The organism is Anaerofustis stercorihominis (assembly GCF_005844425.1).
In the GTDB taxonomy this organism is placed as follows: domain Bacteria; phylum Bacillota; class Clostridia; order Eubacteriales; family Anaerofustaceae; genus Anaerofustis; species Anaerofustis butyriciformans.
In genome coordinates this window covers 1-57,671 of record NZ_SPHL01000010.1, presented here as the reverse complement: position 1 = coordinate 57,671, position 57,671 = coordinate 1, and the positions used below count along the sequence as shown (strand labels likewise).

At 29.9% G+C, this 57,671-nt stretch carries 59 protein-coding genes, 6 tRNA genes, 2 pseudogenes and 1 riboswitch (1 of these 68 running past the window's edge); of the genes and pseudogenes, 27 read left to right on the top strand and 40 right to left on the bottom strand.

The window, feature by feature from the left end; all coding sequences use genetic code 11:
• The 5 genes and pseudogenes from FGQ49_RS04475 to FGQ49_RS04455 form a co-directional block, all read right to left on the bottom strand.
• Positions 1–31 (bottom strand): annotated as a pseudogene (locus tag FGQ49_RS04475) (hypothetical protein); its annotated part reaches 176 nt to the left of the window's first position; the annotation flags it as partial.
• Between the two features lie 85 nt (positions 32–116).
• On the bottom strand, positions 117–653 hold the full coding sequence (locus tag FGQ49_RS04470) for an NUDIX domain-containing protein (RefSeq protein WP_138268675.1): 537 nt from the start codon (positions 651–653) through the stop codon (positions 117–119).
• Complete coding sequence (gene nrdR / locus FGQ49_RS04465; RefSeq protein WP_138268674.1) at positions 653–1,126, bottom strand: transcriptional regulator NrdR; 474 nt, start codon at positions 1,124–1,126, stop codon at positions 653–655. Before nrdR ends, FGQ49_RS04470 begins: the two co-directional genes overlap by 1 nt.
• A gap of 127 nt (positions 1,127–1,253) precedes the next feature.
• The gene (putP, locus tag FGQ49_RS04460) at positions 1,254–2,789 is read right to left on the bottom strand and encodes a sodium/proline symporter PutP (RefSeq protein ID WP_138268673.1); all 1,536 of its coding nucleotides are present in this window, start codon (positions 2,787–2,789) and stop codon (positions 1,254–1,256) included.
• Positions 2,790–2,902: 113 nt separating this feature from the next.
• Positions 2,903–3,508, bottom strand: a complete 606-nt coding sequence (locus FGQ49_RS04455) for a DedA family protein (RefSeq protein WP_138268672.1) — start codon at positions 3,506–3,508, stop codon at positions 2,903–2,905.
• 118 nt (positions 3,509–3,626) lie between these two features.
• Here FGQ49_RS04455 and FGQ49_RS04450 point away from each other — a divergent pair, with 118 nt between their 5' ends.
• Together FGQ49_RS04450 and FGQ49_RS04445 are read left to right on the top strand one after the other, a co-directional pair.
• Complete coding sequence (locus FGQ49_RS04450; protein WP_138268671.1) at positions 3,627–4,538, top strand: LysR family transcriptional regulator; 912 nt, start codon at positions 3,627–3,629, stop codon at positions 4,536–4,538.
• Positions 4,539–4,634: 96 nt separating this feature from the next.
• Positions 4,635–5,759, top strand: coding sequence for a 5-methyltetrahydropteroyltriglutamate--homocysteine S-methyltransferase (locus tag FGQ49_RS04445; RefSeq protein ID WP_138268670.1), 1,125 nt, complete (start codon positions 4,635–4,637; stop codon positions 5,757–5,759).
• Between the two features lie 55 nt (positions 5,760–5,814).
• Here FGQ49_RS04445 and FGQ49_RS04440 read toward each other — a convergent pair whose 3' ends face one another.
• From FGQ49_RS04440 to FGQ49_RS04420, 5 genes are all read right to left on the bottom strand, one after another.
• Positions 5,815–6,078: an HPr family phosphocarrier protein gene (locus FGQ49_RS04440; RefSeq protein WP_138268669.1), complete on the bottom strand. Its 264-nt coding sequence runs from the start codon at positions 6,076–6,078 to the stop codon at positions 5,815–5,817.
• A 92-nt stretch (positions 6,079–6,170) separates the two neighbouring features.
• Entirely contained in the window at positions 6,171–6,812 is a 642-nt protein-coding gene (locus FGQ49_RS04435; protein WP_138268668.1) for an O-methyltransferase, read from the bottom strand.
• A gap of 3 nt (positions 6,813–6,815) precedes the next feature.
• Entirely contained in the window at positions 6,816–8,177 is a 1,362-nt protein-coding gene (gene mltG / locus FGQ49_RS04430) for an endolytic transglycosylase MltG (protein WP_138268667.1), read from the bottom strand.
• Positions 8,178–8,304: 127 nt separating this feature from the next.
• On the bottom strand, positions 8,305–9,249 hold the full coding sequence (locus FGQ49_RS04425) for a TIGR03943 family putative permease subunit (protein ID WP_138268666.1): 945 nt from the start codon (positions 9,247–9,249) through the stop codon (positions 8,305–8,307).
• Between the two features lie 13 nt (positions 9,250–9,262).
• Positions 9,263–10,465 (bottom strand): CobW family GTP-binding protein, encoded by a 1,203-nt coding sequence (locus tag FGQ49_RS04420; protein ID WP_138268665.1) that lies wholly within the window; start codon positions 10,463–10,465, stop codon positions 9,263–9,265.
• A 338-nt stretch (positions 10,466–10,803) separates the two neighbouring features.
• On the opposite strand from FGQ49_RS04420, the gene FGQ49_RS04415 reads away from it, so the two are divergent.
• The 6 genes from FGQ49_RS04415 to FGQ49_RS04390 all read left to right on the top strand — a co-directional run bounded on the left by FGQ49_RS04415 (position 10,804) and on the right by FGQ49_RS04390 (position 16,165).
• A complete protein-coding gene (locus FGQ49_RS04415) occupies positions 10,804–12,066 on the top strand; it encodes a pyridoxal phosphate-dependent aminotransferase (RefSeq protein ID WP_138268664.1) in 1,263 nt (420 codons plus the stop codon).
• Positions 12,067–12,175: 109 nt separating this feature from the next.
• Positions 12,176–12,439, top strand: coding sequence for a 30S ribosomal protein S20 (gene rpsT / locus FGQ49_RS04410; RefSeq protein WP_138268663.1), 264 nt, complete (start codon positions 12,176–12,178; stop codon positions 12,437–12,439).
• Positions 12,440–12,485: 46 nt separating this feature from the next.
• Positions 12,486–12,893, top strand: a complete 408-nt coding sequence (acpS, locus tag FGQ49_RS04405) for a holo-ACP synthase (protein ID WP_138268662.1) — start codon at positions 12,486–12,488, stop codon at positions 12,891–12,893.
• Between the two features lie 325 nt (positions 12,894–13,218).
• Positions 13,219–15,048, top strand: a complete 1,830-nt coding sequence (gene glmS / locus FGQ49_RS04400) for a glutamine--fructose-6-phosphate transaminase (isomerizing) (protein ID WP_138268661.1) — start codon at positions 13,219–13,221, stop codon at positions 15,046–15,048.
• A gap of 200 nt (positions 15,049–15,248) precedes the next feature.
• Positions 15,249–15,728: a QueT transporter family protein gene (locus tag FGQ49_RS04395; protein WP_138268660.1), complete on the top strand. Its 480-nt coding sequence runs from the start codon at positions 15,249–15,251 to the stop codon at positions 15,726–15,728.
• Positions 15,728–16,165 carry a nucleoside deaminase gene (locus FGQ49_RS04390; RefSeq protein ID WP_138268659.1) on the top strand — a complete coding sequence of 146 codons (438 nt, stop codon included), beginning with the start codon at positions 15,728–15,730 and terminating at the stop codon, positions 16,163–16,165. The genes FGQ49_RS04395 and FGQ49_RS04390 overlap by 1 nt, the downstream gene beginning before the upstream one ends.
• A 27-nt stretch (positions 16,166–16,192) precedes the next feature.
• On the opposite strand, the gene FGQ49_RS04385 is transcribed toward FGQ49_RS04390, so the two are convergent.
• From FGQ49_RS04385 to FGQ49_RS04365, 5 genes are all read right to left on the bottom strand, one after another.
• A complete protein-coding gene (locus tag FGQ49_RS04385; RefSeq protein WP_138268658.1) occupies positions 16,193–17,473 on the bottom strand; it encodes a hypothetical protein in 1,281 nt (426 codons plus the stop codon).
• 104 nt (positions 17,474–17,577) lie between these two features.
• Entirely contained in the window at positions 17,578–17,850 is a 273-nt protein-coding gene (locus FGQ49_RS04380; RefSeq protein ID WP_138268657.1) for an HU family DNA-binding protein, read from the bottom strand.
• A 78-nt stretch (positions 17,851–17,928) separates the two neighbouring features.
• Positions 17,929–19,272, bottom strand: a complete 1,344-nt coding sequence (mazG, locus tag FGQ49_RS04375; protein ID WP_138268656.1) for a nucleoside triphosphate pyrophosphohydrolase — start codon at positions 19,270–19,272, stop codon at positions 17,929–17,931.
• A gap of 17 nt (positions 19,273–19,289) precedes the next feature.
• Positions 19,290–20,072 carry a ZIP family metal transporter gene (locus FGQ49_RS04370; protein WP_207734410.1) on the bottom strand — a complete coding sequence of 261 codons (783 nt, stop codon included), beginning with the start codon at positions 20,070–20,072 and terminating at the stop codon, positions 19,290–19,292.
• Between the two features lie 165 nt (positions 20,073–20,237).
• Complete coding sequence (locus tag FGQ49_RS04365; protein ID WP_138268655.1) at positions 20,238–20,621, bottom strand: VOC family protein; 384 nt, start codon at positions 20,619–20,621, stop codon at positions 20,238–20,240.
• Between the two features lie 148 nt (positions 20,622–20,769).
• Here FGQ49_RS04365 and FGQ49_RS04360 point away from each other — a divergent pair, with 148 nt between their 5' ends.
• Complete coding sequence (locus FGQ49_RS04360; protein ID WP_138268654.1) at positions 20,770–21,144, top strand: DUF4186 domain-containing protein; 375 nt, start codon at positions 20,770–20,772, stop codon at positions 21,142–21,144.
• A gap of 18 nt (positions 21,145–21,162) precedes the next feature.
• On the opposite strand, the gene FGQ49_RS04355 is transcribed toward FGQ49_RS04360, so the two are convergent.
• From FGQ49_RS04355 to FGQ49_RS04335, 5 genes are all read right to left on the bottom strand, one after another.
• The gene (locus tag FGQ49_RS04355; protein WP_138268653.1) at positions 21,163–21,393 is read right to left on the bottom strand and encodes a KH domain-containing protein; all 231 of its coding nucleotides are present in this window, start codon (positions 21,391–21,393) and stop codon (positions 21,163–21,165) included.
• A 12-nt stretch (positions 21,394–21,405) separates the two neighbouring features.
• Positions 21,406–21,648 (bottom strand): 30S ribosomal protein S16, encoded by a 243-nt coding sequence (gene rpsP / locus FGQ49_RS04350; protein WP_138268652.1) that lies wholly within the window; start codon positions 21,646–21,648, stop codon positions 21,406–21,408.
• Positions 21,649–21,716: 68 nt separating this feature from the next.
• The gene (gene ffh / locus FGQ49_RS04345) at positions 21,717–23,039 is read right to left on the bottom strand and encodes a signal recognition particle protein (RefSeq protein WP_138268651.1); all 1,323 of its coding nucleotides are present in this window, start codon (positions 23,037–23,039) and stop codon (positions 21,717–21,719) included.
• A 10-nt stretch (positions 23,040–23,049) separates the two neighbouring features.
• A complete protein-coding gene (gene ylxM, locus FGQ49_RS04340; RefSeq protein ID WP_138268650.1) occupies positions 23,050–23,364 on the bottom strand; it encodes a YlxM family DNA-binding protein in 315 nt (104 codons plus the stop codon).
• Positions 23,365–23,545: 181 nt separating this feature from the next.
• Positions 23,546–24,874, bottom strand: a complete 1,329-nt coding sequence (locus tag FGQ49_RS04335; RefSeq protein ID WP_207669785.1) for a RuBisCO large subunit C-terminal-like domain-containing protein — start codon at positions 24,872–24,874, stop codon at positions 23,546–23,548.
• A gap of 344 nt (positions 24,875–25,218) precedes the next feature.
• Between FGQ49_RS04335 and FGQ49_RS04330 the strand changes: the two genes are divergently transcribed.
• From FGQ49_RS04330 to FGQ49_RS04295, 8 genes are all read left to right on the top strand, one after another.
• Positions 25,219–26,388 (top strand): polysaccharide deacetylase family protein, encoded by a 1,170-nt coding sequence (locus tag FGQ49_RS04330; protein WP_138268649.1) that lies wholly within the window; start codon positions 25,219–25,221, stop codon positions 26,386–26,388.
• Between the two features lie 81 nt (positions 26,389–26,469).
• Positions 26,470–26,545 (top strand) — tRNA-Val (locus FGQ49_RS04325).
• A gap of 24 nt (positions 26,546–26,569) precedes the next feature.
• Positions 26,570–26,646: transfer RNA gene (locus FGQ49_RS04320), tRNA-Asp, on the top strand.
• A gap of 6 nt (positions 26,647–26,652) precedes the next feature.
• A tRNA-Phe gene (locus FGQ49_RS04315) sits at positions 26,653–26,728 on the top strand.
• A gap of 6 nt (positions 26,729–26,734) precedes the next feature.
• Positions 26,735–26,809, top strand: a tRNA-Gly gene (locus tag FGQ49_RS04310).
• 9 nt (positions 26,810–26,818) lie between these two features.
• Positions 26,819–26,892, top strand: a tRNA-Cys gene (locus tag FGQ49_RS04305).
• Positions 26,893–26,902: 10 nt separating this feature from the next.
• Positions 26,903–26,991: transfer RNA gene (locus FGQ49_RS04300), tRNA-Leu, on the top strand.
• A 98-nt stretch (positions 26,992–27,089) separates the two neighbouring features.
• Positions 27,090–27,521, top strand: coding sequence for a hypothetical protein (locus FGQ49_RS04295; protein WP_138268648.1), 432 nt, complete (start codon positions 27,090–27,092; stop codon positions 27,519–27,521).
• 398 nt (positions 27,522–27,919) lie between these two features.
• Here FGQ49_RS04295 and FGQ49_RS04290 read toward each other — a convergent pair whose 3' ends face one another.
• The 12 genes from FGQ49_RS04290 to FGQ49_RS04235 all read right to left on the bottom strand — a co-directional run bounded on the left by FGQ49_RS04290 (position 27,920) and on the right by FGQ49_RS04235 (position 40,079).
• Positions 27,920–29,218, bottom strand: a complete 1,299-nt coding sequence (locus FGQ49_RS04290; RefSeq protein WP_138268647.1) for an NAD(P)H-dependent oxidoreductase — start codon at positions 29,216–29,218, stop codon at positions 27,920–27,922.
• Positions 29,218–29,589: a PTS glucitol/sorbitol transporter subunit IIA gene (locus tag FGQ49_RS04285; protein WP_138268646.1), complete on the bottom strand. Its 372-nt coding sequence runs from the start codon at positions 29,587–29,589 to the stop codon at positions 29,218–29,220. The genes FGQ49_RS04290 and FGQ49_RS04285 overlap by 1 nt, the downstream gene beginning before the upstream one ends.
• Before the next feature lie 38 nt (positions 29,590–29,627).
• Positions 29,628–30,614 carry a PTS glucitol/sorbitol transporter subunit IIB gene (gene srlE / locus FGQ49_RS04280; protein ID WP_138268645.1) on the bottom strand — a complete coding sequence of 329 codons (987 nt, stop codon included), beginning with the start codon at positions 30,612–30,614 and terminating at the stop codon, positions 29,628–29,630.
• Between the two features lie 14 nt (positions 30,615–30,628).
• Entirely contained in the window at positions 30,629–31,156 is a 528-nt protein-coding gene (srlA, locus tag FGQ49_RS04275) for a PTS glucitol/sorbitol transporter subunit IIC (protein WP_138268644.1), read from the bottom strand.
• 60 nt (positions 31,157–31,216) lie between these two features.
• A complete protein-coding gene (locus FGQ49_RS04270; RefSeq protein ID WP_138268643.1) occupies positions 31,217–31,663 on the bottom strand; it encodes a transcriptional regulator GutM in 447 nt (148 codons plus the stop codon).
• Positions 31,664–31,677: 14 nt separating this feature from the next.
• Positions 31,678–32,622, bottom strand: coding sequence for a sugar-binding transcriptional regulator (locus FGQ49_RS04265; protein ID WP_171020578.1), 945 nt, complete (start codon positions 32,620–32,622; stop codon positions 31,678–31,680).
• Between the two features lie 174 nt (positions 32,623–32,796).
• Positions 32,797–34,197: a polysaccharide deacetylase gene (locus tag FGQ49_RS04260; RefSeq protein WP_138268641.1), complete on the bottom strand. Its 1,401-nt coding sequence runs from the start codon at positions 34,195–34,197 to the stop codon at positions 32,797–32,799.
• Positions 34,198–34,319: 122 nt separating this feature from the next.
• Positions 34,320–35,099: a ParB/RepB/Spo0J family partition protein gene (locus FGQ49_RS04255; RefSeq protein WP_243112217.1), complete on the bottom strand. Its 780-nt coding sequence runs from the start codon at positions 35,097–35,099 to the stop codon at positions 34,320–34,322.
• A gap of 1 nt (position 35,100) precedes the next feature.
• Positions 35,101–36,987 carry a tRNA uridine-5-carboxymethylaminomethyl(34) synthesis enzyme MnmG gene (gene mnmG / locus FGQ49_RS04250; RefSeq protein WP_138268639.1) on the bottom strand — a complete coding sequence of 629 codons (1,887 nt, stop codon included), beginning with the start codon at positions 36,985–36,987 and terminating at the stop codon, positions 35,101–35,103.
• 8 nt (positions 36,988–36,995) lie between these two features.
• Positions 36,996–38,372 (bottom strand): tRNA uridine-5-carboxymethylaminomethyl(34) synthesis GTPase MnmE, encoded by a 1,377-nt coding sequence (mnmE, locus tag FGQ49_RS04245; protein ID WP_138268638.1) that lies wholly within the window; start codon positions 38,370–38,372, stop codon positions 36,996–36,998.
• A gap of 161 nt (positions 38,373–38,533) precedes the next feature.
• A complete protein-coding gene (locus tag FGQ49_RS04240; protein WP_138268637.1) occupies positions 38,534–39,124 on the bottom strand; it encodes a hypothetical protein in 591 nt (196 codons plus the stop codon).
• Between the two features lies 1 nt (position 39,125).
• Positions 39,126–40,079, bottom strand: a complete 954-nt coding sequence (locus FGQ49_RS04235; protein ID WP_138268636.1) for a 3'-5' exoribonuclease YhaM family protein — start codon at positions 40,077–40,079, stop codon at positions 39,126–39,128.
• Between the two features lie 94 nt (positions 40,080–40,173).
• Here FGQ49_RS04235 and FGQ49_RS04230 point away from each other — a divergent pair, with 94 nt between their 5' ends.
• The 4 genes from FGQ49_RS04230 (at position 40,174) to FGQ49_RS04215 (ending at position 43,737) form a co-directional block, all read left to right on the top strand.
• The gene (locus tag FGQ49_RS04230) at positions 40,174–41,175 is read left to right on the top strand and encodes a DnaD domain protein (protein WP_138268635.1); all 1,002 of its coding nucleotides are present in this window, start codon (positions 40,174–40,176) and stop codon (positions 41,173–41,175) included.
• Between the two features lie 2 nt (positions 41,176–41,177).
• Positions 41,178–42,119 (top strand): ATP-binding protein, encoded by a 942-nt coding sequence (locus FGQ49_RS04225; protein WP_138268634.1) that lies wholly within the window; start codon positions 41,178–41,180, stop codon positions 42,117–42,119.
• 95 nt (positions 42,120–42,214) lie between these two features.
• Positions 42,215–43,558, top strand: a complete 1,344-nt coding sequence (locus FGQ49_RS04220; protein WP_138268633.1) for a butyryl-CoA:acetate CoA-transferase — start codon at positions 42,215–42,217, stop codon at positions 43,556–43,558.
• Positions 43,559–43,560: 2 nt separating this feature from the next.
• Positions 43,561–43,737, top strand: a complete 177-nt coding sequence (locus FGQ49_RS04215) for a DUF6440 family protein (protein WP_138268632.1) — start codon at positions 43,561–43,563, stop codon at positions 43,735–43,737.
• 11 nt (positions 43,738–43,748) lie between these two features.
• Here FGQ49_RS04215 and FGQ49_RS04210 read toward each other — a convergent pair whose 3' ends face one another.
• The 5 genes and pseudogenes from FGQ49_RS04210 to FGQ49_RS04190 form a co-directional block, all read right to left on the bottom strand.
• Positions 43,749–44,192, bottom strand: coding sequence for a helix-turn-helix domain-containing protein (locus FGQ49_RS04210; protein WP_138268631.1), 444 nt, complete (start codon positions 44,190–44,192; stop codon positions 43,749–43,751).
• Positions 44,193–44,310: 118 nt separating this feature from the next.
• The gene (locus FGQ49_RS04205; protein WP_138268630.1) at positions 44,311–44,973 is read right to left on the bottom strand and encodes an energy-coupled thiamine transporter ThiT; all 663 of its coding nucleotides are present in this window, start codon (positions 44,971–44,973) and stop codon (positions 44,311–44,313) included.
• Between the two features lie 33 nt (positions 44,974–45,006).
• Positions 45,007–45,107, bottom strand: a riboswitch (TPP riboswitch).
• 58 nt (positions 45,108–45,165) lie between these two features.
• Positions 45,166–45,353, bottom strand: a pseudogene (locus FGQ49_RS04200) (helix-hairpin-helix domain-containing protein).
• Between the two features lie 59 nt (positions 45,354–45,412).
• A complete protein-coding gene (locus FGQ49_RS04195) occupies positions 45,413–45,679 on the bottom strand; it encodes a hypothetical protein (RefSeq protein ID WP_138268629.1) in 267 nt (88 codons plus the stop codon).
• Position 45,680: 1 nt separating this feature from the next.
• Positions 45,681–45,971 (bottom strand): NifU family protein, encoded by a 291-nt coding sequence (locus tag FGQ49_RS04190; RefSeq protein WP_138268628.1) that lies wholly within the window; start codon positions 45,969–45,971, stop codon positions 45,681–45,683.
• A 132-nt stretch (positions 45,972–46,103) separates the two neighbouring features.
• Between FGQ49_RS04190 and FGQ49_RS04185 the strand changes: the two genes are divergently transcribed.
• Complete coding sequence (locus tag FGQ49_RS04185; RefSeq protein ID WP_138268627.1) at positions 46,104–47,483, top strand: sigma-54 interaction domain-containing protein; 1,380 nt, start codon at positions 46,104–46,106, stop codon at positions 47,481–47,483.
• Between the two features lie 14 nt (positions 47,484–47,497).
• Here the strand turns inward: FGQ49_RS04185 and FGQ49_RS04180 are convergent, their stop codons facing one another.
• The 3 genes from FGQ49_RS04180 to metG are packed head-to-tail and all read right to left on the bottom strand — an operon-like array spanning position 47,498 to position 50,949.
• A complete protein-coding gene (locus tag FGQ49_RS04180; RefSeq protein ID WP_138268626.1) occupies positions 47,498–48,346 on the bottom strand; it encodes a bifunctional 5,10-methylenetetrahydrofolate dehydrogenase/5,10-methenyltetrahydrofolate cyclohydrolase in 849 nt (282 codons plus the stop codon).
• A gap of 3 nt (positions 48,347–48,349) precedes the next feature.
• Positions 48,350–48,988 carry a cyclodeaminase/cyclohydrolase family protein gene (locus tag FGQ49_RS04175; RefSeq protein WP_138268625.1) on the bottom strand — a complete coding sequence of 213 codons (639 nt, stop codon included), beginning with the start codon at positions 48,986–48,988 and terminating at the stop codon, positions 48,350–48,352.
• 5 nt (positions 48,989–48,993) lie between these two features.
• Positions 48,994–50,949 carry a methionine--tRNA ligase gene (gene metG / locus FGQ49_RS04170; RefSeq protein WP_138268624.1) on the bottom strand — a complete coding sequence of 652 codons (1,956 nt, stop codon included), beginning with the start codon at positions 50,947–50,949 and terminating at the stop codon, positions 48,994–48,996.
• Positions 50,950–51,153: 204 nt separating this feature from the next.
• Between metG and FGQ49_RS04165 the strand changes: the two genes are divergently transcribed.
• From FGQ49_RS04165 to FGQ49_RS04145, 5 genes are all read left to right on the top strand, one after another.
• A complete protein-coding gene (locus FGQ49_RS04165) occupies positions 51,154–53,313 on the top strand; it encodes a RelA/SpoT family protein (protein WP_138268623.1) in 2,160 nt (719 codons plus the stop codon).
• A gap of 12 nt (positions 53,314–53,325) precedes the next feature.
• A complete protein-coding gene (deoD, locus tag FGQ49_RS04160; RefSeq protein WP_138268622.1) occupies positions 53,326–54,036 on the top strand; it encodes a purine-nucleoside phosphorylase in 711 nt (236 codons plus the stop codon).
• 178 nt (positions 54,037–54,214) lie between these two features.
• The gene (locus FGQ49_RS04155; protein WP_138268621.1) at positions 54,215–55,033 is read left to right on the top strand and encodes a cell division protein FtsQ; all 819 of its coding nucleotides are present in this window, start codon (positions 54,215–54,217) and stop codon (positions 55,031–55,033) included.
• A 5-nt stretch (positions 55,034–55,038) separates the two neighbouring features.
• Positions 55,039–56,733 (top strand): ABC transporter ATP-binding protein, encoded by a 1,695-nt coding sequence (locus tag FGQ49_RS04150; protein ID WP_138268620.1) that lies wholly within the window; start codon positions 55,039–55,041, stop codon positions 56,731–56,733.
• A complete protein-coding gene (locus tag FGQ49_RS04145) occupies positions 56,734–57,567 on the top strand; it encodes an energy-coupling factor transporter transmembrane component T family protein (RefSeq protein ID WP_138268619.1) in 834 nt (277 codons plus the stop codon).
• Positions 57,568–57,671: the final 104 nt, after the last annotated feature.

Here is a 57,671-nt window from a genome sequence, read left to right as displayed (position 1 = left end):
TAAAATGATAATTTATAAATTCTCTAACCATAAAATATTATTCCTTATTTTTTGTGACATAAAAAAGACATGCCCTATTAATAAAGGGTATGTCCTTATTTATATTTTATGACTGTTTATATATTATTTTCAATACAATATTTTAAAACTGCACTAACAGTTTTAGAATCAATATTTTTATTATTTAATATATCTTCTTTAAACTCTTTTATATCAACTTCAAAAACATTTATAAATTCATCTTCATCTAATTTTTGTTTAGTTTTTTTTAGGCCTTTTGCTAAATATATATGTATAACTTCATTACAGTATCCCACAGCAGGCCAACTATTCATATAGAATTCAAGACTTTCTGCCTTATATCCTGTTTCCTCCTCAAGCTCTCTTATTGCACATTCCATAGGATCTTCACCTTTTTCTAATTTACCCGTTGGGAGTTCAACGGTAATACCATAAACAGAACATCTATACTGCTTAACAAGAACAACCTTATTGTCCTCTGTTATTGCTAAAACAGCAGAAGAGTCTGCATGGTTCAAATCATCCCTTGTTGCTTTTTCCCCATTTGGAAGAGTAACATAATCTCTCCTTACTTCAAAAATGTTTCCTTTAAAAAGAACTTCTGTTTTATCTATTTTTTCTGTAATATCCATTATTTGTTACCTCTACCATCTCTTTCATTTAACATACTTTTAAGTTCATCCATAAAGCTATTTACATCTTTAAACTGTCTATAAACAGAAGCAAATCTTACATAAGAAACTTCATCTAAATCTTTTAGGTACTTCATTATCTCTTCACCTATTAAATTTGATGGTATTTCTTTCTTTGCTATTTTTTGAATATTACTTTCTATTTCATTTACAACATGTTCTATCTGCTCAATAGAAACAGGTCTTTTTTCACATGATTTTATTATACCGTTCATAAGTTTATTTCTGTCAAAAGCTTCTCTAGTACCATTTTTCTTAACTACAATTAAAGGTATCGTTTCTATTTTTTCATAAGTTGTAAATCTTTTTGCACAAGATAAACACTCTCTTCTCCTTCTTATAGCCGTATTATCATCAGTAGGTCTTGAATCTATAACTTTACTTTCGCTAAAACCGCAATGTGGACATTTCATCTTTATCACCTTTCGTTCCTAAAATATATAAAAATTATATAATATATTTTTATTTAACTCAACCTTAAGAATATATAAATTATTTAAACAAAAATAAAAAAGCGGATAACTCCGCTTTTAAGAAAAATTATAATAAACTTTGTACTTTATCATATTCATCAGTTATTTCTTTTTCAGGTTCAGGAGTAAGAAGACTTACCACAACCATAAATATACAACCTGTTAAGAAAGCAGGTAATAATTCATAAATATCAAATAAACCACCTAAATTACTTATAACGTATTTCCATAAGAATACCATAACTCCACCGGAAATCATTGAAGCAATTGCACCGTATTTATTAGCTCTTCTCCAGAAAAGAGCAAATAATACAACTGGTCCAAATACAGCACCAAAACCTGCCCATGCAAATGATACAATAGAGAATACTGAGCTGTTTGGATCTTTTGCAAGGAAAATACCAAGAACAGCAATTGCAATAAGACATCCTCTTGCTACAACCATTCTCATTTTGCCGTCAAGGTTTTTACCAAAAACACCACCTATGATATTTTCAGATACACTTGAAGAAGCAGCAAGAAGCTGTGAATCCGCAGTTGACATTGTTGATGCAAGAATACCTGCAAGTATTACACCTGCAAAGCAAGCAAATATCCATCCGTGTGTACTTAATACATTTGCAATTTGAACTATTACTGTTTCAGAAGATGTTCCTTCAAGGAATGGAATAACAGATGCTTTTGTCATTCCATAACCAATTATACCTATCAAAATAGAAGCAAACATAGAAATTACAACCCATATAGAAGCAACTCTTCTTGAAATTTTAAGTTTGTCTTTATCTTCAATAGCCATAAAACGAAGTAATATATGAGGCATTCCAAAATAACCAAGCCCCCAAGCCATTTTTGAAACGATTGTTAAAAATCCGTAACTTTCAGCACTTCCCGTTGTCATATTATGAGTTGAAACCATACTCAAATATCCCGGAAGTTCTTTTGCATTACTTATTACCATATCCATACCGCCTGCAGCAGTTATTCCAAAAACAAGAATAATAACAAGAGCAACAGACATAATTATACTTTGAATAAAGTCTGTAGTGCTTGCAGCAAGGAAACCTCCCATTGCTGTATATAAAATAATAACCACTGCACTTACAACCATTGCGGTAAAATAATCAATACCAAATAAACTTGAGAATAATTTACCACAAGCAGCGAATCCTGAAGCAGTATAAGGAATAAAGAAAATAATTATAAATAATGAAGATATAAGCATTAAAATCTTCTTTTTATCTCTAAACCTATTTGAAAAGAAATCAGGAAGAGTAAAAGAGTTCTTTGAAACTTCCGTATATAATCTTATTCTTTTTGCTATAATAAGCCAGTTTACATATGTACCTATTGCAAGACCTAAAGCTGTCCATCCTGCATCGGCTATACCTGATAAATAAGCAACTCCAGGTAGTCCCATAAGTAACCAGCTACTCATATCAGAGGCCTCGGCACTCATAGCCGTTACAAAAGGACCAAGTTTTCTTCCTCCTAAATAAAAATCGTGAGCCGTCTCGTTTTGTTTTGATAAAAATGCTCCAATAACAACCATACCTATTAAATAAATAAATATGACCGCAAGCATTCCTATTTGGTTTGCCTCCATTACAATTTCTCCTATCTTTTTAATTATAAAAAAACAAAGGTCCTATGAAAATAGTACCTTTGTAATATTTTATATTAAGTTTATTTTTTTGTCAAGATTTGCCTATATATCGGCTATTTTTTACCTTTTTTGTATCTTAAAATATAAATAATAATGAAAGCAAAAATCAATATCCAAACTATGTTTGAATAGCTTTTAAAATAAGGAAGAAAACTTTCCCATGCATCTCCAAGAATAACACCAAGAAAAACAAGTAAAGTATTCCATATCAATGTACCAAGTGTACTTAATATAATAAAATAAGAAAATTCCATTCTGGAAAGTCCCGCAGGAATTGATATAAGACTCCTTGCTACAGGTATACATCTGCATATAAACACAGCCTTATTTTCAAATTTTAAAAACCAATTATAACTTAAATCAATATATTCAGGTTTTAAATGTAAAATTTTTCCTAATCTACTGGAAAACAAATCTCTAAGTTTTTCCCTTTTAAACATATACCCGAGTATATAAAGTATAACCGCACCAAGAATTGCACCTATCGTTGCAAAAATAATTACAACAATCGGGTTTAACCCTGCTGCAACTACCATATATCCCCCAAACAACAAAACAACCTCAGAAGGAATCGGTGGAAAAATATTTTCAACAAGTATTAAAATCATTATCCCAATATATCCGTAATCTCTAATAAAACTTAACAGTGTTTCTTGCATAAATCCCCTCTTTTACTTTCTAAAACAATTTATATGTATATTATATTTTTGTATGATATAATATATTGCATACTAATTAAAGAAAAATTAAAGGAATGTAAAATTTAGGTAAAACAAAATGACATTACAACAACTTAAATACATAATAGAAATAGTAAACTGTGGTTCTATAAACGAAGCTGCAAGCAGATTATTCATAACTCAACCAAGTCTTTCAAAATCCGTAAAAGAACTTGAAAACGAACTTGGCATTGAAATATTTGTCCGTTCAAACAGAGGTATATCTCTGTCCTCAGATGGTGCCGAATTTTTGGGATACGCAAGACAAGTTATAGAACAAGCAGAACTTTTGGAGCAAAGATATATGAATAAAACTCCATCAAAAAGAATATTCTCTGTTTCCACACAGCATTATGCTTTTTCCGTTCACGCCTTTGTAAACATGGTTAAAGAATTTGATAAAGACGAATATGAGTTTGCCATAAGAGAAAGCAAAACCCATGAAATAATAGAGGATGTAAAAAATCTTAGAAGCGAAATTGGAGTAATTTATTTAAACGATTTTAACGAAAAAGTAATAAATAAAATTTTAAAAGATAACGGCTTAGTTTTTACTCACCTTTTCGATGCAAGACCTCATATTTTTATAAGCATAGATAATCCCCTTGCAAAAAAAGAAAAACTTACTATAGAAGACCTTGATCCATATCCAAGAGTTTCCTTTGAACAAGGTACATATAATTCTTTTTATTTCTCGGAAGAAATTTTAAGTACACTTTCTCATAAGAAAAATCTTTTAGTAAGTGACAGAGCAACTCTTTCAAACCTTCTTATAGGTCTTCAGGGATATACCATAACAACGGGTATTTTAAGTGTTGAACTTAACGGAAGCAACCTTGTTTCAATTCCTCTTGAATCTGATGAAGTCATAAGACTTGGTTATATAAAACACAAAAATGCAAGCCTTAGCATACCGGCAAAGAAATACATTGAAAAATTAGAAGATTATATAAAGGAATATCAATATTGATATTCCTTTTTTCTATATCAAAATATAAAAAATGTATATTATCACATAATAAAAAAACATGATATACTAACAAAGCAACTTAAGGAGGAATTAATTATGACAAAAAGAACAAACGTACCATTTAGAAATGATATCGTAGGAAGTTTCCTACGTCCTTTAGAACTTAAAAATGCTAAGGAAGATTATATAAAAGGAAAAATTAATTTAGATGAATTAACTAAAATCCAAAACAAATGTATTGAAGAACTTGTAAAAAAAGAAAAAGAAGCTGGATTAAAATCAGTTACAGACGGAGAATTTACAAGAAGTTGGTGGCATTTGGATTTCATGTGGGGGCTTAAGGGAGTAAAAAAGAAAGAACTTGAAAAAGGATATCAATTTAAAGATGAAGAAACAAGAGCTGAAACAGTATCTTTAGAAGGCAAAGTAGAATATAATGAAAACCATCCTTTCTTTGAAGGTTATAAATTTTTACATAAAATAGCTTTAAATAACGATGTAATTCCAAGACAAACCATACCTGCTCCAGCACAGTTTTTCGCAGAATTACAAAGACCGGATAATGCATCAGAGGTAAAAAAATACTATAATGACACAAACAAATTAATTAAAGATATTGCAAGCGCTTATAATAAAACAATTTTGAAATTTTATGAACTTGGATGCAGAAATATTCAACTTGATGACTGTACATGGGGAATGCTTTGCGACAAAAAAGCTATAAAATTAATTGGACTAAGTGAAGAAGAAGTAAAACAAACTGCAAAATTATATGTAGAATTAAACAACAAAGCTATAGCAAATTTACCAAAAGATTTAATAGTTACTACTCATGTATGCAGAGGCAATTATCACTCAACATATGCAAGCGAAGGAGGCTATGAACCTATTGCAGAAATTCTATTTAAAGAAGAAAATGTAAAAGCATTTTATCTTGAATTTGATGATGAACGTTCAGGAGGATTTGAACCTTTAAGATTTGTACCAAAAGATAAGTTTGTTGTTCTTGGTCTTATAACATCAAAAAACGGAATTTTGGAAGATAAAGAAATAATAAAGAAAAGAATAAAAGAAGCAACAAAATATATAGATTTAGAAAATCTTTGCCTAAGTCCACAGTGCGGATTTGCTTCAACCGAAGAAGGAAATATCTTAACAGAAGAAAATCAATGGGAAAAATTAAAATTAATAAAAGAAATAGCTAAAGAAGTTTGGAAATAAAATTTAAAATAAAAAAGACATATCAAAAGATATGTCTTTTTTTTATATAAGTAAATTATTCACCAAAACCGTCTTCGATTAAAGCTGCTAATGTATCTACAGCTTCTTGTTCATCAGCACCGTTAGCTCTGATTTCTAATTCTGTACCTTGAGATAATCCACCAGCCATAACGCCCATGATAGATTTTGCATTGATTTCATTTCCATTCTTAACTAAAAGAATTTCTGATGAGAATTTAGCAGCTGTTTGTACAAATTGAGATGCTGGTCTAGCATGAAGACCTGTAGGATTTGTAATTGTTACATTTTTTGAATACATATATAATTCCTCCTAATTTTTTTTCTTTTATCGGTATTAATTAGATTATAACATAAATTTATCAAAATACTATTAAAATTTTAACAAATTCCTTATTTTTTTATACTTATACTTAAACCATCCCCTATAGGAAGAACAGAAGTAGTTAATTCACTATCTTCACTTATAGCATCTAAGAACTTTCTAAGCCTTTTTACAATGGTTATTTTTCTTCTAATTAGAGGCTTACTTTTATCAATCATTCCTCTAAATAAAACATTATCACATATTAAAAGCCCACCGGGTTTTAGTATTCTTTTGCAGTCTTCAAGCATATGGATATAATGACCTTTATTTCCGTCAAGGAAAACAACATCATATACCTTTTCTTCATTTTTTAATACTTCCCCTGCATCATCAAGACATAAATCAATATTATCTTCAAAACCGTATTTCTTTATATTATTTTTTGCTTCGATATATCTTATTTCATCTCTTTCTATAGTTTTTACATAACTATCTTTACCCATTGTATCTGCAAACACACAGGAAGAATAACCTACAGCGCTTCCTACTTCAAAAAGAGACTTTGAAGAACTTGACTTTAAAATAATTTTTACAAGCCTTTCAACATCTTCCGTAATAATAGGTATATTATTTCCTTTTGCTTCTTTTCTAAACTCTAAAAGAGCATCTTCTTCACTACTTAAGTGAAGAAGACCCTCTAAATATTCCTTTGTTATTTCATTTATCATTTTTTATTCCCAGTTCCCACTATATTTTTGTATATTGGCTTCATGCTCTTCATAAGTCTTAGCAAAAGCACTTGCTCCCGTACCGTCATTTTTTGTACAGAAATACAAATAATCGGTATCTTCAGGATAAAGTGCAGCTTTTAGAGAAGCTGCTCTAAAGTTTGATATAGGTCCTGCAGGAAGCCCTTCATATTTATATGTATTATATGGAGAATCAATATTCTTTTGTGATTCTGTAAAAGAGAATTGATAATCCTTATAAATATATTGTAGCGTTGCACAAGACTGAAGCATCATACCTTTTTCAAGTCTGTTATAAAATACCCCGGCAACAGTCGGAAGTTCAGAATCAAGTATTGTTTCTCTTTCAACAACCGATGCCATAGTTACAATTTCATCAATGGTTTTGCCCATTTCTTTTGTTCTTTTCTTATATTCGTCTGTATATTCTTGATCGAATCTATCAAGCATTTTTTCTATTAAATCTCTTGGTGTAGAATTTACATAAATATTATATGTATCCGCAAATAAGTATCCTTCCAAAATATATTCTCTATCCTTTGGAACACTTGATAAGAAATCATATTTTTCTCTGTAATAATCCGCATTATTTTTAATTTCACTTAAAAATTCTTCTTTTGTAAATATTCCTTGCTCTTCTAAAGTATCACCAATTCTGTTAAGGTCAAGACCTTCTTTTATTGTAACAGTTGCTGTATCGCTATTACTGCCTTCCATCATGATAGAAACAATATCTCCTGCTGATTGACTTTGAGAGAAAGAATAATATCCGGCCTTTAAATCATTTGATTTTCCTGTTAATTTAACATACACTTTAAATGCAAGTTCACTTCTTATTAAATCTTTATCTTTAAGTGTCTGAGAAATACCTGAAAGAGATGAACCTTCTTCTATTGTAACATCCATTTTATTTGTATTTGAAGAATCAACAGCGCCTAATAAAACGTTATAACTTACAATAATAGCTACAACACATATTAAAACAAATGCCCCTATTCCTCCAAGTATATATTTCTTCTTGCTTGCTTTTTTATTATTTTTCTTAGTTTTGCTATTTTTGTTATTTAAAACAACATCTTTTTTACTTTGTTTTACATCATCAAATTGATTTTCTTTTATATTAGAAAAATCCTCTGTTTTTACATCTACATCTTCAAAAAGCACATCATCTTTGATATCAATATTTTCTTTTGTTCCTTCATCAACTGAGATGTTAGAAAGTACTTTTTCATCTTCAAAAAGATTATTATCCATAAGATTTATATTATTATCTTTGTTTATTTTTTTTCTTTTAGGTCTTCTCATCGTTTTTTTTACTTTTACGACTCTTTTTCTTTTTTCCATACATCCTCTCCTTTTAGCATACTTAAATTATATATGTATTTGACAAATAACACAATATTTTTAACTTTTATTTAACAATTTTTAAGAAATAAAAAAGAAGATATATGAAAACATATATCTTCTAATACTACATAAAATATACAATCTCATCTTCAGGTTTAGCTGCTTTTTTTATACTTTCAAGATATAACACAGGAACATCTTCGCCGTATTCAACGTTAAATTCATACTCAACATGCACAAGTACCTCAACCCAGTCTCTATTTTTATAACTGAAGTTTTTCAAAAAATACTTACATTCATGTCCCAAAAATTGTATATCATCAGCGCAGCAAGTCATTGCAAATCTCCCAGGAACAAACGTATTTCTACCTAAACTCTTATCAGTATAAACCTGAGCTTTAAACCTTACCTTTTTGCCCATATAATGTCCCGGATTATCAAGTGTATCAATAAACCATACACCATAATCCACATCACTTACATCTATAATATCTGCATTTATATCAAAAGGCAAATCCTCTTCAGTTTCTTCAACAACGCTTCCGTCGCTTCTTTCAAATACAATTTGAACTGTTGGATTTAAAGCTTTAATATTTCTTCTAAGTTTAGCTCTGTCCATATCATCTTCATATCTGTTACATATTATTAGACTTGATAAATTAAGAGGCTCCATAAACATTGCTCTCATGTTAAGCATATATATTTCTGCTGTTTCACAGTTAACCAAAGAATATACGCTTGCAATCTGCCAATTTTCAGGAAAATCTGTTTTAAGAAGCGTATCCATACTCCATGTCCCATTGTATTCCATAACAACCTGATTTGGTCTATATAATGCTTCATAATTTTGAAGAAGTGTTGGAGTGAACTTCTCTATATCATCAATTGTTACCTTTGTTATTTGACATTCACTTAAAAAATCTCTTTCAAACTCTTCTTCCCCATCTTCACACATAATAAGAAGAGTAGGTCCGTTATTTCTAAAATCAGGACTTCTAAACATATTCTTTATTAAAGTTGTTTTACCGCTATCTAATAAACCTGATATAACAAAAACCGGTGTTACCATAATATCACCTCTGTTATTTAAATATTTTTTCTAATTTATCTTTAAGCAAGTTTGAACCAATTACACAAACTTTACCTATATAATCAGCATTTCTTTCTCTAATTTCGTATTCACCAGGAACTAAATCAAATTCATACCAGCTTTCATCTTCTCCGCTTACAACACCTTTAGCTCTTAAAATAACCCCATAACTACTTCCTTCTGCTAAGTCTTCCAAAATATCATTTAACTGATCTTTTGTAAACTTATGAATTGTTTCCATTCCAAAGCTTTCAAAAACTTCATCTGCATCATGTCCATGGTGATCATGTCCACATCCACAATGTTCATGATGATGGTGTTCATGGTCATGTCCGCATTCACAGTGTTCGTGGTGGTGATGATGTTCATGATCGTGTCCACATTCACAATGTTCATGGTGGTGATGGTGTTCATGGTCATGTCCACATTCACAGTGTTCGTGGTGGTGATGGTGTTCATGATCATGTCCGCATTCACAGTGTTCGTGGTGGTGATGGTGTTCATGATCATGTCCACATTCACAGTGTTCGTGGTGGTGATGGTGTTCATGACTTTCCATTTCTTCTCTTTTTAATTCTTCAAGCATTTTATTTTCTTTATCAAAATTTGTAAATGCATCAAGTATTACTCCTTTATTTAAATCATCCCAAGGAGTTGTAATAATATTTGCTTTATCATTATGTTTCTTTAATTCTTCAAAACATTCATTTATCTTTTCTTCTTTCATAAGTTGAGTTCTGCTTAAAACAATAACATTTGCATTTTCAACTTGATTATTAAAGAATTCTCCAAAATTCTTCATATAAATTTTTGCTTTCTTTCCGTCAACAACGGTTATTTTACTGTCTACAGAAAGATCAAGTTTATCTTTTACATCTATAATTGCCTTTTCAACATCTGAAAGTTTACCTACCCCTGAAGGTTCAATAATAATTCTGTCAGGAGAATATGTGTTTATTACTTCTTCAAGAGATTTACTAAAGTCTCCTACCAAAGAACAACAAATACATCCTGAATTCATTTCCTTTATTTCAATTCCGGCATCTTTTAAAAAGCCTGAATCAATTCCAATTTCTCCAAATTCATTTTCTATTAAAATTACTTTTTCATCCGTAAACACTTCACTTACCAATTTTTTTATAAATGTAGTTTTACCGGCTCCTAAAAATCCGGATATTATATTTACTTTTGTCATAAAAACCCTTCTTTCTATTATTAAATATATCTATTTTATACCAAAAATAAAAAAAATACAAACAAAATAATGTTAGTAACTGCTAACATTATATCATGAAATTATTTTATTTCAATAACTTATAAAAATAATTTTTTTTTGAGTAAATACTTAATTTTTTTAAGATAGAAAACATTTACAATAAATAATACATAATTTAATTAACCATTTTCCTGTTTTTACATATTATAATAATGTACAAATAAAAAAATACCTTACTTATAAAATTAATACTTGAAATATACTTTATTTTATGATAGTATATCTTATAGTAAGATAATAAAATAAAGGAGAAAGTTATGTTTTCAAATAAAGTTACATCAATAGGACAATCTCCAATAAGAGAATTTGCCCCAATACAAGAAAAAAGAACAAAAGAAGGAACTCATGTATATCAATTAAATATTGGGCAACCTGATATAGTTACACCAAAGGAATTTTTTAGCGCGGTAAGAAACTTTGATGAAAACATATTATCATATACAAACTCAAAAGGTATTCCTGAACTATTGGAAGCATTTGAAGAATATTACAAAGAAATTGGTTCAAATATGAAAAAAGAAGACATGATAGTTACAAACGGAGGAAGCGAAGCTATATTATTTTCTTTCCTAACTCTTTGTAATGAAGGAGATGAAATAATCGTTTTTGAACCTTATTATACAAACTACAATATTTTTGCTACTCAAGCTGGAATAAACATGGTTTCCATAACAACAAGACCTGAAGAAAACTTCAGACTTCCAAGCAAAAAAGAAATAAAATCAAAAATAACAGATAGAACAAGAGCATTTTGCATAACAAATCCTTCAAACCCAACAGGAAGAGTTTATACAAAAGAAGAAATAAAATTATTATGTGACATCGCAAAGGAAAATAATTTATTTATAATAGTTGATGAAGTTTACAGAGAATTTGTTTACGACGGTAAATTTATAAGTTTTTCATCTATAAAAGACGTTGAAGACAAAGTTGTAATAATAGACAGCATTTCAAAAAGATTTTCTGCATGCGGAGCAAGAATAGGTCTAATCGCTTCAAAAAATGAAGAATTTATGGCTCACGTTTTAAAACTTGCACAAGCAAGACTTTGTGCTCCTTATATCGACCAAGTCGGAGCTGCTGCTGTTTTAAAACATACAAGCAAAGAATACATAGAAAGTGTAATAAAAGAATATAAACATAGAAGAGATACAATATATCAAAGATTAAAGAAAATAAAAGGTATCCAAGTACAAAAACCTGCAGGCGCATTTTATTTAATAGCAAAACTTCCTGTTGAAAATGCTCATGAATTCTCAAAATGGTTACTTGAAAATTATGATTATAACAACGAAACAGTTATGCTTTGCCCTGCAAGCGAATTTTATTCAACAAAAGAACTTGGAGTAAATGAAGTAAGAATTGCGTATGTATTAAAAGAAGAAGACTTAATAAATGCAGTTAACATTTTAGATAAAGGTCTTATGGAATATCAAAAAGTATTTAATACAAATAAAGTAGTTGAAACAGGTAAGAAAAAAGGTAAAATTTTAATAGCAAAAGAACAACCTGCTATGTAAAATATAAACAATAAGAAAACATGAAAAGAAAGTAAAAAAATGCTTGCATTTGGTATATATAGGTGCTATAATATCATTCGCGAGACTATTTAAAGTGGAGGTGTAGCAAGTGGCAAACATTAAATCTGCAAAGAAAAGAGCAATTACAAACGAAAAAAGCAGACTTAGAAATAAAGCTATCAAAACTAACTTAAAAACAGTTGAAAAAGATTTTGAAAAAGCTATTTTATCTAATGATGTTGAAAAAGCTAATGAAGCATGCAAATTAGCAAGCAAAAAATTTGACATGGCTGCAAGCAAAGGTATTATTCATAAAAATGCTGCAAACAGAAAAAAAGCTCAATTAGCAAAAAAAGTCAATGCTTTAGGTTAGTATTATATATAGACTATTTAAGACCTTTCATCTTAGAGAGGTCTTTTTGCAGTTAAAGGAATTATGTATGATAGACAAAGAAATAATATCAAATGGTGTTGATATAGTAAAAGTTGATAGAATAAGAAAAATATTAAAAAGACCCTATAAAGACGCTTTTTTAAAGAAAATATTTAACACAGAAGAAATTGAATATTTTAAAAGCAATAAATATGATGCAAAAAGCATATCAGGATATTTTGCCGTAAAAGAAGCCATAATGAAAACATTAAAAAAAGGAATGGATAAAACAAGTTTTAAAGATATAACAATACTTAAAACAGAAGATAACTGTCCTTATATAAAATTAGAAGGTAATGCAAAAAAATATATGAAAGAAAATAACATAGAAGATTTTAAAATATCCATTTCTCACGAAAAAGAATATGCCATTGCGTTTGTAATCGCAGTATAAAAATGCTTTTTAAGCATTTTTTTATTTGCAAATTTTCTGAATATTAAAAAATAATTAATTTAGTTTTATATTTACTCCTCTTTTGATATAATGTACAAAGGAGGTTTATATATAGGAATTTTTAGTTAAAGCGCCCGAACCGAATTCCTAAATAAAATTTTAAGGTTGACGAGGTAAAGGGTTTATCGAAATTTCGGCGGATACCCTTTGGGATTTAAAAGTTATTCCTTAATGCTTAACAAAACTTAAAAGTAATTTTAAGGACAAATTTAAGCTAAAACTTAAAAATCACACAACAATTATTTTTAAGGAGATTATTTAAAATATGTGCGGAATAGTAGGTTATATAGGAAACAAAAAAGCCAGTGACATTCTTGTTGAAGGACTTGGAAAGCTTGAATACAGAGGTTATGATTCAGCAGGAATTGCTGTTTTTGAAGATGATAAAATTACAATAAGAAAACATAAAGGCAGACTTGATAATTTAAAAGAAAGCTTAGGAGAAAAAGATATTAACGGTCATGTAGGTATTGGTCACACAAGATGGGCTACTCATGGAGAGCCATCAGACATAAACTCTCACCCACATGCAAGTCATAACGGTAAATTTGTAATTGTACACAATGGTATTATAGAAAACTATATTGAATTAAAAGAAGATCTTGTAAAAAAAGGTTTTAGATTTATTTCAGATACAGATACAGAAGTTGTTGCTCATTTACTTGAAGATATGGATGATGGCGATTTACTTTCAACAGTAAAGAAAGTAGTAAAAAAACTTTCAGGTTCTTATGCTCTTGCAATAATGTGTAAAGATGATCCAGAAGAACTTATTGCAGTAAGAAAAGACAGCCCATTAATAATCGGTAAAGGTGAAGGAGAAAACTTTATAGCAAGTGATATACCTGCGGTTTTAAAATACACAAGAGATATATATTTGCTTGATGATGATGAAATTGCCGTAATAACAAAAGATGATATTACAATTTATGATAATGAAGGAAATAAAGTTGGAAAACAAATTCTAAAAGTTAACTGGGATGCTGCAGGTGCAGAAAAAGGCGGATATGAACATTTCATGTTAAAAGAAATCCACGAACAACCAAGAGCTATCAGAGATACATTAAGAGGAAGACTTGACGTTGAAAAACACGAAGTAAAACTTGATGATATTACAATAACAAAAGAAGATTTAGATAAAATCAACAAAATCTATATTGTAGCTTGCGGTACTGCTTACTATGCAGGAAACGTAGGTAAAAATGTAATAGAAAAATATGCAAGAATTCCAGTTGAAGTTGATATAGCAAGTGAATTTAGATATAGAAATCCAATTATAGATGAACACACACTTCTTATTTCAATTTCTCAATCAGGAGAAACAGCAGATACTCTTGCAGCAATGAGACTTGCAAAAGCTCAAGGAGCCAGAGTACTTGCAGTAACAAACGTAGTAGGAAGTACTGTTTCAAGAGAAGCAAGCGATGTATTATATACATGGGCTGGTCCTGAAATTGCCGTTGCTTCAACAAAAGCATACTCTACACAAGTTGTAAGTATGTACTTAATCGCTTTATTATTCGGTAAGCTAACAGGAAAATTAAGTGATGAAGATTTTGAAATAATCGCAAACGGCTTAATGACAATAGACAAAAACGTTGAAAATGTTCTAGCAAAAGAAGAAGAAATCAAAAAAATAGCTTATGAACATTTCAAAGTACACGATGTATTCTTCCTTGGTAGAGGTCTTGATTACTTCTTATCACTTGAAGGTTCTTTAAAAATGAAAGAAATTTCATACATTCATTCAGAAGCTTATCAAGCAGGAGAATTAAAACACGGACCTATCGCATTAGTTGAAGAAGGAACTCTTATTATAGCTCTTTGTACTCAAGATGCTTTATTTGAAAAAATGTTAAGCAACATTAAAGAAGTTGTTGCAAGAGGTGCTTATATCGTAGCTTTTGCAAAAGAACAAAACTCAAATGTTGAAAAAGAAGCAAATAAAGTAATGTATATAGATAATGTAATTGATGATTTAACTGTAATACCTACAGTTGTATATCTTCAAACTCTTGCATACTACCTTGCAGTTGCAAGAAACTGTGACGTTGATAAACCAAGAAACTTGGCTAAATCTGTTACAGTAGAATAATAAGGTTAATAACATTTAGTATAAGAGGCAAAAACAAGAGGGACTTCCCTCTTGTTTTTACTGGTATATGAAACGTCGTGGTTTCATGGTTTTTCATATACCCTTTAGGGGTACCTAAGGCTGTTATACTTGTTATTATATATAACAAATACCACGAACTCTTTTTATAAGAGCTTTTTTGTGGTGGATAGGAGCCAATTATGCAAAACAGTAAAATTCAATTTATCACAAAAGCTGCAATAATAGCAGCTATCTACACAGTATGCACAATGCTTATCTCTCCACTTGCTTTTGGAGAAAATCAAGTAAGAATATCTGAAGCTCTAAATGTATTGGTATACTTTACACCATCGGCTGTTCCGGGATTATTTGTAGGATGCATTTTATCAAACCTTGCAAGTCCTTTTGGAATAATCGATATCGCCTTCGGTTCTCTTGCTACTTTACTTGCGGGAATGGTTGCCAGTAAAATAAAAAACAAATACCTTGTAGGAATTCCAAGTATACTTTTTAACGGTATATTTGTTGGTTTTGTTTTATACAAAATGTCAGCAGTTCCATTCATTGCAGGATTTATAAGCGTATGCATTGGACAAGCTATAAGCCTATATGTTATAGGACTTCCTCTATTATTAATAATAGAAAAAAATGAAAAATTAAGGACACTTTTATCTCACTAATGAATGAATATATACTTCTAGCTTTAGAAGAAGCTAAAAAAAGCAATGATGACATTCCTGTGGGCGCAGTTATTGTAAAAAACAATAAAGTAATATCAAAAGCCCACAATGAAGTTATAAAGAGAAATGATTCAACGGCTCATGCAGAAATAATAGCAATTAAAGAGGCTTGCAAAGAACTTAATACATATAATTTAAGCGGTTGCACCATATATTCAACATTAGAGCCCTGTCCTATGTGCACAGGAGCTATAATAAACGCTAAAATAGATAAAGTAGTATATGGAGCAATGGATATAAACTACGGAGCGTGTGGAAGCAAATATAATCTCTTAAATGACAATAAAGCTAAGAAAATAGAAGTATATGCAGGAATAGAAGAAGATAAATGTAAAACATTAATAAAAGATTTTTTTAAAACAATAAGAAAAAAATAAAAGCAAGGGGTACCCACCTTGCTTTTTTTAATATAGTAAATATAATAATGTTACAATGCCAAGTCTCATTTTATCGTTTATTTTATTAAAAATATTAACATAAAGTCTTTCATAATTTCTTGGATTTGCACTTACAAGAACTAAAAAATAATCCAAGAAATTATCTTTATTCACACTTAAAATCTCTTCTTTACTATTTATCATTTTTGATAAATAGTTCTTATCTTCAATTTTTCTTAAATGAGAATTAACTTCGTGTTTATATATTTTTTCAATTTCATTTTTTAACTTCGTAAAGGTATATTTTTCTTTTTCTTCAATGCCTAATATGTTAGATAAATTTTCCATTAAGGAAATTAAAGCATTATTCTCTTTTCTATATTCAGAAAATCTTATCATATCACAAAGAGTTTTTCTTATTAAATTCTTATTGTTAGAATCTAAATCTAAAAGCTCCATAATCAAATAATCTTTATTATCATTAAAACTATCTCCCATATGCTTTTCAAATAAAGTATAAGAAGAATCATTTTCAAAATTTATATAATAATATTTTCCACAGACCTTTTTTAAAACTTTTAATGTATTCAAATATCCTATTTTTATATGCTCTTTCATTATATCGGTACTGTATTTATCCTCAAGTTCCAAAAAGTCACTGCTTTTAATTATTGTTATTTTTTTCAATGAAGATTTATCTACCATTTCTTCTGTGGATATTATATTTTCGTATCCATTTTCCACAAGTACATCAATTAAATTACCATTATAATTTTGCATTCCCCCCATATTTGAGTCCATATTTGAAATTTCAGGGAAACATACACAAAGTAGAATATATGAATGAAGCTGGCCTTTGGGAATATCATCAATACTTAAAGATGAAAACTCCATTGTGTTTAAATCTATTACATCAAAAAAAAGCTTAATATCGCTATTTCTTACATCATCTTCATTTATATATTCTCTTAAAGCTTTTTTAAGATCTTTTAATCTTTTATCTGTAGATAGAAATTTTGTAAACTCTTTAACAAAGCTTTTTTTAGATAACTTAGACCATGAATGTTCATATAAACCTGCTATAAGATTGTTTACTTTAAACAAATTCTTTCCAACTGCCATTGTCCAAAATTTAACAATCTTATCCATATCTTTCATAGAAAAAAAAGCAGCATTTACGGCTCCCATGCCTCCCGCACAAACAGCCTTAAATTTCATATCACTTTCCATAAATGCAGCAAATGAACCTATTTCATAAAACTTTTTACTGCCGTCTAAATTAAGTATAATTGCATCGTACTCTGGCATCGTATCACTCCCATTTTTTAGTAAAATTATTATAACATAAAGAACAATAAAAAAATACCTTATATATTAGGTATCTTTTTATTTTATTATATTAAAAAATTTAATTAGTTTAAAGAATCTTTTAAAGCTTTACCTGCTTTGAAAACTGGAGCTTTGCTTGCTGGAATAGTAATTTGTTCTTTAGTTTGAGGATTGATACCTTTTCTTTCAGCTCTTTCTCTTACTTCAAAAGTACCGAAACCTACTAATGAAACTTTATCTTCTTTTTTTAATGTTTCTGTTACAGTTTCAATAAATGCTCCTAAACAGCTATCACATTCTTTTTTTGTAAGTCCAGTTTTTTCGCTTAAAGCGCTTACTAATTCTGATTTATTCATTCTAAATTTTCCTCCAAATTAATTTTTGTTGATATATCAACTTTTAAACTCTAGATTATATTTTACCAAAAAAATTATTTATTTCAATAGTATTTTAGCCATTTCCCAATATTTTTCCAAATTTTCTTGGTCCAAACACATTATATTTTTACTATCCTTTTCGATTAGTTCTTCCATTAAAACAAAACGGCTTATAAACTTGTTTGTAGAAGAATTCAGAGCCTCTTCAGAGTTTATTCCCATTAGCCTTAAAACATTTACTACACTAAAAAGCAAATCCCCGGCTTCCATAAATAGGTTATCTTCATTTTTCCCTATTTCATTTTTAAACTCTTCAATTTCTTCATAAAGTTTATTTAAAGCTTCTTTATAATCTGCAAAATCAAAATTTGCATCCCCTGCTCTCTTTTGAATTTTTTGCGCATATAAAAGTGCCGGAAAACCTTTTGGAACATCTAATAAAGTCTGTCTAAAATTTACAAAAGACTTCTCTTCCTTTTTAACACTATTCCAAACAGCAGCAGTGTCATCACCTTCTAAAATAGTATCTGAAAACACATAAGGATGCCTTCTTATTAATTTACTTGCAACATTTAAAATTACATCTTTATAATCAAATTCTTTACTTTCTTTAGCGATTTGACTATGAAGAGCTATTTGCATAAGTAAATCTCCAAGTTCATCGCTTAAGGCATTCATATCTTCCTTATCAAGAGCATCAAGAACCTCATAAGACTCTTCTATTAAATGTTTCTTTAAACTCTTATGAGTCTGTTTTCTATCCCAAGGACAACCCTTATCGCTTCTAAGATAATCAATAAGTTCCATAAATGCATCAAAACTTCCTTTTACATCAGTAAAATTCTGCTTATCTATGGCTAATGTAAAAACCTCTTCTGTAAAAGATTCATCAAAATCTTTTAATTTTATTTTATCTGTTTTATCTTCTTTTATTACATATATTATTATGTTTTCACTAAAACTTTTTAAAAGTTTTTCTTTTAAAGAAGAGAAATTATTTTTATCAATATTTTTAATAATATTTATACCGCTAAAATCTATATTTATATTTTCGTCAATTCTTAAATCTATTATTTTATAATTACTATTTTTACCAAATAAAATATTTACTAGATTATTTTCATCTAAAGTTATATTTAGTGAATTATCATCAAACATTAACTCAACAAAATCACGGTATTTATTTGTATCAAAAATAACAGTTATATCTTTATTATTAGCAATTTCATTTTTAAAGTTATTATAATCATTAAAATCAAAACTAATACTTTTTTTTAGAATATTATTCTCATATAAATCTTTTTGAATAATAACATTATCCATAGTTTCAATTTTATTTTTTATCTTTAATGTTATTTCATTTATATCTTTTATATTTAATACAAAAATATTTTTTTTCATTTGTATACCTCGTTATATTAACCTAAAGCAACGTCTAAAATCATCATAATTAAAAAACCTATAGAAAAACCTATAGTTCCCAAATTGGAGTGACTTCCAATAGAAGACTCTGGAATAAGCTCTTCAACAACAACATATATCATTGCACCTGCAGCAAAAGACAATAAATACGGTAAAAATGATACTATATATGATGATAATAAAATCGTAATAAACGCACCTATTGGCTCTACAATCCCCGACAATACTCCATATGAAAAAGCCTTCTTTTTACTTACGCCTTCATTTATAAGAGGCATTGAAATAACAACCCCTTCCGGAAAATTTTGAATCGCTATACCTACTGATAATGCAATTGCACCTGCAAGAGTTATACCTGCACTGTTTGTTAAAAATCCGCTAAAAACTACCCCAACAGCCATTCCTTCAGGTATATTATGAAGAGTTACCGCAAGAACAAGCATTGTTGATTTTTTAAGACTGCTTTCCATCCCCTCTTTAGAATTATCTATGTGCATATGCGGAATAAGTTTATCAAGTAAAAGTAGAAAAAGTATTCCAAGAATAAAACCTATTGCTGCAGGTAAAAAAGAAAATTTACCCAAGCTTTCTGACATATCTATTGAAGGAATTAATAAAGACCATACAGAAGCCGCAACCATAACTCCTGAGGCAAACCCAAGAAGTAAATTCTGCATACTTCGCTTCATATCTTTTTTTAATAAAAAAACACATCCAGCACCAAGAGAAGTGCCTAAAAACGGAATTAGAATTCCTATTATTGTATTTATGTTAAACATAACTCCCCTCCTTATTCTAAACATTAGTTATTGCTAACAATATCATATAAAAATTTACTGTTTACTATATTTTTTAACAATATACTATTATATAAATATTATGTCAACAAATTAATAATAAAAAAAGAAGAGATAAATAAAAATTTACCTCTTTAAATTTTTAAATTATTTTTTCTCTCTGATAATTTCTATATCATAACCGTCAGGATCTGTAACAAAGAAATAATTTGGTTTATTTCCTTTTAATCCGTAAAAATCTGTTACCTTGTATCCTTTTTTGGCAAGTTCATCGTGCGCAGCTTCTAAATCTTCAACATAAAATGCAAGGTGAGCAAATCCGTTTCCGATTTCATATGGTTTTTCAGGATCATAATTATATGTTAGTTCAACTTCACAAGTTTTGTTAACATCTTCCAAAAATACTAAACAAAAATCTCCAGGATAATCTTTTCTTCTTGTTTCCTTCATTCCAAGAGCTCCTACGTAAAACTCCAAGCTCTTATCTAAATCAAAGACTCTTATGCTTGTATGCCCAAATCTAAAATTCATTTTCGTACCTCCTTTTAATTATTTTTATTATATCATAAAATTTTATCCCCCAATAAATAAATTAAAAAAATAGCTACAATATTGACAAAACATATAATGACTTGTATAACATAAATATATCTAATAAATATTATAAAAGGAACTTATAATGAACGAAAAATACATTCAAGATAAATTAAATGCTTTATCAAAATCTAAATTTAGAAGCAGTTTTCATTTAAAGAAGAAAGATATAGAATATATTGATAAAAAAGGTATAAATACAATTAAAAGCCATGCTTTTGACTTCATAGAAAAAAGAATAGCACCACAGTACATAAAAAACGATGGAAAACAAACACCAACTAAAAACCACCCTGTATTCATCGCTCAGCATGCTACAGCAACATGCTGCAGAAATTGTTTATATAAATGGCACCATATACAAAAAAATAAACAACTTAATCAAGAAGAACAAGAATACATAGTAAAAGTAATAATGGAATGGATAAAAAAAGAATATAAAAAAGAACCCAAACAATAATAGTTTGAGTTCTTATTTTTATTCTTCAATATCTAAAACAACCCTTTTATCAGCTTTTATTGCAGCAGCTTTTAAAACATTTCTTATTGCTTTCGCAATTCTACCTTGCTTTCCGATAACTTTACCCATGTCATCTTTAGCAACTTTAAGCTTAATTACTGTTAAATGTTCCTTTTCAATTTGTTTTACACAAACTTCTTCGGGACTGTCAACCAAAGCTTTTGCAATTGTTTCAATTAATTCAACCATATTGGTCTCCTATTATTTTATAATACCGTTTTGTTTGAATAACTTAGCAACAGTATCAGTTGGTTTAGCACCTTTGTTTAACCATTCTTGAGCTTTTTCAGCATTAATTTCAATGCTTTTTTCTCCAACTGGTTTATATCTACCAATTAAGTCGATGCTTTTACCATCTCTTGCTGTTCTTTCATCTGCTACTACGATTCTGTAGTATGGTTGTTTTTTTGAACCCATTCTTTTTAATCTGATTTTTACTGCCATGTTTTTTCTCCTTTTATTTTAATAATTATATTTTTATATTAAAGAAATTAAATTTCTTTTTTGACTTGTTACATAAACGGGAATTTCATCTTAGGTAATCTCATCTTACCTGAATTAAGCTGTTTCATCATTTTTTTACTTTGTTCAAATCCCGTTAAAAGTTTATTTACATCACTTACTTTTGTACCGCTTCCAGCAGCTATTCTCTTTCTTCTGCTGGCATTGATGATACTTGGATTTTGTCTTTCCTTTATTGTCATTGACTGTATTATTGCCTTTTGTCTTACAAGCTCTCTTTCATCTATTGATAAATTCTTAAGCTTTCCGGCACCCGGAAGCATAGATAGTATACTTTCAATTCCACCCATTTTACTCATGCTTTCCATTTGATCAAGAAAATCTTCCAAAGTAAAAGAGTTCTTTCTTAATTTTGCTTCCATCTTCTTAGCTTCTTCTTCGTTATATACGCTTTCCGCTTTTTCTATTAAAGAAAGAACGTCACCCATACCAAGAATTCTTGAAGCTACTCTATCAGGATGGAAAGGTTCAAAGTCTTCCATTTTTTCACCAAATGCAGAAAACTTAATAGGCTTATTTGTTATATAAGTAACACTAAGTGCCGCACCGCCTCTTGCATCAGAGTCAAGTTTTGAAAGAATGAAACCTGTAATTTCAAGATTTTCATCGAAAGCTTTTGCTGCATCTACGGCTTGTTGTCCCATTAAAGAGTCTATTACAAATAGTGTTTCGTCAGGATTAATAACTTTCTTAACCTTTACGGCTTCTTCCATCATTTCACTGTCAACATGTTGTCTACCTGCCGTATCCACGATTACAATATCGGCGCCTTTACTTTTTGCATATTCAACACCTTTTTTTGCAATCTTTCCTGCATCTTTACTATCAAGTGAAAATACTTCAATATCAAGACCTTCACCAAGAATTTTAAGTTGATCTACCGCTGCGGCTCTATGAATATCACAAGCTACAAACACAACTTTTTTATTCTTTTTATTTTTAAAATAGTTACCCATTTTACCGATACTTGTAGTTTTACCACTACCTTGTACCCCGACAACCATGATAACAGTCGGAGGAGTGGATGAAAAGTTTATATCTCTGCTTTCCCCTCCAAGCAAATCGATAAGTTCATTGTTAACTATCTTAATAACTTGTTGTCCCGGAGTCAAAGATTTTAAAACCTCTTCCCCCATACATTTTTCTTTTAAATTTTTTGCAAATGTTTTTACTACTTTATAGTTTACATCAGCTTCAAGTAAGGACATTCTTATTTCTCTTAAAGCTGCATCGATATCTTTTTCTGTAAGTTTTCCTTTTCCTCTTAACTTTTTAAAAGTTTCTTGTAATTTATCACCTAAAGCCTGAAACATAGAAACCTCCTTATAGGTTTTCCTTTACCTTCTCTATTAAAGATAAAGCCTCTTTATTATCAATCAAAGCTTCTGCTTTTTCAAGCATTTTAATGTTTTGTTCATATTTATTTAATAACTGTAATTTATCATCATAATCAGATATTATTTTTTCTGCCCTTTTTAAAGTATCATAAACACCTTGTCTAGAGATATTCAAAATACTTGCAATTTCACTTAGTGATATATCATCACTGTAATAATATTCAAGCACTTTATACTGTTTTTGAGTAAGAAGAGATGCATATATATCTATTAAATACGACATCTTAAAATATTTTTCCATACTACTCTCCTTATACTGACTAAAGGATTATAACAAAAGGAAAAGACATTGTCAAGGTTTTTCACTTGACAATTAAAATACTTTTTTAATAATAAAAAAACAACCCCCAACGATAGTTGGGGGTAATAATTATATTCTTTTTTAAGAGGAAAACATGACGTTATGTTATAAACTCAAAAGTTTATTTTTTCATATCAAATAAATCTTCTTTTTCACCACATCCCCAATCATCAAGAGCGATTTGAAGATCCGGTTTATCTTTTGCATATTCTCTTAATGAAATACCAGCCATAGCAGCATCAATTGCTTGTCTTAGAGATCTTGCACCTGCTGTAGCACCGTTTCTGTGTCCATGAACAGCACCGCCTGCTGCAATCATAACATCAGTACCAACTTCATAAATTGTTTCTGGAACAACACCTTGATACATTCCACCGCTTGGTGCAGGAAGACAATCTTTAATATTATGGAATTTCATCTTAAGATCTCTACAAGTTCTTAAGTAAGAATCTCTAAGTACAGGAATCTTACCATAATAGTTTGTTGTTATTGCCATATCAGCTCCGGCAAGTCTTACAAGTTTACCCCAAAGTAATGCTACGGCAACACCTGTATCAGGAGAGTAAGATTGTGCTGCTGCATAGTCAGGATGTGACATAATAGGAACTTGAATATTAGGGTCTTCAGCTAACATTCTAAGAGCTGAGAAACCTGCTGTATATGTATTAATCATTAAAGCATTTGCACCTGCATCTAAAGCTCTGTATGCAAGGTCTTTAATCTTAAAGCTGTCTTCTGTTAAGTTAACAGTATATAAATGTTTTTCACCTGTTTGTTCATAAGCTTTTAGACCTGCTTCTGTTATTGCTTTAACTCTTTTTTCAATAGGGCACCATGCAGGATCCGCAACAAGAAGTTCATCATCTTTTATTACGTCAATACCGCCAACATAAGCATCTCCTGCCATTATTGCACCTTGTTCAGGAGTCCAACCTGTATCAGGTTTAATCATTGCACAAGTAAGTGGTCTTTCAGGAATATCAAGAATTTCTCTTACGCCTTTTATACCAAATTTTGGGCCTTGGAAATGGTCTGTATATTCTTTAGGGAATTCAAGGTCTACAAGCTTTAATCTTGCAGCAGAAATATTACCTATTGCAGTTGTAAAAATCATTGGGAAGTTAGTTCCTATGTTTTCCCAAGGGAAAGCAAGTCTAACTATCATATCTCTGTATTGTATTCCGTCAGGAAGTTCTCTGTCATAAGCAGGTGTTTCATAAATACCAATAACTTTTGCAGCATGTCTTTCAACAATGTCATCTGTTTCAAAAGGAACATCAATCCATGTACCTGTTGCTTGTTCTGCAGCTATTGATTCTGCAAATTTGGCAAGGTCAAGTTCCATAGGATTATTTCCTTTACCTCTCATATAATATGTAGCAACAATATATTTGCTCATATCTAAACTTTCACTACATTGGAACATCAAAGGGTTATATTTTTGTTTCATTATAAAAATCCTCCTTAAACTTTAAGTATTTAACCGTCTACCCTTAAATGTAAAAACAACTTTATAAACATAGTCCTGTCTTTACGCTTTTATATTAACATGGTAATTATGTTTTGTCAATATTATAATTTATATTTTACTTTTATTTCTATTTAAAACAACTTAATGTTATAATATTATTAACAAGTAACAAAATAAAAACAACAAATAAACCATAATGGTTATATATGCCGTTATAAAACATATAACTTGTTAAAAAGCAAAAAACATCTTAAAATTAGAAAATATTTTTTTCTACTTAACATATATTTTAATGTAACAAATAAAAAGAGAGGTAAAAACAATTGTCAAATAAAAATAAACATAATGATGATTTCAGAAAAAAGATTACCAATCTAAATATGTTTATAAAAAAACAAAGGTATTACATTATAATTTTAGTACTTCTTTGTTTTATTATCGCGTTAGTATCTTTTAATATAAATAAATTTTCAGCTTATATAAATACTCAAAACGAAGTAGAAATAAAAGAAGATATATCAAAGACAGATATTGACTATAAAAATATTAAACCAAACGAAGCCGGTGATATTTTAGTTATTATGTATCACAGTATAGATGATAAAAAGAATCACTATCCATGGCACAGAAGCAAAAAAGAATTTAGGGAAGATTTGGAATATATGTACCAAAACGGATATGTTTTAATTTCCATGAAAGAGTATTTAAGCAATGATATAGATATTCCTGCTGGGAAAACCCCTATTTTGCTAACTTTTGATGATGGATTAAAAAGCTGTTTTTCCTTAGTAAAAAATAAAGAGGGAAAACTTGTAGTAAATGATGATACACTTATAGGGATTCTTGAAAATTTTAAAGCAGAACATCCGGATTTTGGAAGCGGAGGAGTTTTATATATAACAAATAATCCTTTTGAATATGATGCTTACCATAATAGCAAATCAGAAGGCTCTTATAAGGATAAATTCAGAGTTTTACAAGAATTAGGATACGAAATAGGAAATCATACTTATAGTCATTATAATATGAATGAACTAAGTAACAGCGAAATAACAAAAGAAATAGGAAAAGTAAATAATTTAGTTTATAACAACACAAATAAAAACAAGACTGTTTATTTAGCTTATCCCTATGGTGACAAACCAAACAAAAATGGATTAAAAGCTGTAAAAAGCGGAACATATAAAGACATTTCATACAATATAGAAAGCGCAGTTCTTGCAGCACCGGAAAAACCTTATTTTACAAATCCAATAAAAAATGACTTTGATCCTTATTATATAAGCAGAGCTATAGCAAATAAAGGACAACACCAAGATATGTACTGGTATTTTGATTATTATAAAAAAAATCCGGATAAAAAATATATTTCAGATGGAAATAAGAGTGTTTTATCTATTCCATCAAATTATAAAGAAAGCATAAACACTGCTAAAATAAAGGGTTTCAACGTTATCTATTATAACGAAAAAACTTTTGAAAAAATAAATTAAAAAAATGTTAATTTATACTTGACATAATCTTTGCATTGTTATATAATAAATCAGCGCTGAAAAAGTGGCAACAAAAAAAATGGTCGCATAGCTCAGCTGGGAGAGCACCTGCCTTACAAGCAGGGGGTCATAGGTTCGAGCCCTATTGCGACCACCATTAAAAAATTAATATTAAGAATGCGGCTCGGTAGTTCAGCTGGTTAGAATGCTAGCCTGTCACGCTAGAGGTCGAGGGTTCGAGTCCCTTCCGAGTCGCCATTTTATGCCCAGGTAGCTCAGTCGGTAGAGCAGCGGACTGAAAATCCGCGTGTCGGTGGTTCGATCCCGCCCTTGGGCACCATCTTAAGCGAAAGTGGCTCAGTGGTAGAGCATCGCCTTGCCAAGGCGAGGGTCGCGAGTTCGAATCTCGTCTTTCGCTCCATTTTTTTTAGGCGGCATAGCCAAGTGGTAAGGCAAGGGTCTGCAACACCCGTATCCCCAGTTCGAGTCTGGGTGCCGCCTCCATTTATCTTAAGCCGAAGTGGCGAAATTGGCAGACGCACAGGACTTAAAATCCTGCGATCCTTACCGATCGTACCGGTTCGACTCCGGTCTTCGGCACCATCCTTTTATGTTAGACCTCAAGGTCTTTTTTTTATATTTTTTCTCTTCCTTTGTGATATCATTAACTTATAATATAAGTTTCAAGGAGGGAATAAATTATGAAACTAAAAAAATTATTAGCATTATTAATTGTTGCTCTTATGGCTGTTTCTTTCGTTGCATGCGGTGGAGGAGAAACAAGCAGTTCTGGTGAAACACAAACAAGCGAACCTAAAATCACAGTAGAAGAATTCAAAGCTGAACTTAAAAATCTTGGAATCGAAGGAACAGAATCAGAAACAATGTACGAACTTGTAGGTGCAACTGCGGGATTTAAATTTACAGCCGATGATAAAACTTTAGAATTATATACATTTGATAAAGATTCAGATGCATATAAAAATGCTGAAAAAGATGGTAAATTAACAATGGAATCCCTTGGAAGCGAAATAACAGAAAATGTTACAGTTGCAAACGGATATGCTATTATACTTCCTACAGATTTCCCTCAATATGATGCTGTTCTTGCATTATTTAACAGATTACAATAATAAATGATATATTACAAAAAAGCGGTTTTATAATAAAACCGCTTTTTATTTTATTTAAATAAATTCCATATATTTTATTATATCTTATTTTATAGAACATTAATAATTTAAGCTCCATATAAAACCATTTAAACAAAATAAATAATACATAGGTTAATGGATTGTTAGTTATATATATTCTCCTTCAAATAAAACTTACAAAGCCATAAATACAAATTAAAATATATACAATGCTCTTAATCATATTTTATTAAAATATATATCATTTATTACTGTATTCATTATATACTTATATTAATAACATTATTTATTATGTTTTTAATATAATTAAAATAATAAACCCAAATATGAATTAAATTTCATATTTGGGTTTATTTAAATCAAAATGTTATATTATTTTATCCGAAAAATCTATCTTGTAGTTTTCTAAGCTGTACAATTAATGAATTATCATCTAAATCAACCATATCATATGTGATTGTTTGACCTTTTTTAACATCTTTAAGAAGTTTTGTATTCTTTGTAATAACTCCCAAAGGAACTCCGTTATCTTTAAGCATATTTTCGTGTGTATCAACAACACCATATACAGTATATCCACCAATACCGTCAAGCATTTCGCCTGCTTTTAAATCTTTTTTAGCAACTGCTACTGTTTCACAAACTAATCCACCGTCCATAGGAACTAATGTTGAAGTATTGTCAACAACTGCTTTTGCTACTGTTAGAGGTGTTTCCAAAGAACATAAATGATAAGGTCTATATAATACCCAGTTAGGACCTTCGCCCATGCTTAGGTAATTCATTTCATGTTTAACAAAAGGAAGATCGCTTGAAATGATTACAAATACACCAGGAGCAATACCATTTACCCATTCAACTTTTCCGTATCCATTTTGAAGAATACCACCTTCTTCAGTAGGTCTAAACAAATTAGGTAAATCATTTACTTCAGCTTCAGGTCCATGACCTCCTCTGATATCAGGGATAAATCCTGTTGCATTAGCCATAGCTGTAAGTTCTACCATTGTTTTTGTTCCGTCTGTAAATGCTGTTTGCATCTTAGGACTAACGCCTCTCTTAGCTGCATATTCAGCTAATGTTGTAGGATTTGCATCATAGTCGATTTTATTGTTTTTACCTTTACCAATAACTCTTACATCAAATCCGGCAGCTGTTGCAAAATCATATAATTCTTTAACCGCACCAGGTTCATCCCCTGCACTGCCTGTATAAATTACACCTGCATTATCAGCTAATTTTTTAAGCATAGGTCCAATAACAACATCAGTTTCAACATTTAACATACAAATATGTTTACCTTCGTTTATAGCATCAATTGCAACTCTTGCCCCTACTTCAGGAACCCCTGTAGCATCAACAGCAGCTTGAATAAGGTTTGCTTTTGCACCAAGCTCTGAATTTTCTGTTGCAATATATTTACCTTTTTCAAGATATGCATTGGCTTCGCTTAATTTATTTGTTATAATATAATCATCTTTGGTTAATCCAGAGTTTTCAAATGCGGCAATGACATTATCTATATTAATGTCAGCAACAATTGCGGGCTTCATACCTTTCATCCTGATCATTTGACTGGTCATGCCCCTGCCCATTTGTCCTGCTCCTATTATACTGGTCATAATAGGAGCATTTTTTTCTTCTAGCTCTGCTAATTTGTAATTCATTCTTAACATTATTCATTTCCTCCTAAAAATTGTATTTTAATATAATCTCCCACTTTTAAATCTGGAAGTTTATCACCTTTTAATTGGATTTGTCCGGGAAGATCTACGCTGTCTTTGCCTCCAAATACCAAACAACAATGTCCCAACATCTTTAAGGTTTCTTTTGCTTCTGAGCCTACAGCAGTAACAAGATAATCATCTTCACCAAGAGAAATAATGTCTCCCACACAAACATCCCTTGTTAATTCTTGCTTTTCATGTAAAACTGACAGTTCCGCAAGTTCAACTGGAGCATCATCATTAAACAGTATAAGCATATTTTCTTGTAAAAAATCTAAAGCCATGTCGCCAAATCCGGTTATTTTTGATATATAATTCATATTATGTACTTTCCTTACGTTTTAATTTTTTATGTCTATTAATATAATCCAAATGAACAGAAGTATGCGATTATAACCGCAATAGGTCCTGTAATAAGTCTAGAGAATAGCATTGCGGGAACCCCGATTTCAACTGTAGAAGGTTCAGCTTCTCCAAGAGATAATCCAACAGGAACAAAGTCTGCTCCAACTTGAGCATCTATAGCAAATAATGCAGGTAATGCATATGTTGGAGGAATACTTCCTTTTGCAATTTCAGCACCAACTAATACACCTACTACTTGAGCAATAACTGCTCCTGGTCCAAGAACAGGTGATAAGAATGGAATTGCACAGATTATTGATAAAACAATCATTCCTGGAAGAGAACCAGCTAAAGGACTTATCGCCTTTGCTATTACATCCCCAATACCTGATGCAGAAATTATACCAAGAAGCATACTAACAAATGCCATAAATGGTAAGATATTTCTTATTGTAGTATCAATAGCATCTCTACCTGCTGCAAAGAATTTGTTTACAACACCACCAACTGCCTTCCCTATTTTTGCAATTACTCCAACTAAACCTTTTTGTTCAGGTCCGTTGTTTTCATTAGATGATGGTTTTACTTCTTGTGTAACAGCCGAAGGTTCTTCATCACTAACTTCTCCTTCATATAATGTTACGTTATTTTCTTTTACGTCTGATACATATATTTCTTCTTTAATATATTGTGCAAGTGGTCCAACAGCTCCTACAGCATTAAGATTAATTGTATATACGCCTTTTTTAGGATAAACACCACATCTTGCAGTACCACCACAATCAACTATAACCACAGCCATTTCTTCATCAGGAACACCTGTAGAAAAAGCATCAACGGCTTGTGCTCCCGTTAAGTCTGCAATATATTGTGCAAGAGGATGAATTCCACCACCTGTAACACTGGCAATTTTATTTTTCTTTTCAGTTGGTTTAATAATTAACGGTCCACCCCAACCTTGAGAACCTTTTTCGATCTTAACTGCTTTATAATTACTCATATCTTTTCCCCTTTCTATGCATCTGCACTTTTCTTACTACTCATAATTGCATATAATCTTTCAGTAACAATACCTCTGATTAAAATTACGACAACACCAACCAAGAAATATCTTAAAGCAAGTGGTGTAGTACTTAAACCTAATGCCGTAATACCATTTGCAATACCTAAGTAAACAAATAATTCACCGGCATTTGCATGAGGGAATAGTCCTGTTATTGGATGACAGAATGAAACCGTAGAATCGTAAAATGCAACTTTGTGTTCTTCTTTTAGGAAACGACCAAATGAATATGCCATTGGATTACATAAGAAAAACATAGCTAAAACAGGCATCAAAGTATATCTCGTTATAAAACTTTTAGATAATACTTTCATAGCTTTATCTACTCTTTCTTCACCGATAATCTTAATTAAAGCATTTATAGCTGTAATTAAAACGATAAGAGTAGGTATGATACCTGTAACCCATCCAACAAAAGTTTCACCTCCTGCGTTAAATAGTCCGATAAAACCTTCTGCAAGTTTTGTCAAGAATTCCATAAAAATTCTCCTTTCTATATTTTTTATTTATGAAAGACAACAGTTGTCTTAACATACAATTTACTCAACAACTTTTTTTATTTCTTCCTGCAACTCAATTTCATCATTGTTAGTTTTATTCTTTTCTAAAACACCTATTAAACCATTTACAGCCTGAAGTAAAGAGCTTCCTTTTTTCTTTCTTCTCTTACTTCTAATTTTTTTCATTTTCTCCTCTTCTTCTTCTTTTAAATCATAAATAGATTTTCCGTTTAAAGCATCAAAATTATTAAATCTTGCAAAAACACTAAATCCCTTCATTATTTTACCTTTTGTAACATATCCATTACTGTCACAAGCAAGAATCAAAATAACTCCATAAATAAAATACTGTTTATCTTTACCAACACTTACATTTCCAAATTTACGAATTTCATTAAATGATATAGTAAAATCTTTGGCCTGCCTATAGGTCAATATGGAATTAAATACCATTAGAACAAAAGCAACCGCAAAAATCTTCCACATAATATTCCTCCAATTTAATCTTCAAGCAATAATTTTGCAGTTCTTGAATTTGTTACGAGAACATTTACAATTTTTCCGTTTAAGGCTCCCTTTATTGCCTTAACTTTCTCTTCCCCTGCACTTATCCCAACAACTCTCTTTACTTTCTTTAATGACTCTAAATTTATACCGAATATATCATTATTGTACGAATAATTTGTATTACCTTCTATATCATACATTTGAAGACATATATCTCCCACAATTCCGCTATTTTTCATTTCAACAATGTCTTCTTTTTTGTAATACCCCGTTTCCATCATTGTCGAACCGGGAACAGCCGTACCTATACCAACAACTGCGGTTGTAATTTTATCCAACAAATCAAATACTTGTTTTATATGAATATCATTTTTTAAACTAAGCATTAAATTTGGATCCGCTATCATTGCCGGTGCATGAAGAAGATGATATTCTCCTCCAAAAGCTCTAAAAAAATCGATTACAATTTGATTACAATGAAGTTCAATACCAACTTGTCCCATACCTCCAAGTAGAGGAACAAAAGAAATATCTCTTGGTTTATCTTGATGAACATATTGTGCTATAGTCTTTATTGTTTTTCCCATTGATAACCCAACAATTTCCCCATCTTTTAAAACCCTTTGTAAAAATTCAGCACAAGCTTTACCAAGTGCATCCCTTTCATATGAAGCATCGGTAACATCTTCTGCAATTATGACTTCTTTTAAGTTAAACTTTTCTTCTAATTGTTTTTCTAGCTTGTAATAATCATTTTTCAAAGGATTTATAACTTCTATTTTGACAATCCCTTCACTTTTTGCATTTTTTAAAATTCTGGATATTGTCGCTCTTGATATTGAAAGTTTGGAAGCAATTTCTTCTTGTTTCATGTCGTTGTTGTAATACAAATCGCATACTTTTACCATTAACTTAGTATCATCAGAAACCTTTTTCAAAATTCTTCTCATTCCTTTCCGTTGAAATTAATTTCTATTCAATTTATTTTTACATTTGTTCAATATTTGAAAAATTGTTCTTTTTATGCTCTTATAATAAATCAAAACCAATCAAAAGTCAACCATTATTTTATTAAATATAAAAACAAAAAGAACACGGCAAAAACGTGTTCTTTAATTGTTGACACCATGATGTGGAGCAAAAGAGTTATTATCAATAGCCCTAAATACATACCCTCTTTGTTTGTAGTACTTAATTATTTTAGGAAGAGCTTCAACAGTCGTATCTTTTGCATCTGTATCATGAAAAAGTATATTAATATTGTTTTCACTACAATTGGTTGCATTTTCAACAAGCTTACCTACAGCTACATTATTTCCGGAGGCATCCGTAGAATCACAGTTCCAATCATAATATTGATACCCTCTGTTTTGAACTTCTTTTGTTAAATAAGTCATTATACCTTTTTTATAGGCACTGCTTATAGTATTGGATGACCCTCCGGGAAATCTTATATATTTAGGAGAATAACCGATAATGCCTTTTAACATGTTTTCAAGTTTATGTAAATCATCAAAATATGAGTACTTTGATTTATATACTTTTGCATAGTCATGAGTATATGTATGAAGCCCTATAGTATGACCTTTATCATGAGCTGTTTTTATTAAATAATTATATTGTTTATTGTTTCCTGTTACGAAAAAAGTTGCCTTTGCATCATATTTATCAAGTATATCAAGTATTTTCTTAGTATTGGAAGAAGGTCCGTCATCAAAAGTCAAGTATACTATTTTTTCCTCGCTTTCACTCGTTGTTCCAATAGCTTTTACAACATTAACTTCTCTTTTTACAATGCTAATATTTCCTGCTCTGTCAACAGCTTTATATGTAACAAAATATTTGCCTTCTTTGTTAGGATTAAAATCTCCTTTTTCCAAAATAAGTTTAGGGTTTGGATCATGATCATCTTTTATAATAACATCCTTTTCCCAACTTTCATCCCCGCCCACAACTACATCAATTGCAGATACATTTTTAATCTCAGGTCCTTTATTATCTTCAATTACATGAACGATAGTATTTTTACTTGTACTGTTTTCGTAAACATCACTCACAACAACCTCTACCTCATAATCTCCTACATCATCAAAATTATAATCTTCTTTAAAGGATACGGTTGTTTTACTTGCATCTTTTACATCTTTCACCAATTCTTTTGGGTCTAATTTTACTCTGTTTTCTATGGTAATTTCTTTTACATTAAAAGAAGGAGGTGTTGTGTCAACGACACTTATTGTAACGGGATAATCTTTATTTTTATACTTATATATAATTTCATAATCCCCTATCTTATTTGTATCCAAATTCTTCCTATCTATTAAAACATCTTTTTTATCCCCGAAAACAACATATTTTATATTACTTTCAGGATTATATGCATGTTTAACTTCAACTTCAACACTCTTATCTTTTAAAGATAATGGACTTATAAAAATTTTAAACACTCCAATTAAACAAATTAATGCTATTATTCCAAAAAAAACATATTTTTTATTAATTCTCATTTTCATAGCAAATGCCTCTTTCATATTCAGTGGAGTGATTATATCAAATTTCGACATAACAGGCAATAAACAAAAAATTAAATGAAAATTAAATTTTTATTAACTAAAAAAAGCATACTGAGTATGCTTTATTTTTTAGGAATTGTTATGACAACTTCAATTCTGTCATCATAATCTTTTTCTTTATAATCACAGTCAAGCCCTGTATTAAAAATACTTTTATAAGCCTGTTTTATGGTATTTGTGTATATTTTATAATTAAAAATATTCTTTACGTTTGTCTTTGAAGAATTAACAATAACTTCCTGTTTTAATCTTTCAACCAAAAGCTCTGAATTTTTAACATTTAAATCTTTTTTAGCCATTTCCTTTGCAGCCTTTACTCTCATTTTTCTATCAGGAAGAGATAAAAGACATCTTGCATGACGCTGAGTAAGATTGTTTTTTATTATTATTTCCAAAACCTCTTCATCAAGGTTTAAAAGTCTTACTAAATTTGATATTGTAGACTGTTTTTTCCCTATTTTTTTTGATAATGCCTCTTGACTGATACCATATTCGCTCATTATCTTTTTATAACTTAATGCTTCTTCATAAAAATTCAAGTCTTCTCTTTGAATGTTTTCAATTAAAGCTATTAAATCATTTTCTTCATTGTTTATATTAGCAATAATGCAAGGAATATTCTCTAATCCTGCAATCTTAGCGGCTCTTAATCTTCTTTCTCCGCTTACAACCTCATATAAACCATCTTCACTTTCTCTTACGGTAATAGGCTGAATTATACCTAAACTTTTTATTGATTCGGCAAGTTCGTTTATACTTTCTTCATCAAAATATTTTCTTGGTTGCTCTTTATTTGCTTTGATTGATTCTATATTAATTTCTTTTATATTTTTATCTGACACTTTATTCTCCCCTTTTGGTATTTTTTGCAAGCTCGATTAAAAGCACATTTATATCAGCAGGAGAAACTCCTGATATCCTTGAAGCCTGACCTAAATTTTTTGGTCTTATATCTTCAAGCTTTTGTCTTGCTTCCAATCTTAAATTCTTTATTTCATTATAATCTATATCATCAGGCAATAATTTCTTTTCCATCGATTTGAATTTTTCAATGCTTGCCTGTTGTTTTAAAATATAATCTTCATATTTTATTTGAATCTCTACCTGCTCACAAATTCTCTTAGAAAGAGCCGGTCTGTTTTCATCAAAAACAATCGTATCCTTATATGAAAGATCAGGTCTTTTAATCAAATCATATAAAGTAACGGCATTTCTTAATGGAGTTGTTCCAATTTCAACGAGTTTTTGATTATTTTCCTTGTTAGGAGTTATTTTAATTCCTTTTAATCTCTCTTTTTCACCTTCAACGGCATTTTTATATTTTATTAAATTATTATATCTTTCTTCACTTATAAGACCTTGTTCATAACCATAAGGAGTAAGCCTTAAATCCGCATTATCTTGTCTTAATAATAATCTATATTCAACCCTTGAGGTAAACATTCTGTAAGGTTCTTTCGTTCCTTTTGTTGTAATATCATCAATCAATACACCTATATAACTACTTGCTCTGTCAAGAACTAAAGGTTCTTTTTCCTGAACATAATTAGAAGCATTTATTCCTGCTATTATACCTTGTGCCGCAGCTTCTTCATATCCGCTTGTACCGTTTATTTGTCCGGCTGTAAAGAAACCTTCAAGTACTTTACTTTCAAGAGAAAGGCTTATTTGCGTAGGTTCTATTGCATCATATTCTATTGCATAAGCAACTCTCATTATCTCAACATTTTCAAGTCCTTTAATAGTTCTTAAAAAAGCAACTTGAACATCTTCAGGTAAAGAAGAACTCATCCCTTGAAGATACATTTCATTTGTATTTAACCCTTCAGGCTCTACAAATAGCTGATGTTTTTCTTTATCTGCAAATCTAACGATTTTATCTTCGATACTTGGACAGTATCTTGGACCTACACCTTTTATGTTTCCACTGTATAAAGGAGAACGGTGAAGGTTTGCTTTTATTACATCATGTGTATTTTTGTTAGTATAAGCAAGATAACAAGGTTGTTCATCAAATTCAATATCTTTACCTTCATTCTCAAAAGAAAAAGGTGTTATTTCTTTATCTCCATATTGAATTTCCATTTTTGAAAAATCAATACTTCTTCTATTTACTCTGGCAGGAGTTCCTGTTTTTAATCTTAATAATTTAAAACCTAAATTTTTCAAGCTGTCACTTAACTTATTTGCAGCAAATATACCGTTAGGACCTCCAGAATAACTTACATCACCTATGATTATTCTTCCTTTTAAGTATGTTCCTGAACAAAGAACAATTGCTTTTGTGTAATATATTGCACCTGTATTTGTAACAATACCTTTTACTTTTCCGTCTTCTGTTAAAATATCAACGGCTTCTTGCTGTTTCAAATCAAGATTATCAGTATTTTCTATAACAAATTTCATTTCTTCCTGATATCTTTTTTTATCGGCTTGTGCCCTCAAAGACTGTACGGCTACACCTTTTGCAGTATTTAAAGTTTTGATTTGGATAAAAGTTTTATCTATATTTTTACCCATTTCACCGCCTAAGGCATCTATTTCTCTTACCAAATGTCCTTTCCCCGTACCGCCTATTGAAGGGTTACAAGGCATCATTGCAAGAGCTTCCAAATTCAATGTTAAAAGAAGAGTCTTGCTTCCTTTTCTTGCACTTGCAAGAGCAGCTTCACAGCCTGCATGACCGGCACCGATAACTATTACTTCATATTCTCCAGCTAAAAAACTCATATTTACCTCTACTTTCCTAAACAGAAATTCTTAAATATTTCATCTATAATATCTTCACTTGTGGTTTCTCCGGTAATTTCTCCCAATTTTGAAAGAGCAGCATTTATATCTATTTCAACCAAATCCACTTCTAATCCGGAGTGAACCATCTCTATGGCATGATCAAAATCTTCTTTTGCTCCAAGTAAAAGATTTTTATGTCTTACGTTACTTACAAGGATTTCTCCAACTTCGTCATTATCATTTACTTTGGCTATATCATAAATTGCTTTTTCGATTTTTTCTATCCCCTCTTGTTTTAGCGCAGATATTTCTATTGTTTTATAATTTTCAAAAGCATTTATTGTTTCGTTATTTACATCTAAATCCATTTTGTTTAAAACAACAATTATATCTTTATTTTCAGGAAGCATTTTTATTATTTCTATATCTTCACTATCTAAAGCACGGGAAGAATCTATGCAAAATAATATTATATTACTATCTTCGAGCATTGATATAGACTTATCTATTCCTATTTGCTCAACTTTATTATCGGCATTTCTTATTCCGGCTGTATCAATGAATTTAACAGGAACACCTTTTATATTTACAACTTCATCAACGATATCCCTTGTTGTTCCTGCCTCATCGGTTACAATTGCTTTATTTTCGTTTATAAGGGCATTCAAAAGTTGAGATTTCCCTACATTTGGTTTTCCTATTATGGCAACTTTTATCCCCTCTTTAAGAATTTCGCCTTTTTCAAAAGTTGATATAATTTTCTTTAGTTTAAAAGACATTTTTTCTATTAAATCAACAATTTCATTATCCGTTAAATCTTCTTCATCGTATTCGGGATACTGTATGGTTACTTCAAGCCTTGCAAGCATATTTGTAATATCTGCCTTTATTTCATCTATTTTTTCCGATAAATCCCCTTTTAAAGAATTCATGGCACTTTTTGCAAAACTGTTTGTTTTAGCCATAATCAAATCACTTATTGCCTCAGCTTGAACCAAGTCTATTCTACCATTTAAGAAAGCTCTCTTTGTAAACTCTCCTGCTTCGGCAAGTCTTGCTCCGTTTTCCAAAACCAATGCTAAAACTCTTGAAGTCACGCTCATACCTCCATGACAGTTTATTTCAATTACATCTTCTGCCGTAAAAGAATGTGGCGCACACATTTTTGATACCAAAACTTCGTCAACGACTTCATTTGTTTTTGGATCTATTATATGCCCATAATTTATGGTGTTTTTATTAACATCATGTATGGTTTTATTTTTCATTTTAAATATTTTATCTGTAACATCAAAAGCTTCGCTACCGCTTATTCTTATTATGGAAACCCCACCATAACCTGAAGGAGTTGCAATAGCAGCAATTGTATCTTCTTTAAACATAATTTACCTCTTTAAAATATTTCCTAAAAATTTATAAATATTTCCCGTATAACTTTTAAATTATATCATACAGATTTTTAAAAAGCTATATTCTTTTAAATTAAAGAATATATTTTGTAAAATAAATTAAAACCATGCCTAATAGACATGGTTTTATAATGTTATTTTCTTCTTTTTCCTCTTTTTTTCTTATTAGGTCTTACACCATAATAGTTTGCAGGTTTGCCTTGTACTCCTACATTAACTCTTAGAATTTTATCAACATCGTCTTTATCTTCATAATCTAAAAACATAATTTGAGTTGCGTTTAACATTCCCGATTTAGGTTTTACCTTTAATGATAGACCTTTATGTCCTTTTCTTTGTAAAATTTCGTATGAATCTATTTTTTCATATACCAACGCACCTGTCATTGACCTTACACCATATTGATAAAGACCTCTTCCTCCAAGTATACACATAAAAATAGAATAAGTTGCAAACCCAAAATAAACGCCAATTAGTCCCATGCAATAAAAGAATATTGTAGCATTTAACAAACCGAACATATCAAGAACCAATATAGCGGCAATTACCAAAATCAAATATAAAATCTGCCATTTACAATCAGTATTACCAAGCCCTTTTGGTGCTGCATAAACCATCTTTCCTAATTTTTTATTGTTTTTTGAAAATCCTATAACTTTTATTGCAAGCATACCGAAATATCCTATGCAAAATATAACTAATGAAGCCGCAAGTTGTACACTCATATTATTCCTCCTTTGTATCTTCTATATTATAGTGATATATGTTTCTGTTATCAAGCATTCTTACCCTGCTTGAGAATTCATTTTCTTTTGTAGCATTAAAAGCAGTTTGCATTTGATTCATTCTTGAATCCAAAATATCAAGATAATGAAGCATTTCTGCTTCTGGTATCATAGGGTATTTAGGAGAACCAAACTCAGGATGATAATGATGTGAAAGAACCATATGTTTAAGCAAAAGCGGAACTTCGCTTTCAATATTTAAGTTTCTGCTTACATTATCTATTTCACAAATGCACTGAATTATATGTCCAAGAAGTTGTCCGTCTTTTGTATAACTTTCAACAACTCCCAAATCATTACATTCCATTTCTTCTGTTTTACATATATCATGAAGTATAACGCCTGCAAAAAGCAAATCCGTATTTAAAAATGTATATGTAGCACTAAGTTTTTTTGCATTTGTAAGCATTGTGAAAGTATGAAATAATAGTCCACTTTTCATTGCATGATGAAAAGATTTTGCCGCAGGATATGTTTTAAATTTGTATTCATACTTATCAATTAAAGTCTTTGTGATAAGTTTAATATCCTTATTTTTGAAATTATTTATAGTTAAAATAATTTCTTCAAACATCTTATCAGCATTCAAAGGAGCGGCTTCAACAAGCTTATTCATTTCTTCATCGTTCAATTTAACTTTTTCAATATGTTCAATCTTAACTTGAGGATTTGAACCAAAGCTGTCTACTTCTCCGCTTACTTTTACAACATCACCGGCTTTAAAACTATCCTTTTGACCTTCTTCCACATTCCATAATTTTGCGGCAATTTCACCGCTTTTATCTTTAAGGATTATATCAAGATAATCTTTACCTGTTCTTGTCTTTCTAAGCATAACGCTCTTTAAAATAAAATTATCGAATACCTTATCGCTAACTTTTAAATTACTAATCATTTACTACCTCGTAAAATTAAAATACATATTATATTCTACACTAAAGTTACAAAATATGCTATAATTGTTTTACTTTATTTTGGAGAAATTTTAAATGAATAGATTTGAATTTATAAACAACAACGATGATATAGGTGTAACAATAGTAGAAAATATTTTTATAAACCACTTTATGCCAATGGCAAGAGGAGATTATGTCAAAGTATATTTATATGGACTAAAATGTACACAAAGCTCAATTGCCGAAATGCCTTCAAATAAAAAAATCGCAAACACTCTTGGAATGAGTGAAGGTGATGTAGTAAAAGCGTTTAAATATTGGCATGAAAAACAAGTTTTAACTTTTATTCATACAGATAAAAGAAACTATGTCATCCAATATAAAAATATCTCTACCATGATATTTACTCCTGAAAAATTCAAGAAAAACGGTTCTTACAGCGAAACAATAGAATATAACACCAAAAAACAAAGTTTATTTGACGAACTTAGTAAAGAATTTGAAGCTTCCATTGAGGAAGGTGGACTTGGAAGACCGATATCACATCAAGAAATGGAAATGTTCTCTGACTGGATGGAAGATTATTCTTTTAGTACAGAAACCGTTAAATTAATAGTAAATACATGTCTTATTAAAAGGAAAATAAAACAAAGAAAATATTGGAATGCAGTGGCAATGGACTTCCACTCAAAAGGAATAAAAACCTTTGACGAAGCCGCAATGGAATTTAACAAAAGCGATAAAAGATATCAAGAATATCAAAAAATATTTAAATATCTTGGACTTAATACAAGAGGAACATTTATTACAAAACCTGAAGAAAATCTTGTGGATAAATGGCTTGATGAATATAAATTAAGCATGGAACAAATTTTAAAAGCCTGTGACGAAACCATTGCAACAAACAAACCAAGCTTTAAATATGTTGATAGTGTAATTTATAGCATGTATATAAACAAAGATAAAAACACAAAACCTCAAAACAGCAATAAACAATATAATAAACCTTCAAGTACAAAAGAAACGATACAAGCAGATCTTGATTATGAATATTATAATGAAGAAGATATTATAAAAATGATGAGTGAGGATTAATCATGAATATTAATGAAAAAAAAATGATTGATTTTAACAATAAAAGACATTTAAAAGAAAAAGAATTAGAAAGAAAAATAGATTATGTAAAACAAAATTATCCTAAAATAAAGAAAATCCTTAACGAAATTAACGAACTTGGAATAAGCGCTTGTCTTGGTAATCTAAGTAGTGAAAAATACAAAGAAAAAGAAACAAAACTAAATAATCAATTAAGAGAAGAATTAATAAAAAAGGGTTTTGATGAAAATTTCTTGGAGGTAAAATACGACTGTAATAAATGCAAAGATACAGGATATATAAACGGACATATGTGTGATTGCTTAAAAGAATTTTTACATTTTAATGTAAAACCTCACCCTTTACTTTTTAGAAAGGGAAGCTTTGAAGAATTTAATGAAAATCTATTTACTAATGAATCAAAAAAAGGAGAAATATCACCAAGGGAAAATATTTTAAAAAATAAACAACAATCTTTAAGGTTTATAAATGAATTTAATGACAGTAATAATAACATAGGTTTACTAATGTCAGGTAAAGTTGGAAGTGGAAAGACTTTTCTTGCAGCTGCAACAGGAAAGGTTTTATTAAAAAAAGGATATAGTGTTGTTTGTTTAACTGCAAGAGAATTTGAAGATGCAATAAAAAATTTCTCTAATCCATCTTTAGAAGAAGATAAACAAAATATATTAAATGCAGATTTATTAATTCTTGATGACCTTGGAATAGAAACCCAAAGTGAATATGTTAACAATGAAATATTAAAATTAATTGATTATAGAATCACTTACAATAAAAAAATGATAATAACAACAAATCTTAATCTCAATGAAATAAGCGATAAATACAAATCAAGAATATATTCAAGGATAGTAAGTAATTTTAAATATTTACATTTTATCAGTTCAGATATAAGAATAAGAAATAAAATGAGAAAAAAATAAGTAATTTTTTACTGATTTAAAACTTTAAGCTATTGACCCTTAATAGTTATTAATGATAAAATATATATAATTCAAATAAACGAGAGGATACTAATATGGATTATAAAAAAGAATATGAACAAAAATTAGTAAGTGCTGAACAAGCAGCAAAAACAGTAAAATCAGGCGATTGGATTGATTACGGTTGGACAGCAACAACTCCTGTTGCATTCGACAAAGAATTAGCAAAATTAATGCCTAACTTAAAAGACGTAAACGTAAGAGGCGGTATCTTAATGTGGGAACCTGAAATCTTCAAACTTGAAGATGCAAAAGATCATTTCACATGGAACTCTTGGCATATGGGCGGAATTGAAAGAAAAGCTGTAGCAAAAGGATTTTCATTCTATTCTCCAATTCGTTACTCAGAACTTCCAAGATACTATAGAGATGGAAATACTCCAGGAGCAGATGTTGCTATTATGCAAGTTTCTCCAATGGATAACCATGGATACTTTAGTTTTGGACCAAGTGCTTCACACTTAATGGCTGTATGCGAAACAGCAAAAAAAATTATTGTTGAAGTAAACGAAAATGTACCAAGATGTTTAGGCGGATTTGAATCTGCAGTTCATATCTCAAATGTAGACATGATTATTGAAGGAGACAACCCTCCAATGGCTGAAATGGGTGGCGGCGGAGCTGCAACAGACGTTGATAAAACAGTTGCAAAACTAATCGTTGAAGAAATCCCTAATGGAGCTTGTTTACAACTTGGTATCGGTGGAATGCCAAACGCAGTTGGTTCTTTAATCGCAGAATCAGACTTAAAAGACCTTGGTGTTCATACAGAAATGTTTGTAGACGGTTTTGTTGATATTGCAAACGCAGGCAAAATCAATGGTTCTAAAAAGAACTTAAACAGATTCCGTCAAACATATGCATTCGCAGCAGGTACAAAAAAATTATATGATTACTTAAATGACAACCCAGAATGTATGTCAGTTCCTGTTGATTATACAAACGATGTAAGAGTTATCTCTGAACATGATAACTTCATCTCAATCAACAATGCTGTTGATATTGACTTATTCGGACAAGTAAGCTCTGAATCTTCAGGAACAAAACAAATTTCTGGAGCAGGCGGACAACTTGACTTCGTTCTTGGTGCTTACTTATCAAAAGGAGGTAAAAGCTTTATCTGCTTATCTTCTACATTCAAAAACAAACAAGGTGAATTAAAATCTCGTATCTTACCAACACTTCACCCTGGTTCAGTAGTTACAGATACAAGAGCAAATACTCACTATGTTGTAACAGAATATGGTAAAGTAAACTTAAAAGGACTTTCTACATGGCAAAAAGCTGAAGCTTTAATCAGTGTTGCTCATCCTGACTTCAGAGAAGAACTTATTAAAGAAGCAGAAAAAATGAACATCTGGAGAAGAAGCAATAAATAACAATGAAAAAAAGATTCATAAAAGTTCATAGTGAAGGAACAATAAAAGGTAATGAAATTTGGGTTGACAGAGAAACAGGAGTAAATTATTTATTCCATTTTGATGGTAATGCAGGAGGACTTACCCCTTTACTAAACAAAGACGGAAAACCTTTAGTTACCCCAATATATGATGAATAAAAAAGGACTGTTTAACAGTCCTTTTCTTTTTTTTCAATATTTAAAAATGCTTTATAAAATACATCTTTTAAAACAAGCACAGCATCTTCAAGAGAATAATCATATTTTTTCATAGCTTCTTTTATCATATTCTCAAAATGAGACAAATAGTAATCCATATCTATTTCATCTTGATATTTAGTTAAAATAGGATAAACTTTAGTCCAGTCTATTTCAAGCCCTTTTTCTCCGTTTTTTACTTCAAGCTTATTATTTTTTTCTTCACCTGTTAATAAATAATCTATACTTACCTCAAGTATATCACAAAGTTCTATAAGCTTATTTGTCCCAACTAAAATAATATCCTGCTCCCATTTTGAAACTGTTTGTCTTGATACTCCAAGTTTTTCTGAAAGCTGTTCTTGTGTTAAATTAAGATTTCTTCTTTCACGTGCTATTCTTTGTCCTATACTCATAACATTCCTCCAAACTATATTAAAATAATTATAACACTAAAAACTAAATTATAAATATATTACAAAGTTCAAAAAGCACTCCTTAATAATAAAAAAGAAGAAGTAAAACACTTCTTCCTTAAATATTATTTTTAACTCTTTCAAATCCTTTTTTTACAGCCGGTATTGAAATTACAATAATTGTAAGAATTGCTTCAGCTCCTATATATATTCCGTTATATACCAAAGAATAAGCAAGTGGCGACCAGCCTGCCCAAGCATATTCAGCAAAAAATATAAAACCTGAAAGAACTGCAAAAATATATCTTCCGATAACACCAACTATATATCCCTTTAATAAACCGTTTTTTGATTTATAAAATATTCCGGATAAACCAAGAGCCCCAAAAGCAAGTAAATAATCAACGATAACCTGCAAAGGAAAAACTATGTAAGGTTCAATAATCAGTTGCAAAATACCATATGCAGCACCTGTTAAAATACCTGTTGCAGGACCAAAAAAATAACCCGCCAAACATACGAATAACATACTACATAAAGTTACGGAACCTCCAAATGGAAACTCATATACTTTAAGCATTGATGCTACTGTTCCAAGAGCAATAATCATTGCACAAAAAACCATTTTTTTTGTACTGATACTTTTTTGTTTTTCTTTCTTATTTGATTTTGATAAATATACACCTATAACCAAAATAGCAATAAGTAAAACTGCTAAAGTTATATATCCTATTGTTGTTGGCATATAACCGTCAGGTGTAGATGATACAAAAATTGACATAAAAATACCTCCTTTTATAAACATAGGAGGGGTTAAGAAAATATTTAGCTTCCTTACGCCGGCATAACCCGGATCAAGTAGTAAGGGTAAACACGAATAGTTCTCTCAGCCCATAGGCTCCCCTAGCTTATTTGTATTATTTTGATTTCACAATATTTTACCACTGACAACATAATATGTCAAATACTAGTATTATTTATCTTTAAAATCCCACCACTTTTTATTCTCTCTATCTTTTCCTTCGTTCGCATAATACACAGCACATCTATATACATAAAGCTGACACCTGTCAACTTTACAGCCTTTTTGTTCACATTCCTTTAAATATATTTTTCAGGATCTTCTCCTTTTAAGGACTCAATATTTTTATACCCTAACATTATTAAATCTTTTTCTGTTTTCTTCCCTACACCTGGTATTTTTCTAAGTTCACCCATAATCAATTCCCTTGTAATTTATTTAATAAAACAGATTTTATTTTATAAAAATCTTCTTTATCCTTTAAAATATATTTATTTTCAATTTTTATTTTATCCATACAAACGCAAGCATTATTACATCCGCATACAATAAGCGCAATATCACAAATGTGATTATCATCATAATAAAAACAAAAATCAGGGAATTCCTTTTTTAATTTTTCCACTTCACTAACCCTGTTATATGTTTCATTGCAGCCGCCACAGTATTTTAAATATACGTTCATTTTATTTCCCTTTTAGAAAATTTTTTGCAAAATCAAGAAGTTCGTCATTTACTCCCTCAACAAGAATTACATCTTTTATGCTTGGTATTTCTTTTAATAAGTTATATTTTATAAGTTCTTCATTTGTTGTCTTTGCACTTACACAGTTTGCACATTGACCTATTAATTTTACTTTCAGTATTCCTTCTTTATATTCCTTTATAACAACATTACCGCCGTGATTTTTTAAATAAGGACGAACTTTATCATTTAAAACTTTTTCTATTTCTATTATTTTATCATCTTTTAACATAACTCTACCTCTACCAAATTATATAAAACAATTATATTTTTTTCAAATATATTTATTGCTTATATTACTAAAAATAGATTGTTGCATTCTTGCAACATGCATAGTAAAATACAATTATATACGAGGTGTAAAATGGAAAATAATATATTTAATAATCTTCAAGAAGCAAATGAAAGACTTGATGCAATAATAGAAAACTCATTTGACGGTATTTATATAACAGATAATAAAGCAAATACAATAAAAGTAAATAAATCTTATGAGGTAATTACAGGCTTAAAAAAAGAAGAAGTTTTAGGTAAAAACATGATTGACCTTATAAAAAATAATGTCATATCCATATCAGGTTCGGTCTTGGCTCTTCAAAAAAAAGAACCAATAACCCTTCAACAAGAATTTAAAACTGGGAAAAAAGCGCTAATAACAAGCTCCCCTGTTTTTGACAAAAAGGGTAATATAATAATGGTTGTAACAAACGTAAGAGATTTAACGGAAATTTACAAATTAAAAAAAGAAGTAGAAAAAAACAGCTTCTTAAAAAACGAAAATAAAAATATAGAATCAACTGATTTTAAAGAAAATGAAAAGATTATTTGTGTTGATGAAAATTCAAAGCAAGTTTTAAATATTGCAAAAAAAGTTGCAGACCTTGACACAACGGTAATGCTTATTGGACAAACAGGAGTAGGTAAAGAACTTTTTGCAAATTATATTTTAAATAACAGTAACAGAAAAAATGAACCTTTTATAAAAGTCAACTGTGGTGCTATATCCCCATCTCTTGCGGAAAGTGAACTTTTTGGATATGAGAAAGGATCATTTACAGGAGCAGACAAAAAAGGAAAAGCAGGAATATTTGAGGCGGCTAATAACGGAACAGTGTTTTTAGATGAAGTTGGAGAACTTCCTCTTTCATTACAAGTGAAACTTTTAAGAGTTATTCAAGAAAGAGAAATAGAAAGAGTCGGGGGAACAAAATCCATAAAAGTTAATGTTAGAATAATAGCCGCAACTAATGCAGACCTTGAACAACTTGTGGAAAAGAAACTATTTAGAAAAGATTTATATTATAGACTAATGGTATTCCCTATATATATTCCGCCTTTAAAAGAAAGAAAAGAAGATATTATCTCTCTTATAAATTTATTTAAAGATACATTTAATAAAAAATATGGCTTTAACAAATCATTTTCAAAGGAAGCACTTGAATTTTTAAAAGAACAGGAATGGAAAGGAAACATAAGAGAACTAAGAAATGTAGTAGAAAGAGGATTAATACTTTCTGATAATGTAGTAACGACAAAAGATTTAAACTTTCCTAAATATAATAAAGACATTATAAAAGATTTTAAACTTCCTAAAACAGACAATTTAAAAGAACTTATAGAACAAATTGAACTTGCATATATAAATAAGGCTTATGAAAAATATAAAAATGTAAGACAGGCAGCGGCAAGTTTAAATATGGATCCATCTACATTTGTAAGAAAAAGAAAAAAATATTCAAGATAAAAAAAACGGATAAATTATCCGTTTTTTTGTTTACATGCTTTTAAAACATTTTTAACAAGACAAGCCGTTGTTACACTTCCTACTCCGCCTGGAACAGGAGTAATCATACCTGCAACTTCACTTGCACTTTCATAATCAACATCACCTGTCAATTTACCATCATAAAAATTAATTCCTACATCTATAACAACAGCATCTTTTTTAATATATTCTTTATCTACCATATTTGCTCTTCCAACAGCAACAATTAAAATATCAGCTTTTTTACATACTTCTTTTAAGTTTTTTGTTCTTGAATGACAAATCGTAAGAGTAGCATGTCTGTCTAAAAGCATCATACTTAAAGGTTTTCCTACAACAAGACTTCTACCTACAATTACAACTTCTTTCCCTTCTGGATTTATTCTGTAATAATCTAACATTTCCATAACTCCAAGAGGTGTACAAGGATAAAAACCACTTGTATCTGAAATAAAAAGTTTTGCCATATTTACAGGAGAGAAACAGTCAATATCTTTACTTGGAGAAATTATATATTTTATTTTATCTTCATCAATCTGATCAGGAAGAGGTCTAAATACCAAAATTGCATTTATACTTTCATCTTCGTTTACTTCCTTTAATATATTAATGAATTCTTCTTCCTTAATATTCTCATCTAATACTATTGATTTTACGGATATGTCAGCTTTTTCCATGAAATTCATTATACTTTTTTCATATGAAATATCACTAGAATTATTTCCAACCCTAATAACTGCTATTTGAGGATTTATTCCTTGTTCCTTTAACTCATTACATTCTTTTTTGCTGTTTATTATTATTTCATTTACAACTTTGCTGCCAAGCAATTTCTTTGTCATTTTTTATTCTCCTATATTTAGTCTATCCAAAACTTTATCATATACTTCGTCGCACAAAATTAAGCCACTATCAACTTTATCTTTACATTCTTTCAAATTTTTTTCTATAAAAGAAGAATCTTTTATTGTTTTCATGTTTATCAATACATTCAAGTAAGCACCTTTTAAAGCTGTTCTTAAGCATTCAACTCCTACTCCAACATCACTTATTAACAACACAGAACCTTTTGTTAAAAGTTCTTTATGAAGTAATATTGCTTCATAGGAAATATCTATAATCTCTATTGGTACCTTACATGCAATAACGGAACATCTTGAAATTTCATCATCTTTAAATTTCTTTTCTTCATCACTTTCTGCTTTTAAACCATATGCTTTTGACAAAGGTATAAAATTCTCTTCATCTTCATCTATCAAAGATAAAAATCGTTCTTGAAGTCTCTTTGCATCTTTTATTATTTTTTGAATATCCTCTTCATACTGTGCATACTTTTTCTTTCCTGTCGTAAAATTAGAAACCATTCCCGACAATGCCACACCTAAAGAGCCACATAAGGAACAGACCCCGCCCCCTCCGGGAGCAGGGTCTTTGCTGTACGTTTTATTAACAAAATCTTGTAAAGTATAATCTTTATAAGCCATATAAATTATCTAACCTCTAATCCACTTTCAATATCTTCTTCAGGAGATACAAAAGTAAGCTTTCCGTCTTTATCTTCCGCAAGAAGTAACATTCCCTCAGAAACTTCACCTCTAAGTTTTGCAGGTTTTAAGTTTGCTACTACTACAACATTTTTACCTACAACTTCTTCAGGGGTAAAGAATTTTGCAATACCTGAAACAATCTGTCTTTTTTCTTCTCCAACCATTACTTCAAATACCAATAATTTATCAGCATTAGGATGTTTTCTTGCACTTACTATTTTACCCGTTCTTAACTTAACTTTTGCAAAATCATCAATGGTAATTTCTGTATTTTCTTGTTCTTCTTTCTTTGCTTTTTTATTTTCTTTTTTATCTTTTTTCTTTTCTTGTTTTTCTTCTTTACCAACTTGTTTCATAATTTCTTTTGGATCAAGTCTGTTAAATAATACAAATGATTCATTTAAAACTATGTCTTCTTCTAAACCACTAAAACTTAACACACTTTCATAAGAATCATTTTTTGTATTTAACATTTTAATGATATTTTCACCTGTTTGAGGCAAGAAAGGTGTAATTAAAATACCGATAACTCTTATTGATTCTAAAAGATTATATAAAACAGTTTTTAATCTGTCTGCTTTGCTTTCATCTTTAGCAAGTACCCAAGGCATTGTTTCATCAATATATTTATTACTTCTTCTTGCAAGAGCAATAATTAAATTAATTGCATCAGCAACTTTTAATTCATTCATTTTTTCTTCAACAAGTCTTGGTGTATCTGTAACGTGTTTAATTAAATCATCATCAACATCTTCTTTAACATTAGGATTTGTAACTTTACCATCAAAGTATTTTTTACTCATTGCTAAAGTTCTGTTTACAAGGTTACCTAATATATTTACAAGTTCTCCGTTAACTCTGTCAATAAGTTGTTCGTAAGTTAGTGTACCGTCTTGAGCAAAAGGCATTTCTCTTAAAAGATAATATCTTACACTGTCAACACCAAATACATCTACAAGGTCATCAGCATAAATAACATTACCTTTTGATTTACTCATTTTACCTTCACCAAGAAGTAACCAAGGATGTCCAAAAATTTGTTTTGGAAGAGGGATATCAAGAGCCATAAGCATTATAGGCCAGTATATTGTATGGAATCTTAAAATATCTTTACCAATTAAATGAACATCTGCAGGCCAGTATTTCTTAAATGTATCTTCATGGTTTCCATCAACATCATATCCAAGGAATGTAATATAGTTTGAAAGAGCATCAATCCAAACATATACAATATGACCTTCATCAAAATCAACAGGTATACCCCATTTAAAACTTGTTCTTGATACACATAAATCTTTAAGTCCGGGTTTTAAGAAGTTATTAACCATTTCATTTTTTCTTGATTCAGGTTGAATAAATTCAGGGTGAGAATCTATATATTCCATTAATCTGTCAGCGTATTTGCTTAATTTGAAGAAATAAGCTTCTTCTTTTTCATAAGTAACTTCTCTTCCGCAGTCAGGACATTTTCCGTCAACAAGCTGACTTTCTGTAAAGAAAGATTCGCATGGTTCACAGTACATTCCTTCATATACGCCTTTATATATATCCCCTTTTTCATATAATTTTTTAAATATTTGTTGAACTTTCTTTTCATGATAAGGATCTGTAGTTCTGATAAATTTATCATAGCTTGTATTCATAATATCCCAAATTCTATGAATTTCGCCTGATACGTTATCTACAAATTCTTTTGGTGAAATTCCGGCTTCATTCGCCTTTGTTTCTATTTTCTGACCGTGTTCATCTGTTCCTGTTTGGAAATAAACATCATATCCAGTCATTCTTTTATATCTTGCTATACTATCCGCCAATACAATTTCATAAGTATTTCCAATATGAGGTTTACCTGATGTATAGGCGATTGCTGTTGAAATATAATATGGTTTTTTACTCATTTATCACACTCTCCTTAAATAAAAAGCTATAATAATTTATATTACCAAATATACCCTTTAAAATCAATTATATACTAAATAAATATTTAATCTGTAGGTTTATTTTACATTAAATAAAGTTGAACAGATGCTCACTTTGTGTTATTATAAAAGATAACAAAAAAGGACTAAACATGTAATGTTTAGTCGGTTGGGAGGATGCCTATGGAACTTCTTAGAAAACTTGAAAACAGTATAAGAGAATATTCAAAAGATGCAAATTTTGAAATCATAGAAAGAGCTTATTTGCTTGCAAAAGATGCACATAAAAATCAAACAAGATACTCAGGGGAACCTTATATATCTCACCCTCTTGAAGTAGCTTTTATTTTAACGGATTTACACATGGATACGGATACCATTTGTGCGGCAATTCTCCACGATGTTATAGAAGATACTCCTGCAAGTTATGAAATGATAAAAACAAACTTTAATCAAACAATAGCAAATTTAGTTGACGGAGTTACAAAAATAGGCAAACTTCAATTTATAACAAAAGAACAAAGAGAAGCCGAAAATCTAAGGAAAATGGTTATAGCAATGGCTAACGACATAAGGGTCGTTATAATAAAATTAGCCGATAGACTTCATAATATGCGTACTCTATCAGCCATGAGACCGGATAAACAAAAACAAAAAGCAAGAGAAACTCTTGATATTTATGCACCTATTGCCCATCGTCTTGGTATCTCTAAAATAAAATGGGAACTTGAAGACTTGGCTCTTCTTTACCTTGACCCTGAAGCATATCACGACATAGCAAGAAAAGTTGCACTAAAAAGAGAAGAAAGAGAAGCTTTTATAGATAATGTTAAATATATGTTAGGTAAGGTTTTAAAAGAATCCGACATCGAAGCAAAAATAGAAGGAAGACCTAAACATTTTTATTCAATTTACAGAAAAATGAAAAAAGGAAAAGCCTTTGAAGAAATATATGATTTATTTGCAATAAGGGTTCTAGTTAAAACAGTAAAAGACTGTTACGGAGTTCTTGGTATGGCTCATACACTATGGAACCCAATGCCCGGAAGATTTAAAGATTATATAGCAATGCCAAAACCAAATATGTATCAATCTTTGCATACAACTGTATTCACAAAAGGCTCCGAACCTTTCGAAATACAAATAAGAACATATGAAATGCACAGAACGGCAGAATACGGTATCGCTGCTCACTGGAAATACAAAGAAGGAACAACAAATAAAAAAGAAGACAGTTTTGAAAAAAGACTCATTTGGATAAGAGAATTAATGGAAATGGAAAATGAAGTCGAAAACTCCGATGAATTTATGGAAGGAATAAAATTTGACTTATTTACAGATGAAGTTTTCGTTTTTACTCCAAATTCAAAGGTTATTCAGCTCCCAAGCGGAGCCTGCCCTATTGACTTTGCATACAGAATCCATTCAGATATAGGAAATCAGTGTGTAGGAGCAAAGGTAAACGGAAAAATGGTACCTTTAACATATAAACTTCAAAATGGAGATATAGTAAACATAATAACTTCTCCAAACTCTAAAGGTCCAAGCAGAGACTGGCTTAATATCGTAAAAAGTTCTCACGCAAAAACAAAAATAAAATCTTTCTTTAAAAAGGCAGACAGAGAAGAAAACATCATTAGAGGAAAAGAAGCCCTTGAAAAAGAAGTTAAAAAAGATGGATACTCTCTTAATACAATTGCTACAAACGGTCATTTGGAATTCGTAAAAAAACGTTTTAATGTAAATACTTGGGATGACTTGTATTCAGCTATTGGATACGGCGGACTTAAAAGCGGAATGGTCTTCCAAAGAATAAAAGAACATTTCAAAGATGAATTTGAAAACGAAGAAAAAGAAAAAGAAATTAAACTTGTAAAGAACAAAAAAAGCAAAAACAGCAATGCAATCAATGTTCAAGGGTATACAGATCTTGCCGTATTTTTCTCAAATTGCTGCAATCCCGTACCGGGAGACAATATAGTAGGATATATAACCAAAAACAGAGGGGTATCTATTCACAGAGCGGATTGTATAAACGTAAGTAATTCAATCAACAAAGAAAGACTTATAAACGTATCTTGGAATACGGAAGAATTAAAGGAAAACAAAACCTTTGAAGCCGATATAAGAATAACTGCCCATGACAGAATAGGTTTGTCCGCCGAAATTTCGACAATAATAAGTAACGAAGGATTTAATATGTCTAGCTTCTCTGCTTCATCAGACAAAAAATATGGCTCCGTTGTAAACATAAGTTTAAATGTTCATAATACTAAAGAGTTAGAAGATTTATTCAGAAAACTTAAAAATATTAACGGAGTAAAAGAAGTTTACAGAATTTAGGAGGAATAAAAAATGACAACACCTCATATTAACGCAAAAGACGGCGACTTTTATAAAACGGTTTTAATGCCGGGAGATCCTCTAAGAGCAAAATATATTGCAAAAAACTTTTTGGAAAATGCAAGAGAAGTAACAAATGTAAGAGGAATGCTAGGTTATAGTGGACAATATAAAGGTAAAAACATCTCCGTAATGGGTTCAGGAATGGGTATACCTTCAATATCAATTTATTCTCATGAATTATATAGTTTTTACGGAGTTGAAAATATAGTAAGAATAGGAAGCTGCGGAGGATACAGCGAAGATGTAAAAGTTAACGATGTATTAATAGCACAAGGTGCAAGTACAAATTCAAACTTTGCTTCTCAGTTCCACTTAGACGGAACTTTCGCTCCCCTTGCTGATTTTGATTTGCTTATTAAAACTTACAATAAAGCAAAAGAACTTAATATTGATGTAAAGGTAGGAAATATTCTTTCAAGCGACAACTTCTATGCACAAGGCAGTGACGGTTGGAAGAAATGGAAAGAGCTTGGAATTCTCGGAGTGGAAATGGAAGCAGCAGGCTTATATAGTGTTGCAGCAGCCTTAAATAAAAAAGCTCTTGGAATTTTTACGGTAAGTGATCATTTTATTTATACCGATACTATCTTATCAAGTAAAGAAAGAGAAACAAAACTAAACGATATGATAACTCTTGCCCTTGAAACTTTTGCAGAATAATTATAATAATAAAAAAAAGCACATTTTATGTGCTTTTTTTTTACAGGATTATGAAATATTTTTTTCATATCAACACATAATGAAAATTTACTTTCTTTTTACCGTTAAAAGAAAGATTATTTTACATAAAATATTTATAATAATTTTAGATTTATATATTTTGGAGGAAAACAAAAAAATGAACAAACAAACACAAAATTTAATGATTTTTATTTTATCAATGGCATTATATGGGATTGCCACTTTATTTACAGAACTAATACCTTCATTTCAAATAGGTATAATAGAAATTTCTGTTGAATATTTCTTATTTATTCCATTAACATTGGCAATGCTTTTTTCACCTTTACCAGTTGCTCTTGGTGCAGCAACAGGAGAAATTGTTTTTAGTGAAATAATGCTTGGACAATTTGGAGGAATAGGTGAACTTGAAAAATTTATAACACTAGCAATAGGTATTTATATTGCAGGAAGAATGGTAAAAGATCCCAAAAACAAAAAAATGGTTGCAATAGCTGCAATATCAGGTGTAATAATACAACAATTCATGGGATGTTGTATTGATATTTTAAAAGTTCAATTTGCAATAGAAGAGTTTGAAGCTGTTGCAGGGCTTCCAGAAAGTGTCTTCTTTACAGAAGGATTTGCATTTTTAAATGACGTTCTATTCTCAGGAATACTATTTTGTATGTTACCTACAATTTTCCTAGCTCCTAAACTTTATGGAAAAATAGAACCTCTTCTTGGAATGAGACCTAGAAATCCTCAAACTTCTTTTGAAGGCATTTCTCCAAAAATTATTTTATCATCTATAGGATTCTTTATTCTTGCAATTATCAGTGAATTTCTTGCAGAAAACGGCATGGCATTAATTGAATGGGAAGCTGAATGGGCAGGAAATACAAATTCAATATTTATAGGAATAATCGTTGCTTTTATTATTTCAATTATTACTCTTTTCGCAATGAAGAAAAAGAAAAATACAGAGGTTAAATAAAGGATATGATAGAAATTAAAAATTTAACATTTACATATCCTGCTGCAAAAACACCTACATTAAAAAATATTAATCTAAATATTGAAGATGGTGATTTCCTTGCAATCATTGGTAACAATGGTTGCGGGAAATCAACTTTTTGTAAAACATTAAATGGATTAATACCTCACTTTATCGATGGTGATATAACAGGAGATATTTTTATAGATAAAACAAATACAAAAGAGGCAGATATCGGACAACTTGCATGTAAAGTAGGATATGTATATCAAGACTTTGAAAATCAAATAGTTAGACCAACTGTTTTAGATGAAGCATCATATGCATGTTTAAATTATGCATATGAAGATTATGAAGAAAAAGGTAAAAAAGCAGTAAAGTTATGTGGTCTTGAAAAAAATATGAATGATTATATTTGGCAACTTTCAGGAGGGCAGAAACATCTTCTTGCCTTGGCTGGAACAATTTCTCTTAGTCCAAATATTTTAATCTTAGATGAGCCAATTGCTCAGCTTGACCCTCAAAATGCAAAGAAAATATATGATACATTAAAAATGCTAAATGAAAAATATAATAAGACAATAATTGTAATAGAACACCATACAGAATTTATTGCACAATATTGTAAAAATGCAATTTTGATGAAAGACGGGGAAATCTTATGGAAAAAAAATGCTAAAGAAGCACTAAGAGATGTATATAAGCTACAAGATAATAACATCTTCCCTCCACAAATCACCATTGCAGCAAAAAAATTAATTGATAACAATATAATAAAAAATAATACAAAAAAACTTCCAACAACATTAGAGGAAGGTTTAGATTTCTTTAAAAATTACAAATATAAATTTAATAATAAAAATAATTTTCATGAAATCAAAGAAAAAAAAGATGTTATCTCGTTTATAAATATAGATGTATCATATAGAGCTGTAAAAGGTAAAAGAAACAATATAATGAAATATATGAATTTAAACATTAAAAAAGATGAAAAAGTTGCTTTAATTGGCTCTAATGGAGCTGGAAAATCAACGATAATGAAGCTTATAATGGGGCTTATAAAACAAGATAATGGAAATATTTTAATAGATGGAGAAAATATAAAAGATATCCCTTATAAAGACTTATCAAAAAAAATTTCACTGGTATACCAAAACCCTGAACAAATGTTTATTAAAGATTCAATAGAGGAAGATATAAGCTTTGCTCTTAAATCAAGAAATATTGATAATTATAAACAAAAAACCATTGAACTACTTAAAAGATTTAATTTAAATGAAATAAAAGACAAAGATGGCAGAATGCTATCAGGTGGACAAATGCGAAGAGCTTCACTGGCAATAGGAATAGCGTTAAACCCTTCAATTTTATTGCTCGACGAACCTACAGCAAATTTAGATATTGCTACAAGGAAAGAAATAATGAAAACATTAAATGATATTAAAGATATCACTCATACTGTTATTATTGCCACACACGATATGCAACTTGTATGTGACTGGGCAGATAGAATAATTGTGTTATCAAGTGGACAAATTATAGATGACGGCAATAAAGATAAAGTATTTTCCAATAACATTGTAACAGATATTATGGGAATAAATCCGCCACAAATATATTCTATGGCAAAAATGCTTGACAAACAATCCAATTGTTATACAATAAATGAATTTTGCAATGCTTTTGGAGGTAATGCATAAATGAAAAACAAACTATCAGAAAATATTTTAGATAAAATATCTATTGATTATATAAGAAATCAAGTTCTAAAAAACGCATATGGAAACGATGATACAAAAATAGCGAAACTAGATCCAAGAGTTTTATTATGTTGGTATTGTTTCTTTGGAATAGTACCTTGGTTTTTAAACAATATAATTATTCTGCTTGGCATTTTTATTTTGGTTGTCATAACAACAAAATTAGCTAAAATCGCACCTTTAGTTTTATTTTTATTTTGCCTTGGTGTATTTTCTCAAACAGGATATTTATTTTTTGTTGCTTTATTTTTTGGTGGAAATACAACAACGATTATCCCATTATTAATAATGACATTAAAAATAGCAATCGTTTCCCTTGCTTCAATAACAGTTTTTTCGGGCTTAGATCCAGATAGGCTTGCAAATGGACTTTTATGGTTTAAATTTCCGGAAACTCTTTCTTTTAGTATTTCTTTTGGATATAGAATTTTACCTATACTTATGGAAGAATTTCAAAATATTCTTCTATCTTATAAACTTAGAGGAAACCCACCTCAAAACAACACTCTAATTGGAAAAATAAAATATTTAATTTATCAAATAAAAATAATTATTTTATCATTTTACCCATTAATGCTTAATATGGCAAAAAAATCAAGAACAACAGTTGAAGCTTTAGAAATAAAAGGTTATAGATACTCTATGAATAATGAAAATGTAAAGAAATTAAAACTATCTTCATTATGCATAACTAAAATGGACATTAATTTTATTATAATTTCTGTTTTATGGATATTCGTTTGTATTTTATTTTCAAAGCTAATTATTTTATAAGGAGAAAAAATGAATTTAGATATACATACTCACGGTAAACTTGCAAAAAAATTACCCTTTTCACAAGAATATACAAAGTGGCTTTTTCAACAAGCAAAAAATAG

What these genes read in the sequence shown, in the direction of transcription:
- FGQ49_RS04470 (WP_138268675.1), bottom strand. Translation starts at nt 653, where the DNA reads ATGGATATTACAGAAAAAATAGATAAAACAGAAGTTCTTTTTAAAGGA.
- nrdR (WP_138268674.1), bottom strand. Translation starts at nt 1,126, where the DNA reads ATGAAATGTCCACATTGCGGTTTTAGCGAAAGTAAAGTTATAGATTCA.
- putP (WP_138268673.1), bottom strand. Translation starts at nt 2,789, where the DNA reads ATGGAGGCAAACCAAATAGGAATGCTTGCGGTCATATTTATTTATTTA.
- FGQ49_RS04455 (WP_138268672.1), bottom strand. Translation starts at nt 3,508, where the DNA reads ATGCAAGAAACACTGTTAAGTTTTATTAGAGATTACGGATATATTGGG.
- FGQ49_RS04450 (WP_138268671.1), top strand. Translation starts at nt 3,627, where the DNA reads ATGACATTACAACAACTTAAATACATAATAGAAATAGTAAACTGTGGT.
- FGQ49_RS04445 (WP_138268670.1), top strand. Translation starts at nt 4,635, where the DNA reads ATGACAAAAAGAACAAACGTACCATTTAGAAATGATATCGTAGGAAGT.
- FGQ49_RS04440 (WP_138268669.1), bottom strand. Translation starts at nt 6,078, where the DNA reads ATGTATTCAAAAAATGTAACAATTACAAATCCTACAGGTCTTCATGCT.
- FGQ49_RS04435 (WP_138268668.1), bottom strand. Translation starts at nt 6,812, where the DNA reads ATGATAAATGAAATAACAAAGGAATATTTAGAGGGTCTTCTTCACTTA.
- mltG (WP_138268667.1), bottom strand. Translation starts at nt 8,177, where the DNA reads ATGGAAAAAAGAAAAAGAGTCGTAAAAGTAAAAAAAACGATGAGAAGA.
- FGQ49_RS04425 (WP_138268666.1), bottom strand. Translation starts at nt 9,249, where the DNA reads ATGGTAACACCGGTTTTTGTTATATCAGGTTTATTAGATAGCGGTAAA.
- FGQ49_RS04420 (WP_138268665.1), bottom strand. Translation starts at nt 10,465, where the DNA reads ATGACAAAAGTAAATATAATATCCGGATTTTTAGGAGCCGGTAAAACT.
- FGQ49_RS04415 (WP_138268664.1), top strand. Translation starts at nt 10,804, where the DNA reads ATGTTTTCAAATAAAGTTACATCAATAGGACAATCTCCAATAAGAGAA.
- glmS (WP_138268661.1), top strand. Translation starts at nt 13,219, where the DNA reads ATGTGCGGAATAGTAGGTTATATAGGAAACAAAAAAGCCAGTGACATT.
- FGQ49_RS04395 (WP_138268660.1), top strand. Translation starts at nt 15,249, where the DNA reads ATGCAAAACAGTAAAATTCAATTTATCACAAAAGCTGCAATAATAGCA.
- FGQ49_RS04390 (WP_138268659.1), top strand. Translation starts at nt 15,728, where the DNA reads ATGAATGAATATATACTTCTAGCTTTAGAAGAAGCTAAAAAAAGCAAT.
- FGQ49_RS04385 (WP_138268658.1), bottom strand. Translation starts at nt 17,473, where the DNA reads ATGCCAGAGTACGATGCAATTATACTTAATTTAGACGGCAGTAAAAAG.
- FGQ49_RS04380 (WP_138268657.1), bottom strand. Translation starts at nt 17,850, where the DNA reads ATGAATAAATCAGAATTAGTAAGCGCTTTAAGCGAAAAAACTGGACTT.
- mazG (WP_138268656.1), bottom strand. Translation starts at nt 19,272, where the DNA reads ATGAAAAAAAATATTTTTGTATTAAATATAAAAGATATAAATGAAATA.
- FGQ49_RS04370 (WP_207734410.1), bottom strand. Translation starts at nt 20,072, where the DNA reads ATGTTTAACATAAATACAATAATAGGAATTCTAATTCCGTTTTTAGGC.
- FGQ49_RS04365 (WP_138268655.1), bottom strand. Translation starts at nt 20,621, where the DNA reads ATGAATTTTAGATTTGGGCATACAAGCATAAGAGTCTTTGATTTAGAT.
- FGQ49_RS04360 (WP_138268654.1), top strand. Translation starts at nt 20,770, where the DNA reads ATGAACGAAAAATACATTCAAGATAAATTAAATGCTTTATCAAAATCT.
- FGQ49_RS04355 (WP_138268653.1), bottom strand. Translation starts at nt 21,393, where the DNA reads ATGGTTGAATTAATTGAAACAATTGCAAAAGCTTTGGTTGACAGTCCC.
- rpsP (WP_138268652.1), bottom strand. Translation starts at nt 21,648, where the DNA reads ATGGCAGTAAAAATCAGATTAAAAAGAATGGGTTCAAAAAAACAACCA.
- ffh (WP_138268651.1), bottom strand. Translation starts at nt 23,039, where the DNA reads ATGTTTCAGGCTTTAGGTGATAAATTACAAGAAACTTTTAAAAAGTTA.
- ylxM (WP_138268650.1), bottom strand. Translation starts at nt 23,364, where the DNA reads ATGGAAAAATATTTTAAGATGTCGTATTTAATAGATATATATGCATCT.
- FGQ49_RS04335 (WP_207669785.1), bottom strand. Translation starts at nt 24,874, where the DNA reads ATGAAACAAAAATATAACCCTTTGATGTTCCAATGTAGTGAAAGTTTA.
- FGQ49_RS04295 (WP_138268648.1), top strand. Translation starts at nt 27,090, where the DNA reads ATGAAACTAAAAAAATTATTAGCATTATTAATTGTTGCTCTTATGGCT.
- FGQ49_RS04290 (WP_138268647.1), bottom strand. Translation starts at nt 29,218, where the DNA reads ATGTTAAGAATGAATTACAAATTAGCAGAGCTAGAAGAAAAAAATGCT.
- FGQ49_RS04285 (WP_138268646.1), bottom strand. Translation starts at nt 29,589, where the DNA reads ATGAATTATATATCAAAAATAACCGGATTTGGCGACATGGCTTTAGAT.
- srlE (WP_138268645.1), bottom strand. Translation starts at nt 30,614, where the DNA reads ATGAGTAATTATAAAGCAGTTAAGATCGAAAAAGGTTCTCAAGGTTGG.
- srlA (WP_138268644.1), bottom strand. Translation starts at nt 31,156, where the DNA reads ATGGAATTCTTGACAAAACTTGCAGAAGGTTTTATCGGACTATTTAAC.
- FGQ49_RS04270 (WP_138268643.1), bottom strand. Translation starts at nt 31,663, where the DNA reads ATGTGGAAGATTTTTGCGGTTGCTTTTGTTCTAATGGTATTTAATTCC.
- FGQ49_RS04260 (WP_138268641.1), bottom strand. Translation starts at nt 34,197, where the DNA reads ATGAAAATGAGAATTAATAAAAAATATGTTTTTTTTGGAATAATAGCA.
- mnmG (WP_138268639.1), bottom strand. Translation starts at nt 36,987, where the DNA reads ATGAGTTTTTTAGCTGGAGAATATGAAGTAATAGTTATCGGTGCCGGT.
- mnmE (WP_138268638.1), bottom strand. Translation starts at nt 38,372, where the DNA reads ATGTTTAAAGAAGATACAATTGCTGCTATTGCAACTCCTTCAGGTTAT.
- FGQ49_RS04240 (WP_138268637.1), bottom strand. Translation starts at nt 39,124, where the DNA reads ATGAGTGTACAACTTGCGGCTTCATTAGTTATATTTTGCATAGGATAT.
- FGQ49_RS04235 (WP_138268636.1), bottom strand. Translation starts at nt 40,079, where the DNA reads ATGATTAGTAATTTAAAAGTTAGCGATAAGGTATTCGATAATTTTATT.
- FGQ49_RS04230 (WP_138268635.1), top strand. Translation starts at nt 40,174, where the DNA reads ATGAATAGATTTGAATTTATAAACAACAACGATGATATAGGTGTAACA.
- FGQ49_RS04225 (WP_138268634.1), top strand. Translation starts at nt 41,178, where the DNA reads ATGAATATTAATGAAAAAAAAATGATTGATTTTAACAATAAAAGACAT.
- FGQ49_RS04220 (WP_138268633.1), top strand. Translation starts at nt 42,215, where the DNA reads ATGGATTATAAAAAAGAATATGAACAAAAATTAGTAAGTGCTGAACAA.
- FGQ49_RS04215 (WP_138268632.1), top strand. Translation starts at nt 43,561, where the DNA reads ATGAAAAAAAGATTCATAAAAGTTCATAGTGAAGGAACAATAAAAGGT.
- FGQ49_RS04210 (WP_138268631.1), bottom strand. Translation starts at nt 44,192, where the DNA reads ATGAGTATAGGACAAAGAATAGCACGTGAAAGAAGAAATCTTAATTTA.
- FGQ49_RS04205 (WP_138268630.1), bottom strand. Translation starts at nt 44,973, where the DNA reads ATGTCAATTTTTGTATCATCTACACCTGACGGTTATATGCCAACAACA.
- FGQ49_RS04195 (WP_138268629.1), bottom strand. Translation starts at nt 45,679, where the DNA reads ATGAACGTATATTTAAAATACTGTGGCGGCTGCAATGAAACATATAAC.
- FGQ49_RS04190 (WP_138268628.1), bottom strand. Translation starts at nt 45,971, where the DNA reads ATGTTAAAAGATGATAAAATAATAGAAATAGAAAAAGTTTTAAATGAT.
- FGQ49_RS04185 (WP_138268627.1), top strand. Translation starts at nt 46,104, where the DNA reads ATGGAAAATAATATATTTAATAATCTTCAAGAAGCAAATGAAAGACTT.
- FGQ49_RS04180 (WP_138268626.1), bottom strand. Translation starts at nt 48,346, where the DNA reads ATGACAAAGAAATTGCTTGGCAGCAAAGTTGTAAATGAAATAATAATA.
- FGQ49_RS04175 (WP_138268625.1), bottom strand. Translation starts at nt 48,988, where the DNA reads ATGGCTTATAAAGATTATACTTTACAAGATTTTGTTAATAAAACGTAC.
- metG (WP_138268624.1), bottom strand. Translation starts at nt 50,949, where the DNA reads ATGAGTAAAAAACCATATTATATTTCAACAGCAATCGCCTATACATCA.
- FGQ49_RS04165 (WP_138268623.1), top strand. Translation starts at nt 51,154, where the DNA reads ATGGAACTTCTTAGAAAACTTGAAAACAGTATAAGAGAATATTCAAAA.
- deoD (WP_138268622.1), top strand. Translation starts at nt 53,326, where the DNA reads ATGACAACACCTCATATTAACGCAAAAGACGGCGACTTTTATAAAACG.
- FGQ49_RS04155 (WP_138268621.1), top strand. Translation starts at nt 54,215, where the DNA reads ATGAACAAACAAACACAAAATTTAATGATTTTTATTTTATCAATGGCA.
- FGQ49_RS04150 (WP_138268620.1), top strand. Translation starts at nt 55,039, where the DNA reads ATGATAGAAATTAAAAATTTAACATTTACATATCCTGCTGCAAAAACA.
- FGQ49_RS04145 (WP_138268619.1), top strand. Translation starts at nt 56,734, where the DNA reads ATGAAAAACAAACTATCAGAAAATATTTTAGATAAAATATCTATTGAT.